The organism is Cupriavidus sp. 96C5-1 (assembly GCF_057798855.1).
In genome coordinates, this window is the sequence record NZ_JBYOJU010000018.1 from 1 (window position 1) to 54692 (window position 54692).

Below are 54692 nucleotides of genomic sequence, written 5' to 3' on the forward strand. Positions count from 1 at the left end.
GATGACGAAGGTGGCGTCCTTGTTGAGATAATCCGCGCGGTCGAGTTCCAGCGGGTGCGTCAGCTGGATCGTCACGGTGTAGGGCTCGCCCATGCGCTCGACGGCTTCGAACGACACCACCGACAACGCCTTGGCGCTGGCTGACGCCGGCACCTCCAGAGAATACGCCTGCCGCCCTGTCACCGCCCGATGTGCTGTGTTGCCGTAAGCCTCCAGGCCATCCGTTAAGTCCGCCATGCTTGCTCCGTTCCCAGGGCGATCCAATCTCCGCACGCGCACCGCATTGCCTGAAGAACGCGCCCGCTCGCCTTGCATTAAACACGCGAGGACCGTGAGTCCTCCCCTGATTGTCCGTATCGATAGGCATCAATGACCGGATGCCACTAGCTATACCGCAAGCGGGGCCTCGATTGCTCTGGGAAATTTCTGCTTTTTGACCAGGAAAGGACCGAGTCAGTACACCGGGGACACTGGCAAGACGTCAATAGGAAAGGGTAGCCGCTCTACCTCTAGGTGACGACGATGCGTTTCGGCCTTTGCTCGAAATTCAGAATCTGAGTACGAAGACGCTGGCTGTGGTCAGCGATCCGCTTTGCGCGAAGGGCCTGATGCTGAAGGCAGATACAACGGCCGATGCGACGCTGATCTCCGCGCCCAATTCTCGCGATATCGCGCAGGCCGGAGGATGGCTGCATGGGGAGGAGCGCGCCATGTTCGGCGAACCCTATCTGAAATTGCTAACCGCCCCTCCCCCGCCCGAAATGCGCCCGCAAGGCCTCAATCATCGCCGCCGCCGCCGCCGAGTCCCCTCTCTCCTTCAACCGCACCAGGCAGATATCCCGCACCAGCGAAGGCAATTGCAACGGCCGGATCGCCAGGCCCTCCCGCTGGAACTGGAACAGCGCCAGCGCCGGCACCACCGTGATGCCCAGCCCCGCCGCCACCAGCGCTGCCACCGTGGCGAGATGTTCCACTTCCATCACCCCGTTGAGCTTGAGCGGATGCAGCGCCGCGTCCAGGTGCTGGCGCACGCTGCTGGTACGCGAGAGCTGGATGAAGGGCAGGCCCGCCAGCGCCTGCGGTGCGACGCGCCGGCGGCGCGCCAGCGGGTGGTCCGCCGGACATACCAGGTGGAAGCTGTCCGCCACCAGGGGCTCGATGCGCAGGTCGCTGTCCTGCGCCGGGGCGGGCGCCAGCGCAAAGTCGGCACGGCCGCGCCGTACCAGGTCGATGCAGCCGTCCGCCAGCAGGTCGAACAGTTCCAGCGCGATGCCGGGATAGCGCTGGTGGAAGGCGGCCAGGACCGGTGGCAGGTCGCCCGCGGCCAGCGACGGCAGGGCGGCGATCGATACCCGTCCCTTGCGGCGCTCGGCGTGGTCGCGCAACTCTTCGAAGGCGGTCTCGAAATCCGCCAGCAGGCGCGCCGCCACTTCCTCGAAGCGCCGCCCCTCCACGCTCAGCTCCACATGGCGCGTGGTGCGCTCGAACAGCCGCGTGCCGGCCTGTTCCTCCAGCGTCTGGATCAGCGCGCTGAAGGCCGACTGCGACAAGTGGCAAGCCTGCGCCGCGCGGGTGAAGTTGCGGTGCGTGACCAGGGCCACGAAGGCGCGCAGGTGTTTGACGGAGAGGTTCATTGGCAAGTACTCGGCGGCAGGCAGGCTCCGATGGCAAGCGGCTCCGGCCCTGCCGCGTTTCATCGAGAAAGTCGATAGATTAATCCAAATTATCCGCTTTTTGGCTGACGCGGGCGCGTCTAGAATGCCTCCATCGCCCGCGCCGTGCGGGCCATGTTTTCCTCACCAGGCCATTTCCCATGACCGCCCCTTTGCTGATCGGCTGCGGCGCCGGCTTCTCCGGCGACCGTACCGATGCCGCCCTGCCCGTGGTGCGCACCCTGATCGCGGCGGGCGGCCCGGCCGTGCTGATGTTCGAGACGCTGGCCGAGCGTACGCTGGCGCTGGCCCAGCTCGCGCGCCGCTCCGATCCCGCCCATGGCTACGAGCCCCTGCTGGACGCGCTGCTGGCGCCGGTGCTTGGGCTGTGCCTGGCCAACGGCATTCCCATCGTCGGCAATTTCGGCGCCGCCAACCCGCGCGCCGCGGCGCGGCGCGTGCGCGCGCTGGCTGCGGAGCTAGGCCTGCCGCCGCCGCGCGTCGCGGTGGTGGAGGGCGACGACCTCTCGCACGATGCCGGCCGCGCCGTGCTGCGGGACATCGTCGGCGCGGGCTTTCCCGAGGCGCGCTTCGTCTGCGCCAATGCTTACCTTGGCGCGCGGGGCATCGCCGACGCGCTGACCGAAGGCGCCCAGGTGGTGGTATGCGGCCGCGTGGCCGATCCCGCGCTGGCGGTGGGCCCGGCGATGGCCCACTTCGGCTGGTCGTGGCAGGACTGGGACCGCCTGGCGCGCGCCACCATGGCCGGCCACCTGCTGGAGTGCGGGGCGCAGGTCACCGGCGGCTATTTCGCCGATCCCGGCATGAAGGACGTGCCCGCCGTGCATGCCGTCGGCTACCCCATCGTGCGCCTGGATCAAGACGGCAATATCGAGGTGGGCAAGGCCGCGGATACCGGCGGCTGCGTGGACCTGCGCACCGTCAAGGAGCAACTGCTCTACGAAGTGCACGACCCCGCTGCTTATCTCACGCCCGACGTGATCGCAGACATCAGCGCGGCCACGGTCGAGCAGACCGGGCCGGATCGCGTGGCGGTGCGCAATGTGCGCGGCCGCGAGCGGCCCGAACAACTCAAGGCCAACCTGTTCTACCAGGGCGGCTGGATCGCCGAGGGCGAGATCTCCTACGCCGGCCCCAACGCCGCGGCGCGCGCGCGCCTGGCCGCGCAGATCGTGCGCGAGCGCATGCGGCTGCTCGGCCACGACGCCGCGATCCGCTTCGACCTGATCGGTGTGCTGAGCGTGTTCGCCGACGACGGCGGCCGCCTGCTGGCGCAGCCGCAAGCGGGCGAGGCGCAGGCACGGGACGTGCGCCTGCGCGCCGCGCTCGCGCATGAGGACAAGCCCGTGGCCGAAGCGCTGCTGCGCGAAATCAATGCGCTCTATACCTGCGGGCCGGCCGGCGGCGGCGGCGTGCGCACCGCGCTGCGCGCACGCCTGAACGCGATGTCCTGCCTGGTGCCGCGCAGCGCCGTCAACGCAAGCCACACCCTGCTGCCATGAACGCTACCCAAACCCATGCGGGCCACCCGCACGCCCCGGCCGCAACCATCGCGCTCTACCAGCTCGCGCATGGCCGCACCGGCGACAAGGGCGATCGCTCCAATATCAGCGTGATCGCCTACGACCCGCGCGATTTCGATCACCTTGCCGCCCATGTGACCGAAGACGCCGTTGCGGCGCTGTTCCGGCATCGTCAGCCGCAAGCGGTCAGGCGCTACCTCGTGCCATCGCTGCAGGCCATGAACTTCGTCATCGACGGCGTGCTCGATGGCGGCGTCAACGATGCGCTCAACCTGGACACGCACGGAAAGGCACTGTCCTTCCTGCTGCTGCAACTGGAAATTCCCCTGCCGCCACGCCTGTCCGGCGCCGGCTGAATATCCGCATCAAAACCAAACCACGACGAATCAAAGACTACAACGCATCGAGATTCGAACAGGAGACCAACGATGTCCGCATACAGCAAGCCCGCTTCCGCCCTGAAGGCGGCCACCGGCATCGCCGCCGCCGCGCTCGCGCTGCTGGCCGGCCCCGCGCACGCGGAGTTCCCGGACAAGCCGATCCGCTTCGTGGTGCCGTTCGCCGCCGGCAGCGCGACGGACCAGCTCGCCCGCGCGATCGGCCAGGCCATCACGGTGGACGCCAAGGTGACGGTGGTGGTCGACAACAAGCCCGGCGCCAACGGCTTCATCGCCGCCGGCGACGTGGCCAAGGCCAGCCCCGACGGCTATACCGTGCTGATCAGCACCAACACCACGCATGCGGCCAACGAGCATCTGTTCAAGAAGCTGCCCTATGATCCGGTCAAGGACTACGCGCCGCTGACCGCGCTGGGCCGTGGCGGGCAGATCATGGTGGTGAACCCGCAATTGCCGGTCAACAGCGTGGGGGATTTCATCGCGCTGGCGAAGAAGGAGCCGGGCAAGCTGAGCTTCGGCAGCGGCAGCTCGTCCTCGCGCATCGCCGGCGAGCTGTTCCAGCAGATGGCGCATGTGCAGCTGCTGCACGTGCCCTACAAGAGCAACCCGCTCGCGCTCACCGACCTGCTGGGCAACCAGATCCAGATGATGATCACCGACACCGCAACCGGCCTGCCCCAGGTCAAGAGCGGCAAGCTCAAGGCGCTGGGCGTGTCGGGCAAGGCCCGTTCGCCGCTGGCGCCCAATGTGCCGACCATCGACGAGGCCGGCGTCAAGGGCTACGAGATGAGTTACTGGTTCGCGGCCTACGCGCCGGCCAGGACGCCGCAGCCGGTGGTGGACAAGCTCAACGCCATGCTGGTGAAGGCAGCCAGGAGCGAGACCGCGGCCAGCTTCTACCAGACCACGGGCACCGAAGTGTTCACCAGTACGCCGGCCGAACTGGCCAGGTTCCAGGCGCTGGAATCGGCCAAGTGGGGCCGCATCATCAAGGCCGCCAATATCCAGCCTGAATAAGGCATGGCAGCCGTATCACCGTGCGGATGACCCGCACGGCGATACGGCCTTTTCCGCTTATTGCGGCAAGGTCGCCTTGTAGCCCACGGCATACGGCAGCTTGCCGGGCTTGGCGCTGCCCACCGGCTGCGACAGCGCGGTGAACTCGGTCTCGTTGAAGGCGGCGAGACCACCCAGTGCCGCCGCGGTCTTGCCGTTGCTGACCGTATCGGCCGGGGCTAGCGCCACCATGGCGGTGGCCGCCGCGCGTACGGCGCTCAGGTAGCTCGCGGTGTCATCCAGGCGGTAATTGTCCAGGTTGACGCGCTGGCGCAGCCAGTCGCCCCAGTAGAACTCCGTGAACTCGGTGGCGTCGGTCAGTTGCTGATAGCCGATATCGCGGGTGAAATACACCAGCGAGCGGTAGCGGTCGTTGCCCATGCCGTTGCGCAGGCCCAGCGACAGCGGCAGCTCGGCCGGCGTGGTCGGACGGTTCGCGGTGTCTTTCAGCCACATCAGGTTGCGCGCGCGCAGCGTGCGGAAGAAGGTGGCGCGGTCCTGCGTGGCGAAGTTGTCCTGCACCTTGATCCACATCTTCGCCTGCGGGCCGCCGTCCGCCGTTTCCCACACGCTGGTGAAGGTATGGTGGCCGTCGGTCAGGTACGGCTTGCCGGCCGGCCCGATCACCATGGTCTTCATATCCTCCGGCTTGGTGCCGACGGTCTTGGTGCAGGTGAAGGATGCCAGGTCGTCCACGCGCGAGGCGGCGGTGGTGGTCTTGGCCTTGTTCTGGCCGTTGGCCTCGCAGGCATCGTCGAACTTCTTGGCCGGGTCGGCGGCGTAGCGGCCCAGCTTGTAGTAGATCTGGTCGAAACCGATGGCGGGCTGGGTGGGGCGCAGGTCGGCCAGCGTGACTTGCACGATATCGCCGGCCTTGGCCTGCAGATAGGCGGTGGTGGGCGATTCGGCCGCCAGCGCTGTGCACACGCCTTGCAGGCGGCGTGCGGTGCCGGGCACGTCGCGCAACTGGTATGCGAGCCTGGCGCTGACCGGCAGCAGCGCCAGCGCGGCTTGCGGCTGGCCGGCGGCGGCGTCCTGCCAGGCTCCGTAGACCAGGCCGTTGGCCCCATTGGCGAGCGTGCCGCTGGCCCCGCCGGCCGTGTTGTAGCTCAGCGTGACGTTGCTGGCGATATGGTCGGCGGCGAGGCGGGTGCCGGCGATCGAGACAAAGTTGCGGCGGGTGCGGCCGGTCGGCGCGTTGCCGGCATCGAGCTCGGGCTCGGCGCACAGCCAGTCGCCGTCGCTGGCGCCCGCGGCGACCGCCTGCGCGCTCTTGAGCACCCAATTGCCGTTGCGTGCGCTGCCGTTGGCGTTGGTGGCCGCCTCGTCGACGAACAGCGTGGCCTGGCCGTCCTGGCGCGCCACGAACAGGCGGCCGATCCTGGCGCCGCCCAGGGTCACGGCAAAGGCACCGGGGAAGCGCTGCTGGTCGGCTTCCGCGCTCAGCCGGCCGCTCTCGCCGCCGGCGCAGTTGTCGGCATAGGCGGCACCGGCGCAGGCGCGCAGGGTGCCGTCGGCGAAGATCCTGACCTGCCCCGCACCGGACGTGCCGCCGGCCTGGCGCAGATAGCTGTAGACCCCCGCGATATCGCTCAGTTGGGCGCCCTTGTTGGCGGCGCTGACGTAGCCCTGCAGCAGGGCACCGCCGCCGGCGGCCAGGTTGGGCACCTGGCCCAGCGCGCCGGACAGCACGCCGGCATCGACCACGAATTCGAAGCCGATCGCGCTCGCGGCGGCAGCCAGGCCGGCGGGGACGTCGGCCGTAGCCGCCGCCAGCCTGGCAACCTTGTAGGTGTCGCCGTTGCGCGTGTAGCTGCCCACCAGGGCGCCGGCCAGGCCAAAGCGGGAATCGAGAAAGCGCAGCGTGACCTGGCCCGCGGCCGGCTGGTCGAGCTGCACCGATACCGTGTCGCCAAAGCTCGCCGCACCCACATAGAGCGAGCCGCCCGCCAGCGGCGCGAGAGCGGCGGGCTGCGTCACCGTGCCGCCATTGCCGCCGCCCGTATTGCCACCGGCGCCGGTTTGCGGTGCCGTGTCACCGTCGCCGCCGCAGGCTGCCAGCGCTGCCGTGGCCACGCCGCAGGCGATAGCCGCCCAATGCTTGCGCTTGATCATATCGATATCCCTCACCCGTTCCGTTGTTCTCGTTTGCCGTCCCGTGCTGTGCCGGGTGGCTAAAGAGCATCAATCTATGTCGGTTCGATGACCTGCCTGTGACGCAAGGCATTGTGGGCAATACATTGAGGATGGCGGCGGCGAACGCAAACCCGGGCGCGGCAGCGACCTTGCTGGCGGCAGGGCCGCTTCGCCGCAGGCCCGCGCGCCGGGCTACCATGCCGGCAGACCACGCATTCCACCCCACCATCGCCGCGCAAGGCCCGCAGCCATGCGCAGGCATACACAAGGCACAACATGAACGCACCTGCAGTTCCCAGCGCAACGGCGCGCCCGGATGCCCTCGCCCCACAGGCGCTGATCCGCACCTATGTCCGCGCCAAGGACGAAAACCGCCCGCACCTGATGGCGCATGCGTTTGCCCCGGACGCCACGCTGGAGATGACGGTCAAGTCCGAGACCATTGCCTTCCCCGGGCGCAGCGAGGGCCTGGCCGCCATCAGCGACGTGCTGGTGCGGCGCTTCGGCCAGACCTACGACAACGTCTACACGTTCTGCCTGACCGACGCCCCGCCCGGGGCGGAGGCCGGGCGCTACGGCTGCGACTGGCTGGTCGGCATGACCGACAAGGCCACCGGCGGCGTGCGGGTGGGCTGCGGCAGCTACGCGTGGGTTTTCTCCATGCAGGCGGGCATCCGGCGCGTGCAGGCGCTAACCATCGTGATCGAGGCCATGGAAGTGCTGCCCGCCGACGCCGCGCAGCCGGTGCTGGACGGCTGGCTGGCCCGGCTGCCCTATCCCTGGTGCAGCGCCGGGCAGGCCTGCGGGCAGGCGCCCGCGCTGGCGCAGCTGGCGCCGGTGCTGGCCTATCTGCAGGCGGGGGCAGGGTCCGGGGACCGCTGATCATGTATGGTGCGGTGTTGCGGTGTTGCGTCGTATCCCGCCATCCCGTTCACCGGATAGATCAGAGGAGCATCCCATGACCCTGCCCAACCTTGCCGGCCGCCGCCTCGTGGCACTTTCGCTGAGCGCCGCGCTTGCCCTTGCCTGCCTGCCTGCGCTGGCGCAAGGCCCGGCCCCCAAGGCGCCGCCGGCCCGGCAAGAGAACCAGGTTCCCGGCTATTACCGCATGATGCTCGGCCAGTTCGAGGTCACCGCGCTCTACGACGGCTATGTCGACCTCGATGCCCGACTGCTGAAGTACACCAGCCCGGGCGAGGTGCGAAGGCTGCTGGCGCGCATGTTCGTGGCTGCCACGCCGGGCATGCAGACCGCGGTCAATGCCTACCTGGTCAATACCGGCAGCAACCTGGTCCTGGTCGACACCGGCGCGGCCGCGTGCTTCGGCCCCACGCTTGGCCGCGTCGCCGCGAACCTGCGCGCATCGGGCTACGACCCCGGCCAGGTCGATACGGTGCTGCTCACCCACCTGCATGGCGACCACGTCTGCGGCCTGAGCGAGGACGGCAAGCCGGTGTTCGCCAACGCCACGGTCTATGTCGGCCAGGCCGAAGCCGGCTATTGGCTGGACGACGCCGCCGCACAGCGCGCGCCACAGGCGGAACAGTCCGCCTTCGCCATGGCGCGCGACGCCGTGGCGCCGTATCGGGCCAGCGGCCAGCTGCGCACCTATCGCCCCGGCGACACGCTGGTGGCGGGCGTCAGCGCGGTGCCGGCGTATGGGCATACGCCCGGTCACAGCGGCTACCTGTTCAAGTCGGGCGGGCAAAGCATGCTGGTGTGGGGCGATATCGTGCACAGCCATGCGGTGCAGTTCCGCCGCCCGGATGTGGCGATCGAGTTCGATTCGGATAGCCGGCAGGCGGTGCGCACGCGCAAGCGGCTGTTTGCCGATGCCGCGCGCGGCAAGCTGTGGGTGGCCGGCGCGCACCTGCCGTTCCCGGGGATCGGCCATGTGCGGGCGGAGGGCAAGGGCTATACCTGGGTGCCGGTGGAGTACGGGCCGTTGCGCACGGACCGCTGACGGCTTACCGCTTGAATCCCAGCACCAGCACGCCGGCGCCCACCAGCAGGATGCCGGCCCATTCGCGCAGGCTGGGGCGCTCGCCCAGGAAGATCACGGCGAACACGGCCACCAGCAGCAGGCTCAGCTTGTCCACCGGGGCCACCTTGGAGGCGTCGCCGATCTTGAGCGCGCGGAAGTAGCACACCCAGGAGGCGCCGGTGGCCAGGCCCGACAGCACCAGGAAGGTCCAGGTGCGGGGCGATAGCGTGAGCGGGTTGCTCCACTTGCCCGTCAGCACCACGAAGAAGGTCAGCACCACGATGATCACCGCGGTGCGCACCAGCGTGGCCAGGTCGGAGTTGACCCCTTCCAGCCCGATCTTGGCGAAGATCGCCGTCAGCGCGGCGAACCCGGCCGATAGCAAAGCCCAGTGGAACCAGCCGGTGGAAGTGGCCATGGTGTCGGTGAAGTGCGGTGAAAAGTTGAGTGGCCGGCAGAGCCCGGGGGGCGATCCATGCACGGCTCAGGAGCGCCGGCGCTCCATGGCGACCAGCGAAGGCACGAAGCCGAGCTGGCCGAAGAAGGCCGCCTCGGATGAACGGCCGGCGCGCAGCACCCAGGTGATATCGGGATCGTTGCCGACGATGTGGCGTACCAGCGCGCGGCCGATGCCTTGCCGGCGATGGCTGGGCGCCACCGCGACCATCGACAGGTAACCGTTGGAGATATCGTCGCACAGGGCGCGCGCGAAGCCGACGACCTGTCCGTCGTCGACCGCCACCACCACGCGTTGCGAGTTGGCGATCAGGCGGGCGAAGCGTTCCACATTGGCGACCCGGTGGGCCCACCCGTTGGCCGCAAGGAGTTGTCTGGCCGCCTCGGTTTCTTCTGGCAGCAGATTGCGGATTTCCATCGGGGCTCCCCATGCAAGCACATACGGCAACTCGGCGCAGCCCTTCTGGCGTGGGGCGCATCGCGAGGCGAGTGCGGCGCCTGGCCGCAAAAGACTGCACGCAGTGTAGCGAGCGCGCGCAGGCCCGTCAATTTGCGGGCCCCGTGTTGCGTCCGTCCGGTGGCGGGGTATCATGTTTGCCATGAATGCCTCGATCTTCTCTTCCGCCCATCCGGCCGATCAGCTGGCCGAGTTCACCGACGCCGATGCCGCGCTGGCTCGCATCCGGGAAATCTACGACGCTTCGGTCGGCGCCATCCGCGCGCGCTTCGACGCCTTTGCCCAGCGCCAGCCGCTGCCGTCCGCGGCACATGCCTGCTACCCGTACCTCGGCATCTCGGTCAACCTCGAAACCATGGTTACCGACAGCCGGCCATCCTGGGGCACGGTAGCCTACCCCGGCGTGTACGGCACCACGGTCACCCGCCCCGACCTGCTGGCCGACTACTACCGCGACCAGATCGAGCGCCTGATGCGCTACCACCGCGTGCCGGTGGTGGTCGGCGTGAGCCGGCGCCCGATCCCGCTGCCCTTTGTCATCGAAGCCTCCACCACGGATATCAGCTACACGCAGGCGCGCGAACTCGAAGCCTCCTTCGTGCTGCCTGAGCTGAGCCGCATCGACGACGCCATCGCCAACGGCACTTATGAGCCGGTTCCCGGCGAGGCCGGCCCGCTTTCGATGTTCCCCGCGGAGCGGGTGGACCTGGCGCTGCAGCGCTTGTATCACTACACCGGCACCGCGCCCCAGCACTTCCAGCGCTTCGTGCTGTTTACCAATTACCAGCGCTACGTGGACGAATTCATCGCCCTGGGCCGTTCGCTGATGGCGGCCGAAGACGCGCAGGGCGCCGACGGCTGCGTGCGCTTCGTCGAACCCGGCGATGTGGTGCAGCAGCGCGGCGAGGCCGAGCCCGACGACGCCCTGCGCCCGCGCGCGCTGCCGCAGATGCCTGCCTATCACCTGGTGCGCGAGGACAAGCTCGGCGTCACGCTGGTCAATATCGGCGTGGGCCCGTCCAACGCCAAGACCATGACCGACCATCTCGCCGTGCTGCGCCCGCATTGCTGGCTGATGGTGGGGCACTGCGGTGGCCTGCGCCGCTCGCAGCAGCTCGGCGACTACGTGCTGGCGCATGCCTATGTGCGCGACGACCACGTGCTCGACCACGACCTGCCGCCGTGGGTGCCGGTGCCGCCCATTGCCGAGATCCAGGTCGCGCTGCAGGAAGCGGTGGCGCGCGTCACGGGGCTCTCTGGCAATGAGATGAAGACCCGCATGCGCACCGGCACCGTGGTTTCCACCGACGACCGCAACTGGGAGCTCAAGTCCAAGTCGCTGTACGCGCGCTTCAACCAGTCGCGCGCCATTGCCATCGACATGGAAAGCGCCACGGTGGCGGCCAACGGCTTCCGCCTGCGCGTGCCCTATGGCACCCTGCTGTGCGTCTCCGACAAGCCGCTGCACGGCGAGCTCAAGCTGCGCGGCATGGCCAATGCGTTCTATCGCCAGCGCGTGAGCCAGCATATGTCGATCGGCCTGGAAGCCATCCGCATCCTGCGCGAGAGCGGTGCCGAGCAGCTGCATTCGCGCAAGCTGCGCAGCTTCGACGAGCCGGCGTTCCGCTAGCGCTGCCTCCCGCCGGACGTGCTTGCGCCCGGCATCTTCCCCTTGCGGGCATGCCGGCGCCGGGACCGGAGTCCACGGCCCGGCAGGCGGTGGCCGCGCTTACTGCTTGACGAGTTCGACGCGGCGGTTCTTGCCGCGGCCGGCATCGTCGTCGTTGCTGGCAACCGGCGATAGCGAGCCCACGCCCTTGGCCGTCAGGCGCGCCGCGGGAATCTTGTAGGACGCCGTCAGTGCCTGCACCACCGCGTCGGCGCGCTTCTGCGACAGGTCCAGGTTGCGCGCCAGCGCGCCCTGGTTGTCGGTATGCCCGACGATATAGACCTTGAGCTTGGGATCCGCCTTGAGCAGCTTGGCCATCTCATCCAGCGCGGGCTTGGACTCCGTCTTCACCTCGGCCTTGTCGGTGTCGAAGTAGACGCCATAGATGGCCACCTTGCCGGTCGACGCGATCGAGGTCTGCATGGTCCTGGCGTCGATCACGCTGACCTGCCCGGTCTGCATCGCCTTGGTCTCGATTACCTGCTGATAGATGGCGGACAGGTTGTTGGACGGGTCCGACATGATGTCGAGGAAGACATAGACGTCGCCCTTCGGCGTGGCCTTCTTGGCGAGGATGGCGCGGAACCCATCGTTGAAGGCGGCGTCGCCCTGGCCGGCCAGGCGCACCTTGCCCCCGTTGATCACATAGGACTGGAATTCGGGGCCACACTGATCGTTGCCCTTGCAGGAGAACAGCGTCTGGAAGCCGCCGTTCTGCAATGCGGCCTCGTAGTTGCGCGAGATTTCGAGCACGGACTTCTGCCCGGGAATCCGATAGGCGATGCGGGTGATCTTGCCTTCCAGCGCGAGCGTCTTTGGCGAGTGGTTCGTGGCGATGGGCTGGTTGGGCAATATCGCCTCGTCGTAGTCGACCTGCTGGTAGGCGCGTATCTGGGCGCCGGCAAACCGGGTCAACATCGGGTGGTCCTTGGAACCTGGCTCGTCCGGCAAGGACGCGGCAAGGACTGAGCCCGCCAGGCCGAGGCCAAGGACGGATACCGCAACACGCGCACGCACATCGACTATTCGGTTCTTCACTCGCAACTCCCTGGTAAATAACAAATCAACAAATACCGTTAGAGGCGAGATTTTGTTCCATGTCTGTGGTTTCTGTTGTTTTGCTGGTGGCTGTGTCTTGTGCACGCAACATCTGGCGCAGATTTCTTGCCGCTGCCAGTGGACAAGAGGCAGGCCGCATACGCATGCGTCTTGACAGCGGTGATCCGCATCAGCCACATGAATGCGCGCCGCTTCTCCCGGCGAGACGAATCCGGCCTTGCGGCGCACCGAAAAAACAGTTGCGAAGACTGCAACGCATTTGTTACCCTTCGCTCCGTCTTTACTACGGATTTATTTCCATGGACTGCTGTTCTAGTTGGCCCTCGGCCAAATCCTGAACGGCTAGGCAAGTCCAGGCGATACCTCGCCACTGCCTAGCCGATACCGGCGGGTAGTGGTTTCTTGCACGGGTTCTCCGTGCAAGCCATTCCCTCTACGCGTTGCTTTACCAGGCGATCCGCTTGCCGCGGCATGCACGCTTTCGTCCGTGCATGCCCACGCATGCCGCCGCCTGCGCAGACGCTGGCCATGTCAGCCAGCGTGGAGGCCCCATGCTGTACAGCTTCATTACATCGTGCCACGTCCCGCCGCACCAGGCCGCTCTTGCCGTGCCAGGCGGTGCTGACAGCCTCGCCGCCAGGCGCGGCCACGCGGGGGGCTGAGGGCGCTGCAAGCGCCAGGGGGAGCGCGGAGCCAATCCGCCTCCAGGTGTGCCGGGCTTGGCCTTTCGTCCCGGGGATAAGGAAACCATATGGACAGTTGCCCCAGTCGATTTTCTTATCGAAACCAGGCGTGCCAGCAGTCGTTCACCGGCCGCTGTCTTGCCTGACTGGTAAGGCGGCGGTGTCTTGGGGCCGGTCGGATACGACTCGCCCCGGCCAATCGGCAGGCCCGCTCCTTTGTTGAATTCCGCCGGGATTCCCCGGCATTGCGCCGCCCCGCCAACAGTGCAAAGTGCAATAGCGAAAAAGGGCGGCCAGGAGTCGAGCATGCGTAAGATCTTTTCCTCAACCGTTCGTGCATCCGCCATCACCGCACGGCTGGCCTCGCCATTTCTGCGCCGCATCGAAGCCGGCGCTTCCAGCTCCGCCTCCGGCACGGCACGGGTAGCCGATGCGCGCCGCGTCCCGCACAGCAACCGCGAGTTCGCCGACGCCGCCATCCGTTCGTGCCGGACCCTCTGGTAGCGTCTGCGCCGGTGAATTGAAATGGCATCCGGCGTGTCGGCCGCATCGGCGCGCTGGCTGTGTTCCTGCCGCGGGCACGCGCCGCGGAATTCTGCCTGTGAAGCCAAGGCCCCTTGGCGATATGCCGGGTCAGGCATAGAATCTCGCGCTTTGCCGGCAATGTCTGTTACCGCGCCGCGCTCGCCCGAGGGTCGATGGGGCGGATCCAGCAGGTATCGGCCCCTCCCGTGGTGGGACAAGACACCCCGCGGCGCCGGCGATAAACTTCGAAGCGCCTGATGGCACCGCACGGCATGGCTTGCGTTCCGGCGGCCTTCGCACTTCGCACCTCGCGCGACTTTAGAACAATGACCAAGAATCACCATGCGGTCGTTACGCTGGCCAGCCTCACGCTTGCCGGCTGCTTGCGCTATCCGCATGCGTCAGGGCACCTGGTCCGTACCGCGGCCATCGCTGCCTGCCTTGCGGATCTGGTTGGCCTGGACGCGGCGGACTGCGAGCGCATACGGCTTGCCACGCCAGTGCACGACGTCGGCAAGCTTGCCATTCCCGATGCGGTGCTGCTCAAGCCCGGCAAGCTGCTTGCCGAGGAGCGCCAGGTGATGGAGCGTCACGCCGAAATCGGCGCGAACATACTTGCAGGCAGTTCGAATGCGCTGTTGCGGCTGGCGTCGCAACTCGCTCACCATCACCATGAGCGCTTCGATGGCACCGGCTATCCGTGCCGCCTCGCTGGCCGGGAGATCCCGCTGGCCGCGCGTATCGTGGCAGTCGCGGACGCATTCGATGCCATGACCGAAGCGCGTTGCTATCGCCCCGGGATGACCGACGACGATGCCTTGTCCATCGTCTCGGCGGGGTCCGGCACGCATTTCGACCCGGACGTGACGCGCATCTTTCTCGCCAGCATCCCGCAGATCCTGCACAGCCGCCGCTCAGCGGAAGCGCTGATCGGCGCCGGCTCCGAGATGGCCGTGGTCGCGCGCTTCTACGGCCTGAATCGCGACGCATTGCGGCAGATCCCTCGCCGGGAGCATGCCTGACGCGAAAGCTGCCGCAGCGTCCTTCGGGCTGGCGTCCCGGGCGGGCGTTAGAAGCGGTAGCCCACGCCCATGCTGAACAGCCACGGATCCAGGCTCACGTTCGAGACCTTGACGCCGCCCGCCTTGACGTCGCTCGACAGCCACACCTTCTTGACGTCGGCATTGAGGAACCAGTTCTTGGTGAGCTTGTAGTCCATGCCGATCTGCAGCGCCGGCGCCACGCTCCAGCTATCGAGCGATAGCGAGTTGCTGGCGATGTCGGCACCCCAGATGCGGGTGAAATTCAGGCCGGCGCCCACATAGGGACGGAAGGTACCGTTGGGGATGAAGTGATACTGCACCAGCAGCGTAGGCGGCAGATGCGTGAAGGAGCCGATCTTGTTGCCGTCCAGCGAGACGTTCTGCTTCTGCGGCACGGTCAGCACGAGTTCGGCGGCGATGTGCGGCGTGAAGAAGTAGGTGACGTCGAGTTCGGGAATCCACTTGTCGTTCACCGTGATGCGGTCCGACGGGCCGACCCCGCCGATCGGGTCCGACTTGTTGGCCATGTTGAGGGAGGTGGCGCGCAGGCGCACCATCCAGTTGCCCTGCGTTTCGTCGTCGGCGGCGGCAGGCGTCGCGGCAACGGCACCGAGCAAGGCAAGTGTGGCAAGAACGGTGGTGGAAAGACGGGTAGGTAGAGACTTCTTCATGATGGTTGGCTCGCTTATTGGGAAACTTCACGCACAGTGTGGCGGAGCGTTCCCGGTCGAACCTTGACCGAAAGCAAGAAGATCCCTATCGGTGGCGCACGCTGCCTTGGGCGTCGCGGCGTTGCCACGGCGTCCCGTTCATCGGTGCCGATTGCAGCGGAATGCGCCCTGCATTGGTCCGTTCATGGCCGCCTTCCGCATTTCCAATGCCGGTGCGGGCTTCTAAGATCATGCGCAAATATTCGTGGCAGCGAGCCGCGGCGGGCCTTACGCTGTGCACACAGTCAAGCAACGAGCATGTCGTGGGCGTCCCGCAAGGGCGTCTTTCCGCGTGTGCCCCGTGGGGGCGGGGCACACCGGTTTTTCCGCGGCGAGACCTTGGTTGCGGATGCAGCCGTTTTAGTCCGCGATGGCCTCTTCGCGCTGCGCCTGGCTGGCGGCGCGCAGGTGGCGGTTCACACCCGAGACCACGGCCTTCAGCGAAGCCGTGACGATGTTGGCGTCGATGCCGGCGCCGAAACCGGTAGCGGAATCGCCTACGCGTACCTCCACGTAGCAGGCCGCGGCGGCGTTCGCGCCGGACGAGAGTGCGTGCTCGTGGTAATCCATCACCCGTACCGGCATATCGAGCGCGCCGGCGAAGGCGCCGACGAACGCATCGATCGGGCCGTTGCCCCGGCCGCGCACGCTGACGGGTTTGCCCTCCCGCACCAGTTCCACTTCGATCTCCACCTGGCCTTTGCTGTCGGACACCAGCTGGTGGCCAGCGTAGCGCAGCGGCACCTCGTCTTCAAGATACTCGCGCCTGAACAGGCGGTAGAGATCGTCGGCGCTGGCTTCGAGCCCGCTCTGGTCCGTCATGGCCTGCACCGCGCGGCTGAATTCGATCTGCAGGCGCCGCGGCATATAGATGCCATGCACCTGCTCCAGCAGGTAAGCCATGCCGCCTTTGCCGGACTGGCTGTTGACGCGGATCACGGCATCGTAGCTGCGGCCAAGGTCCGCCGGGTCGATCGGCAGGTAGGGCACTTCCCAGATACCGTCGGCCTGCTGCTGCGCGAAGCCCTTGCGAATCGCGTCCTGGTGCGAACCGGAGAAGGCGGTGAAGACCAGGTCGCCCACATAGGGATGGCGCGGATGCACCGGCAACTGGTTGCAATGCTCCACGCACTGCCGCACTTCGTCGATATCGGAGAAATCGAGCGTGGGGTCCACGCCTTGCGTATAGAGATTGAGCGCCAGCGTGACAAGGTCGACATTGCCGGTGCGCTCGCCATTGCCGAACAGGCAGCCTTCCACGCGGTCCGCGCCGGCCATCACGGCGAGTTCGGCGGCGGCTACCGCGGTGCCGCGGTCATTGTGCGGATGGACCGACAGCACGATGTCGCTGCGTCTCGCGAGATGCCGGTGCATCCATTCGATCTGGTCGGCGAAGATATTGGGCGTGCTGCATTCCACCGTAGTCGGCAGGTTCAGGATCAGCGGACGGGCCGCGCTCGGTTGCCAGATGGCCGATACCGCATCGCAGACCTCGAGCGAAAAGTCCAGCTCGGTCATGCTGAAGGTTTCCGGCGAGTACTCGTACGACCAGGCGGTCCCGGGCATGGCGTCCGTCAGCGCCTTGATCAGCCGCGTGCCTTCCAGCGCGATCTCCTTGACCTCGTCGCGGCTCGCGCCGAACACGATGCGGCGGAAGGAGGGCGCGATGGGGTTGTACAGATGGATCACGGCGCGCGGCGCGCCGCGCACGGATTCGACGGTGCGGCGGATCAGGTCTTCCCGCGCCTGTGTCAGCACCACGATGGTGACGTCGTCGGGAATGCGGTCTTCCTCGATCAGCATGCGCACGAAATCGAAATCGGTCTGCGATGCCGAGGGGAAGGCCACCTCGATCTGTTTCAGGCCGATCTTGACCAGCTGCTCGAAGAATTGCAGTTTGCGCTGCGGACTCATCGGCTCGATCAGGGCCTGGTTGCCATCGCGCAGATCGGTGCTCATCCAGATCGGCGCGCGCGTGATGCGCTGATCGGGCCAGGTGCGATCAGCGAGATCGACGGCGACGGCGGGGCGGTATTTGGCGGCGGGGTTACGCAACATCATGACGGTTCTCCTTCCTCGCGGGAAGATGCGGGACGCGAAGCGCTAAAAAAAGGCGCTGAATGCTAAAGCGGAAAAAGGGTGGCGCAAGGCTGCCGAACTGCCACGAGGCCCTAGGCCCGGCAACCGATCGGTAGGTCTAGCAGTAGCGAGGAGGAGAGGCGCACGGATAGCGCCGGCGCGATGGCCAGTGCACGGCCTGCCGCCAGCACGCGCGCGGCAGCGGCGATGCGGAACGCATCGGCGGCTTGGCGGTGGAGGCAGGTGGTCTGGTGCATTGCGCGCTGGGTGGGAAGCGGGGCCGGATGATACGGCTTCCGTCGATTCCTTGGGTGTTTTGGCCGGGTGCGATAACGCCTTTGCGGCAGCTATGCACCCGAAAGAGAATAGTCGAGAAGCGACGCGGGCGTCAAGTAGCCGGCCATCGGACGCGTCATGGCCATCAGGCGGTCCGGTCGCGAATACCCATGCCGATGATTGACCGGCTTTATTGGAATGCAACGGAATGATGCCCGGCGCCACCGGGCAGGTATCGGAGCGGGAAAGAGCGGCGGGAACGAGGGGCGCGCTATTGCGAAGGGGGGCGGGCGAAGCTGCAAATCCGTGCCGCGCACCCCAAAGCGTACCCGTTTCTGCGTGGTCGAAAACACGCCGGCGACGGCGTGTTTTCGATGTGTTTCAGCGTTTCGCCACGAAGCGGATGACCTGCTCGCCCGCACGGGCGCCAGGCGCTGGCTGAGCGGCGTCCGTGGTGCTGGAGCCGCAGGTATTGCAGCCGCCGCTGTCGCAGCCGCTGGCGCAGCCGGCCGCGGCCTGCGGCGCCAGCCATGCCACGGCGCGCTGGCGCCATCCGGTGGCTGCGCCGCCGCCGAGACGCGCGGCCAGCCCGGCCTTGAGACGCTCGCGCGTACGCGGCGCGTAGCGCGCCGCCACCGAGACCGCGCAGGCCAGCACGATCAGCGGCACCAGCAGGGCTTCAAAGGCGTGATAGAGGCTCATGGCTGCGGTCCTTTGCTTTAGCTGAACATCAGCGCGATGCGGTAGGTAGCGAAGGCGGCCAGGTAGCCCAGCCCTGCCAGGTAGGCGGCCGAGGCCGCCATCACCTTCCAGGAGTTGGTCTCGCGCCGGATCACCGCCAAGGTGGAGATGCATTGCGGCGCGAACACGTACCAGGCCAGCAGCGACAGCGCGGTGGCCAGCGACCATTGGGCGGCAATCATCGGCGCGAGCTGGCTGGCGACGGCGTCCTCGCTGCCGGACAGCGCATAGACGGTGGCCAGCGCGCCCACGGCAACCTCGCGCGCGGCCAGGCCTGGCACCAGCGCGATGCAGATCTGCCAGTTGAAGCCCACCGGCGCGAAGACATGCTCCAGCGCGCGGCCGATCATGCCGGCGAAGCTGTAGTCGATGGCCGGGCCGGTGGCGCCGGCCGGCGGCGACGGGAAGGTGGCCAGGAACCACAGCAGCACCGTCAGCGTCAGGATCACCCTGCCCACGCGGGACAGGAAGATGCGGGCACGCTCCCACAATCCGAGCGCCACGTCGCGCGGATTGGGGATGCGGTAGGAGGGCAGCTCCATCAGCAGCGGATGGTCGGTGCGGTCGCGGCGGAAATACTTCAGCACGTAGGCCACCACCAGCGCGCTCACGATGCCCGCCACATAGAGCGCGAACAGCACCAGCCCCTGCAGGTTGAACAGCCCCATCACCGTGCGCGCCGGGATGAAGGCGCCGATCAGCAGCGCGTACACCGGCAGCCGCGCGGAGCACGTCATCAGCGGCGCCACCAGGATGGTGGTGATGCGGTCGCGCGGGTCCTGGATGGTGCGGGTTGCCATGATGCCGGGAATGGCGCAGGCAAAGCTCGACAGCAGCGGGATAAAGGAGCGTCCGGACAGGCCGGCGCCCATCATCAGGCGGTCGAGCAGGAAGGCGGCGCGCGGCAGGTAGCCGGATTCTTCCAGCGTCAGGATGAACAGGAACAGGATCAGGATCTGCGGCAGGAACACGATGACGCTGCCCAGGCCGGCGATCAGGCCATCCACCAGCAGGCTGCGCAGCATGCCTTCGGGCAGGTGGCTGCCGACGATCTCGCCGAACCAGTGCACGCCGCCCTCGATGCCGTCCATCACCGGCGCGGCCCAGGAGAACACCGCCTGGAACATCAGGAACAGCAGCACGGCCAGGATCATCAGGCCGAACACCGGGTGCAGCACGATGCGGTCGAGCCGGTCGTCCATGGCGGCCGTGCGCGCCGGCATGGTGACGGCGGCATCCAGCAGGCGCTTGACCTCCTGGTGGACGTCCAGGTCGGAACCGGTCTCGGCGGGCGCCGCCGGCACCGCCGGCAGGGCGGCGTCGAGCGCGGCCAGCAGGTTGGTCGCGCCGTTCCGCTTGACGGCCACGGTCTCCACCACCGGCACCCCGAGCGCGGCGGCGAGCTTGTCGCGATCGATGTGGATGCCGCGCTTGGCCGCCGCATCGCTCATATTGAGCACCAGCACCATCGGCAGGCCCAGGCGGCGCAGCTCCAGCACAAAGCGCAGGTGCAGGCGCAGGTTGGTGGCATCCACCACCGACACCAGCAGGTCGGGGCGCGGCTCGCCCGGGCGCTGGCCCAGGCATACGTCGCGCGTGATGGCCTCGTCGAGGCTGGCCGCATGCAGGCTGTAGGCGCCCGGCAGGTCGAGCACCCGCACCTGGCGGCCGGCCGGCGACACGAAATGGCCTTCCTTGCGCTCGACGGTGACGCCGGCGTAGTTGGCCACTTTCTGGCGGCTGCCGGTCAGGCGGTTGAACAGCGCGGTCTTGCCGCAATTGGGGTTGCCCACCAGCGCAACGCGCAGGGCGGGACGCTGGGAAGCGGAAGTCGGGGAGACGGCAGACATGGTCTTGGCAGGTGCCCGGTCAGGCAGCGGAGCGTTTGGCGGCGGGCGCGTCGGGCTGCGCGGCCGGGGAGATGCTGGAGACGGAAGCGCTGACCGCCTCCACGGTAATGCGCGCCGCCTCCGAGCGGCGCAACGCAAACCGGGTAAAGCCCACCTGGGCAACCAGGGGATCCATGCCGAAGGGCCCCAGCGCGATGACCTGCACGGCCTCGCCGGGGACAAAGCCAAGCTCGCGCAGGCGACGAGCCACGGGATCGTTGGAGGAGGTGTCATCGACAGTCACGATGACTGCGGCAGTGCGCCGCGGAAGTTCAGACAACCGCATGAGGCTTCCAGTCCGTTGGCGCGAGGCACGGCACGCGGTCGGCAAACTCACGCCAGGGTTGGTAAATGAAAATCGTTCCCATTGTAGCCGATTTGCCTGGCGGCGTTGTGTTTTTGCGCGGCTGAGCGTTGTGCTTGTGCAGATGAAAAGCAAGCAGCCACGCCGCGCTGCGCGCGCGGCTTGCGCAAAGGCGGCGTGCTCGCCGCTTCCATGCCGCTTGCCCGGCCGCCGCCGATACGCGGCAGGCGAGTGTTAGCATGGCAATCTGTATCGAGACCCACGAGAGCGGGCTGCATGAAGCCATCCTGCTTGCGCACGCCGCGGCTGTTGCGCGCTTCTCGACACGCCAATCCACGGAGAACGAACGATGATTTTCGAAATTGCGCAGTTTCAGATCAAACCGGGTACGGAAGCCGCCTTCGAGGCCGGCGTGGCCAAGGCCGCAACGTTGTTCCAGCGTGCCCGCGGCTGCCACGGCATGCGGCTGCTCAGGTCGATCGAGAATCCTTCGAACTACACGCTCGAAGTCAAGTGGGAAACCGTCGAGAACCACATGGTCGATTTTCGCGAGTCGGAGGATTTTGCCGAGTGGCGCAAGCTGGTCGGCGAGTACTTTGCCGCGGCGCCCGATGTGGGGCACGTCAGCGTCGCGGTAGCAGGGTTCTGAGGACAGCCGGTCCCGCTGTTTCACCCGTGACTGTTTCACCCGTGAGATGGGGGGAGCCGATTAACGCATTTGCGTTATTGGTCGGAAGGGGGGGGAGCGGGTAAGCTCTCCGCACGCTGAACACCCCGTTCCACGCGTATTTTGACAATGCCGCTTGCCGGTAAAGCAAGTGGCATTCTTCTTTTGTGGGGATGGATTGCCGGGGCCGGGGATGGGACGGGGCCCGTCGACATCGATGTTGCCGCCTGATCGCCCGGCGATGTCCCGGGGCAAGGGGCGAGCCGCCGCCGGCCGCGTCACTCCCCCATCCCCTTGACCATCTCCAGAAACCGGTCCCTCGCGGGATCGTCCGGTCCCGCTTTCCACACGCAATACACTTCCGACGGCACCGTATCCTGCGCCAGCGGCAGGAACACCGCCCCTGCCATCGCCGAGCGCTGCAGCGCCGCCGGCACCACCGCCACGCCGGTCCCCTGCGATACCAGCGACACCACCGATAGCCAGTGCCGTACCTCATGCCGGATCTGCGGATAGAACCCCTGCGCCGCGCACATCTCGAAGATGCGGTTGTAGTAGTCGGGCGAAGCCTTGCGCGAGAACAGGACGAATGGCTCGCCACGCAGTTCGCTCAGCGCCACGGTGGCGTGGCTGGCCAGCGGGTGGTCGTCCGGCACGCAGCACAGGAACGGCTCGCTGTGCACCAGGGCGGTGGCGAGTTCATCCGGCACGCGGTTGGTGTGGATGAAGCCGGCATCCAGCCCGTCGTGCAGCAGCGCGTCGATCTGCTCCTGCGAGTTGAGTTCGGTCAGCGCCACCTGGATGCCGGGATGGCTGGCCTGGAACGCGCGCAGGCGCTGCGGCAGGCCGCGGTACAGCATCGAGCCGACAAAGCCGACGCGCAGCCGCCCGACCGCGCCGGCTTCGATTTCGCGGGCCAGCAGGCGGGCGTCTTCAGCCTGCGCCAGCAGTGCGCTGGCCGATTCGCGGAAAGCCCGGCCGGCGGCGGTCAGGCGCACGCCGCGGCTGTCGCGCTCGAACAGCCGGGCGCCCACCGAGGCTTCCAGCTGCTGGATATTGAGCGACAGCGGCGGCTGCGAGATCGACAGGCGGCGCGCGGCGCGGCCGAAATGCAGTTCTTCGGCGAGCACAAGGAAGTAGCGCAGGTGACGGAATTCCATGGCGATATAAAAATTATATGGATCAAGCCAATTTCAGTATTAGACACGAATCGCCGGGCTTTGAATAATGCAGACAAAGCATCCGCCCGCCACCCCGCGCGCAATGCCACGGCCAGGGCTCACGCAAGTGGGCCACGCACCATAAAGAGCCGACGCAAGCACCAAAAAGCAGCAAGAGACAGCAAAACCACCAGATATCGCCAGAATGGCCCGCCAGCAGCCCGGACTTCCGCCCAGGGGCAGGCCAGGCCCTGGCCCGGCGTCATGTGCCGGCAACCACAGGAGACCCCACATGCAGACCAGCGCAGCGCGCCAGACCGTCATCCCGGCCACCGCCGCATCCGCCGCCACGCCCGCGCATCCCGTGCCCGACCAGCAGGGCGTCAACCTGTTCACCAGCGACCCGGACCTGCGCGCGCTGCTGCCGCTGTACCTGCCGCCCGACCTGTTCGCCCACCTGCTGCCCCATCTCGAGCGCATGGGCGGCCTGGCAGGCGGCGTGCTCGACGAACTCGCGCATACCGCCGACCAGAACAAGCCCACGCTGTCGCACCGCACCCGCACCGGCATCGATGCGCAGCGCATCGACAAGCATCCCGCCTACGTGGAACTCGAAAAAGTGGCCTTCTCCGAGTTCGGCCTGGCCGCGGCCTCGCACCGCGGCGGCGTGCTGGGCTGGGACAAGCCGATGCCGGCCGCGGCCAAGTACGCACTGACCTATCTGTTCGTGCAGGCCGAGTTCGGCCTGTGCTGCCCGCTGTCGATGACCGATTCGCTGACGCGCACGCTGCGCAAGTTCGGCGATCCGGCCCTGGTCGAGCGCTTCCTGCCCAATCTCACCACCCAGGTCTTCGAAGACCTGTACCAGGGCGCCATGTTCATGACCGAGCAGGGCGCCGGCTCCGACGTGGCCGCCACCACCACGCGTGCCGCCCGCGATCCCCAGGCCGAAGGCGGCTGGCGCCTGTCGGGCGACAAATGGTTCTGCTCCAACCCGGACGCCGCGCTGGCGATGGTGCTGGCGCGCGTCGAGGACGAAAACGGCGAGGCCGCTCCCGGCATCAAGGGCGTATCGCTGTTCCTGCTGCCGCGCACGCTGGCCGACGGCAGCGCCAACCAGTACCGCATCATCCGCCTGAAGGACAAGCTCGGCACGCGCTCGATGGCCAGCGGCGAGATCCGGCTGGAGGGGGCGCAAGCCTACCTGGTGGGCGAGCTGGGCCGGGGCTTCGTGCAGATGGCCGACATGATCAACAACTCGCGGCTGTCCAACGGCGTGCGTGCGGCCGGCCTGATGCGCCGCGCGCTGTCCGAGGGCCAGTTCATCGCGCGCGAGCGCCGGGCCTTCGGCAAGCGCCTGCTGGACATGCCGCTGATGCGCCGCCAGCTGCTCAAGCTCGCGCTGCCCACCGAGCAGGCCCGCACCATGGTGTTCCAGACCGCCGAGGCGCTGCGCCGCGCCGATGCCGGCGAGGCCGATGCCTATCCGCTGATGCGCGTGCTCACGCCGCTGATCAAGTTCCGCGCCTGCCGCGATGCCCGCAAGGTCACCGGCGACGCCATGGAGATGCGCGGCGGCTGCGGCTATATCGAGGAATGGAGCGACCCGCGCCTGGTGCGCGACGCGCACCTGGGTTCGATCTGGGAAGGCACCAGCAATATCGTCGCCCTCGACGTGCTGCGCGCGATCCGCCGCGAGGGTGCACTGCCGGTGCTCGATGCCCACCTGGCCGGCCTGCTGCAAGCCACGCCGCTGCATCCCGAGGCGCGCGCCGCGTTCACCAAGGCAATCTCCCGTGCCGGCACGCTGGCCGCCCGCGCCGCCGAAGCCGGAGCCGACGGCGATGTACTGGCCCGCCAGGCCGCATCCGGGCTGTACCACGTGACCAGCGCGGTCGCCATGGCCTGGGAAGCCGGCCGGATCGGCTCGGTCCGGCGCATGCGCCTGGCCCAGATGGTGCTGCTGCACCGCGTGTTGCCGCAGGACCCGCTGGCGGGCGAAGCCGAACCCGACTGGCTGGCCGAGACCATTGCGCCGCCCGCCGATGCCGCGAGCGGCACCGGCAAGGTGGAACAGGTCAACCTGTTCTGAATTCGCGCGGGAGCCGGCCGAAGCCGACAGGATGCGCCAGAACCGCTCGAGTTGACGAAGGCTGTCGCTCCCTCCTCATGGGGAGAGGGGAGCGAACAACACAGCAACAACCAGCAACAACCAGCCCCCGCAGCGCCGCCAGGACCCGGCGCCGCACACTCCGCCACGGCGTCACCCGCCCGGTGGAGACAGACCAGACAGACCAATATCAGGAGACAAGCATGACCCTCTGGCAACGTATCGCGGCGGTCGCCGCCTGCACCCTCTGCGTGGGCGTGGTCCCCGCGCTGGCGCAGAAGGCATTCCCGTCCAAGCCCATCATGATGATCGTGACCTATCCGCCCGGCGGCCCGACCGACGTGATGGCGCGCACCCTGGCCGCGGCGCTCAAGCCCAGCCTCGGGCAGAGCGTGGTGGTGGAGAACCGTGCCGGCGCCGGCGGCAATATCGGCGCCGAAGCGGTGGCGCGTGCCGAGCCCGACGGCTACACGCTGATGTTCGGCACCTCGGCCCCGCTGGCGATCAATGTCAGCCTCTACCGCAAGATCAACTACGATCCGGTCAAGAGCTTCGCGCCGGTGATCCAGATCGGCGAGTTGCCCAATGTGCTGGTGGTGAACCCGTCGGTGCCGGCCAAGAACGTGAGCGAACTGATCGCCTATGGCAAGGCGCATCCCGGCAAGCTGACCTATGCCTCATCGGGTAACGGCGCTTCCTCGCACCTGGCCGGCGTGCTGTTCAACAACCTGGCCGGCACCGACTTCCGCCACATCCCCTACAAGGGCACCGGCCCCGCGCTCAATGACCTGCTCGGCGGCCAGGTCAGCATGGCCTTCACCGACGTGCTGACCGCGCTGCCCTTCATCAAGAGCGGAAAGTTCCGCGTGCTGGGCGTGACCACCAAGGGCCGCTCGCAGGCGCTGCCCGAAGTGCCCACGGTGGCCGAGCAGGGCGTGGCCGGCTTCGACGTTTCGGTGTTCTTCGGCGTGGTCGCGCCGGCAGGCACGCCGCCGGCGGTGATCGCGAAGCTCAACCACGCGTTCGCCGACGCGCTGAAGCAGCCCGACGTGCGCAAGACCCTGCAGGCGCAGGGCCTGGAGTTCGCATCGTCGACCACGCCCGAGCAGCTTGGCAGCTTCGTCAAGGCCGAGGTTAGCAAATGGCACGGCGTGGTGCAGAAATCGGGCGCCCAGCTGGACTGAGCGCACGGGGCCGCGCAGCGAGGCTATGAACGAATGCCGGTTCGGCGGTAGTATCGACGTTTGCGAACCGGCCTGCGCCCCGGCGCACGCGATGGCATGACAGCGCAGAGGTGGGCGCCGCAACGCAGCGGCGCCCGCTTTGCCTTCATGGCAGCCCGTCGTCCCATCATCCCGGCCCTCCATGACCGCCACCAACCGAACCGACCCCGCCGTATATGAACGATCTCTCCCAGCCCGCGCCCGTCAACGAGTTTGCCGGTGAAGCGCCGGGTGTGCTGTTCGCCCTGCCGATGCCGATGGCCCGTGTCTTCGGGCTGACCGGCGTGCACGTTGACGCCAAGGAGGCGCGCGTGCGCATGGCCTATCACCCCGATCACACCAACAGCCGCGGCGACGTGCACGGCGGCGCGCTGGCGACGTTGCTGGATTGCGCGCTGTCCTGCGCCGCGCGCGGCCACGACCCGCGCCGCTTCGGCGTGGCGACGATCGACCTGTCGCTGCATTTCACCGCGCCCGGACGCGGTGAACTGACGGCCACCGCCTGGTGCGAGCGGCGCGGCCGTTCCCTGTGCTTCGCGCGCGGCGAGATCCGCGACGAACAGGGAGAACTGCTGGCGCTGGCTACCGGCACCTTCAAGCTGCTCGAGCGCGCGAGCGCGCCGGCTGCCTGAGCAGGCAACGTCAACCGTCAATAGTCAACAGTGAATAGTCAATAGGCAATCGGCAATCGCCGCAGCTACGGAACCCATTCGATGAGCAAACTCCCTGTCACCCCCGGCGCGCTCGCCGGCATCCGCGTGGTCGATCTTTCCCGCATCCTGGGTGGCCCCTTCTGCGGCCAGATCCTCGGCGACCACGGCGCCGACGTGCTCAAGATCGAGCCGCCCCAGGGCGACGACACGCGTACCTGGGGCCCTCCGTTCAAGGACGGCGTGGCCTCGTACTACTTCGGGCTGAACCGCAACAAGCGCGTGATGCGCCTGGACCTCACCACCGACGCCGACCGCGAGGTGCTGCTGGCACTGCTGGCGGATGCCGACGTGCTGGTGGAGAACTTCAAGACCGGCACGCTGGAGAAATGGGGCCTGGGCTATGACGTGCTGTCGGCACGCTATCCGCGCCTGGTGCATTGCCGGGTTTCGGGCTTCGGCGCCGATGGCCCGCTGGGCGGCCTGCCCGGCTACGATGCCGCCATCCAGGCCATGGCGGGCATCATGAGCATCAATGGCGAAGCCGGCGGCGATCCGCTGCGCGTGGGTTTGCCGGTGGTGGACATGGTGACCGGCCTCAATGCCGCGCTGGGCGTGCTGCTGGCGCTGCAGGAGCGGGAGCGCAGCGGGCGCGGCCAGTTCGTCGAGGCGGCGCTGTACGACTCGGGCCTGTCGCTGCTGCACCCGCATGCGGCCAACTGGTTCATGAGCGGCAAGGAGCCCACCCGCACCGGCAACGCGCATCCGAACATCTATCCTTACGACACCGTCGCCACCGCCACCGACCCGATCTTTCTCGCGGTTGGCAACGATCGCCAGTTCCGCATCCTGTGCGAGCACCTGGACCTGCCCGCGCTGGCCGACGACGAGCGTTACGCCACCGCGGGCGCGCGCTCGGTCAACCGTGCCTTGCTGAAGGTGGAACTGGAGGCCCGCATGGGCAAGCTGGACGGCAAGGTGCTGGCCGATACGCTGGTGGCCGCCGGCGTGCCGTGCGCGCCGGTGCTATCGGTGGCCGATGCCTTGCAGCACCCGCACACGGCGCACCGCGAGATGGTGGTGGAGATGGCGGACGGCTACAAGGGCCTGGGCTCGCCCGTCAAGCTGAGCCGCACGCCGGCCACCTACCGCTATGCGCCGCTGGCCGAGGGAGACCGGTTCCTGCCGCGCGCCGCCGCCAACGACAGCGAGTGAAGGCGGCGGCATGGCGATGGCCGCGCCTGGCGCGCGGCCATCGCCGGTGTCCGCTCAGTGCGGCACCATCCCCGTGAAGACGTAGGCCTGCAGCACGGTGATGATGCCCACGATCACCGCGAACAGCAGGCTGTGCTTGACGGTGAAGCGGAACAGCTCCGATTCCTTGCCGACCAGCCCGGTCGCCGCGCAGGCCACCGCGATCGATTGCGGCGAGATCATCTTGCCGGTCACGCCGCCGGTGGTATTGGCCGCCACCAGCAGCGTGTCGGACACGCCGATCTGGTGGGCGGTGGTGCTCTGCAGCGAGCAGAACAGCGCGTTCGACGACGTATCCGAACCGGTCAGGAACACCCCCAGCCAGCCCAGGAAGGGCGAGAAGAAGGGGAAGGCCGCGCCGGTGCCGGCCAGCAGCAGCGCCAGGGTCGACGACATGCCGGAGTAGTTCGCGACGAAAGCGAAGGCCAGCACCAGGCCGATCGACAGGATCGGGCGGCGCAGTTCCACCAGCGTCTCGCCGAAGGTAGCCAGCGCGTCGCGCGGCTTCATGCGCAGCAGCACGGCCGAGATCAGCGCGGTCAGCAGGATGGCGGTGCCGACCGCCGAGATCAGGTCGAGCTTGAACACGGCCTCGTAGGCCTTGGGCTGCGCGACGATCGGCGCGGTCTTGACGACCAGCTGGTCCAGCGCCGGCACATGGAATTTCAGCACCCAGCCGGCCAGCGCGCCGTCACCGGCGAACAGCGCCTTGAACGGTTGCAGGCTCCATACCGTGACGATGGCGGTGAGGATGCCGAACGGCGCCCAGGCACGCACGGTCTGCGCCGCGGTATAGGGCGACGCGCGGCGGCTGTCGCCCGCGGCGTTGCCGATGCCACCGGCGTTGCCGAGGCCGCCGCCCACGCGCGCCAGCGCGGCCGCGCCACCGATGCCCGCCCTTACCGCGCCGCCGGCGCGCTGGCTTGCGCCGCGCGGCTGCCATACCTTCAGGAACAGCGTCAGCGATACCAGGCTGACCAGCGCCGAGGTGATATCCGGCAGTTCCGGACCGATGTGGTTCGAGGTGAAGTACTGCGTGATCGAAAAGCTGGCGCCGGTCACCAGCGCCGCCGGCCAGGTTTCCCTCACGCCGCGCTTGCCGTCCATGATGAACACCAGCCAGAACGGCACCGCCAGCGACAGCAGCGGCAGTTGCCGGCCGGCCATGGCGCCGATGTGCATGGCGTCGATGCCGGTCACCTGGCCCGCCACGATGATGGGAATGCCCATGGCGCCGAAGGCCACCGGCGCGGTGTTGGCGATCAGGCACAGGCCCGCCGCGTAGAGCGGGTTGAAGCCCAGGCCCACCAGCAAGGCTGCGGTGATCGCCACCGGCGCGCCAAAGCCCGCCGCGCCTTCCAGGAAGGCGCCGAAGGCGAAGCCGATCAGCAGCATCTGCAGGCGCTGGTCATCGGTGATGGCCAGCACGGACGCGCGGATGATGTCGAACTGCCCGGTCTTCACCACGATCTTGTAGAGGAACACCGCGGTCACGATGATCCAGGCGATCGGCCACAGGCCATAGGCAAAGCCGAATCCGGCGGCTGCCAGCGCCTGCGGCACGGGCATGCCGTAGGCGAAGATGGCAACGCCGAGCGCCAGCAGCAGCGTGATGGCGGCGGCCACATGGCCCTTCATGCGCAGCACCGCCAGCGCGAGGAAGAAGAACAGGATGGGCACGGCCGCGGCCAGTGCGGACAGCCACAGGCTGCCTAGCGGCGTGTAGATCTGGGTCCAGGGTTGCACGGTGGGTCTCCTCCGTTGATTGCGTTTGGATGGGTATGCGTTGGGGGCGTGTCGTTGCTCGTGTCTTGTCTGTTTCTATGTTTCTTTGTTTCCTGGCTGGTTTGGGATTGCTTCCCTTTGCCAACTTCTTGTGCGACTGGCTAACTGCAAAGTCTCAAAGTCAAAGGCAGTTTCACCACCCCTGCGGGGAGTCGTATCGTCACGGCTCGCTTCGCATCGCCTTGGGTGTGGCCCGCGCACGGGCCTCACAAAAATCAGCGCGCCGGCTTACTCGGCTTGCCCGCGCTCGCGCAGCAAGTCGGACAGGCTGCGCGGCGCGGGCGTGAGCGGTGCCCGGTGCCGCGTCCAGCCGAGCTGGCGCGAAGGCGTAAGCGCACGCAGCCGCGTCGCCGCCCAGCGGAACAGCCGATAGGTGAAGGGATGCGCGAAGGCCCCGCTCCAGAAGCGCCAGATCAGGTGCTCGCCGCGGCTGTATTTCGCCCCCTGGCCGCGCAGCGGATGCGCGACGTGTTCGTCCGGCGCGCGGTTGGCTTCGGTGCGCAGGCGGATCAGCAGTTGCGGGATCGGGATGCGCACCGGACACACTTCGCCGCAGGCGCCGCACAGGCTGGAGGCGGTGGGCAGGTCGGCGGTGGCCTCGAGCCCGAGCAGGTGTGGCGAGATGATCTTGCCGATCGGCCCGGGATAGGTGGTGCCGTAGGCATGGCCGCCGATGCGCGTGTACACCGGGCAATGGTTCATGCACGCGCCGCAGCGGATGCATTGCAGGGTGGCGCGCAGTTGCTCGTCGGCATAGGCCTGGCTGCGGCCGTTGTCGAGCAGCACCAGGTGCACCTCGCGCGGGCCGTCGCGTTCGCCGCAGGCCTCGTTGCGCGGCCCGGAGATCAGGTTGAAGTAGGTGGTGATGGCCTGCCCGGTGGCCGAGCGCGTCAGCAGGCTGGCCAGCGGCACGATGTGCTCCAGCCTGGCCACCACCTTCTCCATGCCCATGATGGCGATATGCACATCGGGTACGGTGGTGGAGAGGCGGCCGTTGCCCTCGTTCTCCACCAGCCACAGCGTGCCGGTGTCGGCCGCGGCGAAGTTCACGCCGGACAAGCCGATATCGGCGTCGACGAACGCCTGCCGCAGCGCGCGCCGGCCGGTCTGGATCAGTTCGTCCACATCCTCGGTGTAGGGCGTGCCGGGGATATGCCGCTCGAACAGCTCGGCGATGTCGCCGCGCGTCTTGTGGATGGCGGGCATCACGATATGCGAGGGTTTCTCGCCGGCGAGCTGGACGATGTACTCGCCCATATCGGACTCGATGCAGTCGATGCCGCGCTCGGCCAGGTAATGGTTGAGCTCCATCTCCTCGCTGGCCATCGACTTGCCCTTGATCACGCGGCGCGCCCGGCGTGCCTGCGCAATGCCGTGCACGATGGCGTTGGCCTGTTCGGCGTTCTCGGCCCAATGCACCTGCACGCCGGCTGCCGTGAGTTTTTGTTCCAGCTGCACCAGCAGGTCCGGCAGGCGCGACAACGCATGCTGGCGCACCGCCTCGCCGAGGTCGCGCAGTTGTTCGAGTTCGTCTTCGTCGGGGAACTGCACGGCGCGCTTGGCCTGCAGGAAATCCATGGCGCCGCGGAAGCTGCTGCGCAGCTTGGGATCGTCGAGCGCGGCGCGCGTGCGTGCCTTGAAATCGGCCGCGGGCACGAAGTGCAGGGGCGCGGCGCCTGCCGCGCCGGTGGTGTTGGGTGTACTCATTGCCTGGCTCCCGTGGCCGCGCCGCGCGTGACGATGATCACCCACAGCTCGCGCGGGCCGTGCGCGCCGTAGGCCAGGGTCTGCTGGATGTCGGAGGTCTTGGACGGACCCGACACCAGCACCAGGTTGGTCGGCATGCCGGCGCTCCAGCGCTCGGCGCGGGCGGCGGCATGCAGGTCGGGATGCAGCGTATCGGTATAGACCAGCGCGATATGCAGCGGCGGCACCAGCGAGACGGTGCGCGGCGTTTGCGCGTCGGGCGCCAGGATCAGCGTGCCGGTGGCGGCGATGCCGGACCGGGCCACGGTAAAGCCGGCGTCAACGGTATCGAAGAGCTCGGCTTTCCAGGCTTCGATGGGGCGGTCGTAGGAGAGCGCCGTCACGGTGGCCGGCAGCGCGGCGGACAGCGCCGCGCCCTCCGGGCCGGACGGGTCCAGCAGCAGGCGCGTCGCGCCGGCGGCGGCGAGCCTGGCCGCCAGTTGCGCGGGCCATTCGTCGGCGCTGGCGCACCAGGCCTGCGCGTGCGATGCGCCCAGGGCCGCTTGCATGGCTTGCGCGTAGCCGGCCGCGGTGGCCGGGCCGGTGGATGCCGCTTGGCGGCGGCCTTGATAGTGCGCGTCGATGCGCGCATCCAGCTGGCTGGTATCGGCCCCGGCGGCCGGCGCGGCCGCGCGCAGGCGGCCCAGCATGCGTTCGCGGGAGGTCAGCTCGCTCATGCCTGGCCCCCGCTACGCCGCCACAGGAAGCTGGCGAGGTGCTCGACCGGCAGGGCCGCGCCCTGGTGTTTTGCCGCGTGGCCGATATTGAGCAGGCAGCCGCAATCGGCCGAGACCAGCCGGTCGCAGCCGGTGGCGCAGGCCGAGGCGATCTTGTCCTGCACCATGGCGCCGGAGATATCGGGATGCTTGAGGGAGAAGGTGCCGCCGAAGCCGCAGCATTCGGATTCGCGCTGGTGCTCGGCACGGGTGACGCCGGGCAGGGCGTCGACCAGGGCCACGCCATGCTCGCGCGTACCCATTTCCCGGCGCGCCGCGCAGGAGGTATGCAGCACCACGGTCTCGGGCGGCTGCCCGGCGGCACCGCCGGCGTCGAAGCGTACCTTCAGCACGTGCAGCAGGAATTCACTTAGCTCGTACACGCGTTCGGCGAGTTCGCGTGCCTTGGGGCCTGCCACCGGGTCGTCCACGAAGAGCTGGGGCCAGTGGTGCCGCATCATGCCGGCGCAAGAGCCCGACGGCACGATCACCGGCCATGGCTGGGCGAACAGGTCGAGCTGGGCGCGCGCCACGTCGCGCGCCTGTTCCGGGTTGCCGCTGCTATAGGCCGGCTGGCCGCAGCAGCTCTGTCCGCGCGGGAAGTGCACCGTCAGGCCTTCGCGCTCCAGCAGGCGCACCGCATCGAGGCCGGCTTGCGGCACGAACAGGTCGACCAGGCAGGTGGCGAACAGGTAGGCCTGCGCCGGGGCAGGGGGGTAGCGCCTTTGCTTCATGTCTCGCTCCGTGGGGCCGGCGCCTGGCTGCCAGGCCTGCCGATGTTTGGCGCATAATTCCGCGAGACGCGCGCCGGTTCAAATTGGTTGGACCAGGCGGGGGCGATGGATGATTTCGGAGCGGAAGATGGCGGCGGGCAGGCAGGCGCGCGGGCGCGTGGAACAGGTCATGCGGAAACTGGAAACGGCCATGCTGGACGGCACCTGGCCGGCCGGCGCCCGCCTGCCCGCGGAGCGGCTGCTGGCCGAACAATACGGGGTCGCGCGCAATACCATCCGCGAGGCCATCCAGCGGCTGGCGGCGCGCGGGCTGCTGCAGAGCCGGCAGGGCGCCGGGGTGTTCGTGACCGATCAGCTGCGCACCGGCATCGCCTCGCCCTGGCGCCAGCTGGTGGCCGACCACCCGGTGCTGCGCGACGATATCCTGGAGTTCCGCCGGGTGCTGGAAGGCGCCACCGCCTACTTCGCCGCGCTGCGTGCCGACGCCGCCGACCTCAAGCGCATCCGTGGCCTGCTGCGCGCGCTGGAGACCTCCCGCGAGCAGGACGACAAGGCGGCCGAGGCCGAGGCCGACGCCAGGCTGCACGAGGCCATTGCCCAGGCCTCGCACAACACCATGTTCCTGCATCTGCATACCAGCGTGATCGGCATGCTGCGCGAGCACATCACCATCAACGGCACCGGCCTGCGGGTGCAGGACGAAGACGCCTCCGCGCTGCTGCTGCTACAGCACCGCACGCTGTGCGAGGCGATCTGCGCGCGCCGCCCGGAGGAGGCGCGCACGGCCATGCAGACGCATATCGATTTTGTGCGCAGCCGCGTGGAAGAGGGCGCGGCTTAGGCGGAATTGGTCCAACCACGTCCGGATTGCCGGCATCCTTGCCTGCCGCCGCGGGTTTCCTGTGCCGGCGGCAGCGCCCCGCGGCGGCCGGGGATGGGCAATAGCGGGTAAATACCTACGCCTTGCCTGCCCCTCGCCGGCTCAGACCAGCCCGGCGTTGGCCAGTTCGCGCTTCAGGTAGGCGTAATAGATCGGCCCGGCGATCACGCCCGGGATGCCGTACAGCGATTCCATCAGCAGCATCACCGTCAGCAGCTCCCAGGCGGCGGCGTTGATGCGCGCGCCGATGATGCGCGCGTTGAGGAAGTATTCGAGCTTGTGGATCACCACCAGGTAGAACAGCGAGACGATCGCCATCGGCAGCGAGATCGACAGCGAGGCCACCACGATGCCCGCGTTCGATACCAGGTTGCCCAGCACCGGCAGCAGCCCGACCAGGAAGGTCAGTGCCACCAGCGTCTTGGACAGCGGCAGGTGCACGCCGAACAGGGGCAGCACCACCAGCAGGTAGATCGCCGTCAGCACGGTGTTGATCAGCGAGATCTGCACCTGGGCGAAGATGAACTGCGAGAAGGCCAGTTGCAGGTTGCGCGCCCGCTCCACCAGCGCGCTGGCCAGCGGCCTGCGGTTGGGTTTGACGATGGCGCGGTAGAGCGCCACCATGGCGCCGATCACGAAACCGATCAGGATGTGCGCCAGGGCGCGCAGTACCTCGGCGCCGAATTTCTGCGCCATCTGCGCGTGTTCGCGCAGCCAGGCGATCAGCGTGGTGGCCAGTTCGTCCACGCCGCGGGGCAGCGCGTTGCTCACCCATACCGGCAGTTGGGCGCGCGATTTGTCGATGATGTCGGCGGTGCGGATCAGCAGGGTGTCCAGGGTGTTGCCGTCGCCGCTGACGAAGCGCACCAGCCCCCACACGCCAAGCGTCAGCACCAGCAATGTGACCGACGACAGGATCGCCACCGCCAGCACGTCATGGCGCTGGTGCAGGCGCACCAGCCTGGGTGCCAGCACATCCACCAGGGAGTACAGCAGCAGGCCCGCCATCAGGGCTGACACCAGGTTGGCCTGCATCACCACCCAGAGCGCCAGGGCGGTCAGGATGTAAGCGGCCGTGCCGACACTGAACCACTTTGCTTCCGGCAAGCGGGGCAAGCGCGGCGGATCGGGTTGATTCATCAAGTCTCCTGCGTGGATGGCCGCGACGTCGGGAGGACGGGCGGGCGTCTGTGGATTGTACGTCGCTTGATTGTCCGGTGCGCGGGTGGCGATGGCAAGCGCGGACTATCGTACAAGGGCGACAACGTACGCCCGCGATTGCTATGATCGGGCTGGCGTTCGCGCATCCGCCAGCCTGCGGCCCGGCCCCTTGCCGGCGCACGGCCTGCAACGGGGCGCTCTTTCGTGGCTGACCGGGACGGATCGATCATGACCTTTGCCCACACCGTGGCGTCGCGGCGCCATTTCTTTGCCGATCTCAAGACCTTGCTGGCCAAGGCCAGCCCGGCGCGCTCGGGCGACTGCCTGGCCGGCCTCGCCGCCGCCAGCGAAGAGGAACGCATGGCCGCGCGCATGGCGCTGGCCGAGCTGCCGCTGGCGCATTTCCTGAGCGAAGCGCTGGTGCCCTACGAGGAGGACGAGGTCACGCGCCTGATTGTCGATCGCCATGACGGCCAGGCCTTCCGCGAGATCGCCGCCCTCACCGTGGGTGACTTCCGCAACTGGCTGCTGCTGCACGAGACCGACACCGCCGTGCTGGCGCGCGTGGCGCGAGGTATTACGCCCGAGATGGCGGCGGCGGTCAGCAAGCTGATGCGCAACCAGGACCTGGTGGCGGTGGCGCGCAAGTGCCGCGTGGTCACGCGCTTTCGCAATACCATCGGCCTGCCCGGGCGGCTCTCGGTGCGGCTGCAGCCCAACCATCCCACCGACGACGCCCGCGGCATCGCCGCTTCGATGATCGACGGCCTGCTCTATGGCTGCGGCGACGCCACCATCGGCATCAACCCGGCCAGCGACAACCTCGGCGCCATTGTCATGCTGCTGCGCCTGGTCGACGACCTGCGCTGCCGCTTCGACGTGCCGACCCAGTCCTGCGTGCTCACGCACGTCACCAATACCCTGCGCGCCATCGAGCAGGGCGCGCCGGTGGACCTGGTGTTCCAGTCGGTGGCCGGCAGCGAGCGCGCCAATGCCGGCTTCGGCATCAGCCTGGCGCTGCTGCGCGAGGCGCACGACGCCGCGCAAGGCCTGGCGCGCGGCACCGTGGGCAACAACCTGATGTACTTCGAGACCGGCCAGGGCAGCGCGCTGTCGGCCAATGCGCACCATGGCGTGGACCAGCAGACCATGGAGGCGCGCGCCTATGCGGTGGCGCGCGAGTTCTCGCCGCTGCTGGTGAACACGGTGGTGGGCTTTATCGGCCCCGAATACCTGTACGACGGCAAGCAGATCATCCGCGCCGGGCTGGAGGACCACTTCTGCGGCAAGCTGCTCGGCGTGCCGATGGGCTGCGACGTCTGCTACACCAATCATGCCGAGGCCGACCAGGACGATATGGACACGCTGCTGACGCTGTTCGGCGTGGCTGGCATCAATTTCATCATGGGCGTGCCCGGTGCCGACGACATCATGCTGAACTACCAGAGCACTTCCTTCCACGACGCGCTCTACCTGCGCGACACGCTGGGCCTGCGGCCGGCGCCGGAGTTCGAGGACTGGCTGCAGCGCATGGGCATCCTCGACGCGGACGGACGCCTGCTGGAGCTGGCCGAGCGCCAGCCGCTGCTGCAACTCGCCCACGGCCTGTGAGGGCCGCCCGATTCCACCGCGCACGTCCGGGGCCGCCGCCATGAGCCAGAAGCTGATCCACGACAACCCCTGGCAACGCCTGCGCCAGTTCACCGTGGCGCGCATCGCGCTGGGCCGCGCCGGCAACAGCCAGACCACGGACACGGTGCTCGCCTTCGGCCTGGCACACGCGCAGGCGCGCGATGCGGTGCACCTGCCGCTGGCGCGTGCCGTCATCGAGCAGGCGTTGCGCGATGCAGGCTTTGCCAGCGTGGCAGCGCACAGCGCTGCGGCCGATCGCCAGCACTATCTGCGGCGCCCGGACCTGGGCCGGCAGCTCGACCACGCCAGCCGTGCAAGCCTGGCGCAGGCGCGCCCGGCTGATGCGCCCGACGTGGTCTTCGTGATTGCCGATGGCCTGTCCGCGCGGGCTGCCGAACGCCATGGCGTGCCGCTGCTGCTGGCCGCGCGCGAGCGCCTGCCCGGCTGGCGTATCGGGCCCGTGGTGGTGGCCGAACAGGCGCGCGTGGCGCTCGGCGACGAGGCCGGGCTGTTGCTCGGCGCGCGGCAGGTGGTGATGCTGATCGGCGAGCGGCCGGGGCTCAGCTCGCCCGACAGCCTGGGGGTCTATCTCACCCACGACCCGCGTCCCGGCCGCAGCGACGCCGAGCGCAACTGCATCTCCAATGTGCGCCCGGAAGGACTGTCCTATGCGCAGGCCGCCGACAAGCTTGCCTTCCTGCTGCGCGGCGCGCTGGCGCTGGGGCGCAGCGGCGTGGACCTGAAGGATGACAGCGGGCATGCGGCGCTGCCGGCGTCCGGCGTAAAGACCGGCTGAGAGACCGATCGACCCGGCCGCCCACGCGGGCGGCCGGGCGTAGCCGTGCCGTTTTGCCATCGCACCACAACAAACAAAGAAGAAATTGCCATGAAGCTCCGCCGCCACGCTAGACTTCCTGCGATCCCCGCCTGGCAACCGGCTGGAAGCGCTGGGAGGGAACCGCAAGGGGCAGCACAGCATCCGGGTCAACGATCAGTGGCGAGTGTGCTTCGTTTGGACGCCAGACGGCCCGGAGGCCGTCGAGATCGTGGACTATCACTGAAAGGAGATCACCATGGCCCGCTTCCAGAACGGTATGCGACCGATCCATCCCGGCGAAATCCTCCGCGAGGAGTTTCTGGTTCCTCTGGGTATGAGCGCCAACGCGCTCGCTGTGGCACTGCATGTCACCGCGGCCCGCATCAACGACATCGTGCGCGAACGCCGGGGGATTACGCCGGACACCGCCATGCGGCTGGCGCGCTACTTCGGCGGTGATGCCGAGTCCTGGCTCAACCTGCAACAGGCTTATGACCTGAAAATCGCGCAGCGCGAACACGGCAAAGAGATTGCTGCCCAGATCGCGCCACGCGACCTCGCGGCAGCTTGAACACATGACGGCGCGAGCTGGGGCAGGCAACTTGCGATTTGCGCGCGCTCGCTTGCGGCATCAATGCGCCTTCATCAAGCGGGATCGAACACCCGCCCCGGACTGAGAATATTGTGCGGATCCAGCGCCCGCTTGAGCAACCGCATCAACCCCAGCTCCTCCGGCGTGCGCGAGCAGTGCAGGTAGGGTTTCTTGTGAAAGCCGATGCCGTGCTCGGCGGAGACGCTGCCTTTGAACGCCTGCACTACGCCGTACATCACATCCGAGATTTCGTGCTCGGGAAAGTCCGCGTCGGTGGCGCCGGGCAGGTACACGCTGACATGCAGGTTGCTGTCGCCCACGTGGCCGAAGTTGACCAGCTCGGCATGCGGCCACGCCGCCAGCACGCGCTCGCGCAGCGTAGCCGCGAACTCGCCGATGCGGCCGATCGGCAGGCTGACGTCGTAGGCGGCATTGGGTGCCCACATCACGGGGAATTCGGCCACCGCGTCGCGTAGTTGCCAGAAGCGCTGCGCTTCCTTGTGGCTGGACGCCACCGCGGCGTCCTGGATCAGGCCGGCTTCCATGGCGGATTCCAGCATGCCCTGGAAGGCGGGGGCGTCCTGCGCGTCGTCATTGCCCTGCAGGTCGAGCAGCACGTAGAACGGGTGGCCCTGCGGCAGCGGCGCGCGCACGCCCGGCACGCGCGTGGTCACCAGCTGGTAGAAGTCCGCCCACATGGCCTCGAAGGCGGAGAGCCGGCCCGAGAGCTTGCGCTGTGCGTGGCGCAGCAGCGACACCACATCCTCGTAGCTGGAGAGCGCGCACAGCGCGGTCTGGGTGGCCGAGGGCAGCGGCGCGAGCCGCAGCACGGCGCGGGTGATCACGCCCAGCGTGCCTTCGCTGCCGACGAAGAGCTGGCGCACGTCGTAGCCCGCATTGTTCTTCTGCATCTTGTTGAGCGACGACACCACCGTGCCGTCGGCCAGCACGGCTTCCAGGCCCAGCACCTGGTCACGCATCATGCCGTAGCGGATCACGCGGTTGCCGCCTGCGTTGGTGGCGATATTGCCGCCGATCTGGCAACTGCCGCGCGCGCCCAGGTCCACCGCCAGCAACCAGCCGGCCGCGCGCGCGGTCTCTTGCGCGGCCTGCAGCGTGGTGCCCGCCATCACCGTCATGGTGCCGGCCTGCGCATCGATTTCTTCCACGCCGCGCATGCGTTCCAGCGACAACACAACCTCGCCGCCTTCCGGCGTCGCCGCGCCGGCCAGCCCCGTCAGGCCGCCCTGCGGCACCACCGGCTGGCGCAGCCGGTGGCACAGCGCGAGCACCGCGGCCACTTCCTGCGTGGTGCGCGGGCGCACCACGGCCAGCGGCGGCACCGCGCCGAGCGGCGCGTACCAGTCCTTGCGGAAGCGGGTCTCGATGGCGTCGCCCGCCTGCAGGCCGGCGGGGTCGAGCAGCTTGGCCAGTTCGGCGATGATGGTGTCGGTCATGGCAACGATATCCGGGTATGGAAAGCAGCAATGCTAGGAGAAGCCGGCGGTAGCCGTAAGGGCCAATTCAGGTCGGCCGCATGGCGCCACGATATCACTCAGTCCGGCCGAATTCCCGCGGCCTGCACCACGCCTTGCCATTTGCGCAGCTCGGCGCGCACCAGCTCGCCCAGCTGCGCGGGCGTGCCGGCGCGCACGTAGGCGCCCTGTTCCGCAATCTTGAGCGATACGGCCGGGTCCGCCAAGGCGTCGTTGAGCGCCCGGTTCAGTGTCCTGACGACGTGCGCGGGCGTCGCGGCAGGCGCGAACATGGCGTACCACTGATCGACAGAAACGCCGTCCACGCCAGCCTCCTTGAGGGTCGGGACGTTGGCGAGCAAGGGTGTGCGCGTCTCGCCGGCCACCGCCAGCGCGCGTATCCTGCCGTTCACGATTTGCGGATAGGCGGTAAACAGGCTGGGAAACATCACCTGGGTATTGCCGGCGATCACGTCCAGCAAGGCCGGCGCGGAGCCCTTGTACGGGACATGGAGCAGCTCTGCGCCGGTGACGAGGCGGAACAGTTCCGCAGTCACGTGCGGCGCCGTCCCGTTGCCCGCCGACGCATAGCTCAACTGCGCCTCCTTGTTTCTGGCCAGGGAGACGAGTTGCATGACGTCAGCTGCCTTGACGGCGGTATTGATGACGAGCAAGGTCGGCGAGCTTGCCACCATGCCGACGGGTACGAAGTCCTTGACCGGGTCGTAGCGCAGTCTTTGCAGTGCGGGACCGATGCCGTGCGTGGCTATATAGCCGAACAGCAGGGTATGGCCGTCCGGTTTCGCGCGGGCGACGTACTCGGAGGCGATCGCGCCATTGGCGCCGGCGCGGTTCTCGACGATCACCGGCGTGCGCAGGCCAACGCTCATATGCTGCGCCAGCACACGGGCCATGGCGTCATTGGCGCCGCCAGCCGCGGTGGGTACCACGATGGTGATGGACTTGCCGGGAAAGCTCGATGCCGGGGCCGGTACAGTGGCAGCCGCAACGGGCAGCGTGATGCCGGCGAGTATCAGCAAGCCCAGCGCGAGGCCGGTGCGGGTTGCACGAATCATGTCTTGTCTCCTCTCTTATCGGAATGGCGTGGTTGCCGCCAGTCTAGAAACAGGCGTCCGTCGGTACCGACAGGTACCCCTTCATGATGCGGCGCGCGGTCCGCAGCAGGCTCGCGCCGCGCACCCGTACGTCCGAGCCGATGCGCTCGGCACGGACCTCGATCTCGATGCGCCCGGCCGGGTGCAGGATCGCCGCGCATCCGCCGCCCGGGCCGCCCCCGGCATCGGCATAGCGTGCGACGAGCGTACCGGGGGTGAACATGGCGGCGGCCAGACCGATCGCGCCGGTGACCGCGTGCGCCTGGTGGCAACGCGTCGGCGTGAAGTAGCGGGAGACCACGGCGCCGCGTTCGCGGGCCGCGCTGATCAGGGCGGGTTTTGGCACCACGCTGTCGCCTACGTCGCCCATCCCCATGCGTTGCCCCGCCTTGCGCCGCAGCGCTTCCAGCCTCGCCAGCAGGGGCAGGTCGGCGTCGAGCAGGGCTGGCGCCTCGTCGCCGCGCAGGCCGAGCGACTCGGCGGCCACGATCATCAGCGGCATGGCCGCATCGATGCATGTCACCGGCACGCCATCGATCATTTCCAGCCGGCTGCCGCTCGGGAACAGAGCGCCGGTCATGCCGCCCCAGGTATCCGCGAACTCCAGCAGGATGGGCGCACCGGTGCCGGCGACACCGTCGATGCGTGCGTGGCCTTCGTAGGTGACGACGCCTCCGGGTGTATGGATCAGCGCCTGCACCACGGTGGCGGTATTGAGATTGAAGATGTGTACCCGGGTCCGGTCTCCGGCGGCCTCGACCAGCCCTTCCTCCACCGCAAAGGGCGCCACCGCTGCGAGCATATTGCCGCAATTGGGGCGGGTGTCCACCACGGCGCGGTCGGTCGCCACCTGGGCGAAGAGGTAGTCCACGTCGCAGCCGGCGCGCGCCGAGCGGGAGACGATGGCCACCTTGCTGGTCAACGGGTGGCCACCGCCGAGTCCATCTACCTGAAGCGCATGCGGCGAACCCATTGCCGCCAGCAGTAAGCGATCCCGCCTGGCCGGGTCCGCGGGCAGCCAGTCCGCGCGGAAGACCGGACCGCGCGAAGTGCCGCCGCGCATCAGTACGCAGGGAATGTCATTGTGCATGGCGACCATGATGGCGGGCGTGGCATACTTTGTGAATTGCAATGCTGTGAAGGACAGTTGCGTGGCACGCATCAATTTCGATCTGCAGGAACTGCAGGCCTTTGTTGCCGTGGCGGAGCGCGCTTCCTTTCGCGCGGCGGCGGAGGACCTGCATTTGTCGGCGCCCGCCCTAAGCCGGCGCATCGAGAAGCTCGAGCTGCTGCTCGGCGTGCGGCTGTTCGAGCGCAGCACGCGGCATGTCTCGCTGACCAATGTGGGAAGGCTCTTTCTCGATCACGCGCGCACCGCGCTGGAGGAACTCGAAAGCGCGATGCTCGGCATCTCCGATCTCGCCGTGCAGCGCAGCGGACTGGTTACCGTGGCGTGCGTGCCGTCCGCCGCCTACTATTTCCTGCCTTCGGTGCTGACGGCGTTCTCCGCGCGCCATCCGCGCATCCGCGTGCGTATCCTCGACGAGAGCGCCAACACCGTGCTGAACGCCGTGATCGGCGGGCGCGCGGACTTTGGCATCAGCTTCATCGGTACGCAGGAACCCGAGGTGGAGTTCGAGAGCATATTCAGCGAGCGCTTCGTGCTGGCCGTGCGGCGCGATCACCGGCTGGCGGCGCGGCGCAGGATACGGTGGGAGGAACTGGCCGACGAGCGTTTCATGACTGTCGACAAGTCAAGCGGCAACCGCGTGCTGATCGACGCGGCGCTGGCGCAACTGGCGCGCCGGCCGTCGGGCTTCTTCGAGGTGGCGCACGTCTCGTCGCTGCTGGGCCTGGTGGAGGCCGGCCTGGGCGTAGCGGCGGTGCCGCGGCTGGCGCTGCCGGTCGAGGGCCACCCGACGCTGCGCGGCATTGCGTTGGTGGCGCCGGAAGTCTCCCGCACGCTTGGCTTGATCGCGCGGCGCGGCAAGCCGGTCTCGGGCGCCGCGCGGGTGCTCTACGACTTGCTGAGGAAGGCCGCGCGGCGCGCGCGCTGAGATATCCGGGAGCGGCGGCCCCGTACGGAACGGTAGCCGCGCTGCCGCTGCTGCCGCTCCCGCCTGCAAGACGCCCAATGCCGCCACATCCCCGCTCAGGCGCCGCTCCACGCCTCCCGGTTGATCGCCGCGGCCGGTGCGCGGCGCGGCGCCTGCGTGCGCGCCAGGTGCTCCAGCGCGGGTTCGATCACCTCCGCCAGCTTGAGGAAGGCCGGCGCGATCTCTGCGTCCGGCACGCAGGCATAGCCCAGCAGCAGGCCCTGGCTGGCGGCCTGGGCGGGATTGGCGAAATAGCGCGACAGTGGCCGCGTCGACAGGCCCTGGGTGCGCGCGGCCATGCTGATGCCGAGATCGTCGGCCCCCGGCGGCAGGTGGATCACCATATGCAGGCCAGCCTCATGCGTGGAAGTGGGCCAGTCCGCGCCAAAGCGCGCCGCGATGGCTTCGCGCAGCAGGCCCTGGCGTTGCGCGTAGCGCTGCCGCATGCGGCGGATATGGGTGGCGTAGTGTCCTTGCTCGATGAAGTCCGCCAATACCGCCTGCTGTACCAGCTGCCCCTCGCGGAACAGCTCCGACAGCCCGGTGGCGAAATGCGGCGCGAGCGGTTTGGGCAGCACCATGAAGCCCATGCGCAGGCCGGGAAACAGCGTCTTGGAGAATGTGCCCATGTAGATCACGCGGTCGTGTTCGTCCAGCCCCTGCAGCGAGGCCAGCGGCCGGCCCTCGAAGCGGAATTCGCTGTCGTAGTCGTCCTCCACGATCCAGGCGCCGCGCTGGCGCGCGTACTCCAGCAGCATGCGCCGGCGCGACAGGCTCATCATCATGCCCAGCGGGTACTGGTGCGAGGGCGTGGCGAAGATAAAGCGCGGCGGATTCTGCAGCGTGGCCGCATCCGGTGCGATGCCTTCGCTATCGACCGGCACCGGGATGGTCTCGATGCCGGCGCTGTGCAACAGGCTGCGTGTGCCCCAGTAGCCCGGGTCTTCCATCCAGGCCTTGTCGCCGGGGTCGCCCAGCAGGCGGGCGATCAGGTCGATGGCCTGATGGATGCCGGTGGTCAGGATGATCTGTTCGGGCTCGCAGCGTACCGAGCGCACCAGCCGCAGGTGTTCGGCCAGCACCCGGCGCAGCGGCAGATAGCCACCGTTGTGCGCATACGTCAGTAGCTCGGGCCGCGGCGCGCGCCAGTGCTTGTTCAGCAGCCGTGCCCAGACCGCGTGCGGAAACAGCGAGACATCGGGCACGCCCGAAACAAAGGCACCCCATTGGCGATCCGATGCACCGGAATGCGACACCAGATGCTGGCCGCGCCGCGACAGCGTGAAACGGGTCGGGTTTTGCTGCGGCGCGGGCACAGCGATGGTGCCGCTTTTCGCCCTGATGTTGTGCAATGCACTATGGTCGGGAAAACTCTGCGACACGAAGGTGCCACTTCCGCTCGATGCTGTGACATACCCTTCCGCGAGCAACTGCTCATAAGCGTAAAGCACGGTATTGCGGGAAACCCCTAGCTCTTTCGACAGCATCCGCGAAGCGGGCAGCTTGCTGCCCGCAACCAGTGATCCAGCAAGGATCTCCTGGCGAATGATCTCGTAGAGCTGGCGGTTCATATGCGCGCCGTTTTTATCCATCGCGCCTTCGGCGGGCCGCTCCAGACGCTGCAGCAGCAGCTCCGACAGAATCGTCTCTTTCAAAGTGGCCCCGCGCAAAAGGAAAAATATGGACCTATGTATGGTACCAACGATCGGCTAACTTTCCACACATCCTGTGTCGGCCGTCGTTTTCCTCGACGACGTTTTGCCGATCCGGTCGATTCGATTCCCCTCCGGACACGTTTCTCATGCGTGCGCCGGACAGCCAGTGGAGCCACTTATGCAACGTCCTGCAGGCAGTCCCGATTTGTCCGCCACCGCCGTCGCTTCTCATCCCGTGCTGTCCACCGGCGACATCGCCGCGGCGGTGCGTGCGCTCGAGCCGTACATGGTGCGCACGCTGTCCGGGTTCGTGGCGGCAGCGAGCCCTTCGGGACAGGAGCAGCCGGCGGTGACGTTCATGGAAGGCGCGTTGCGCGAGCTTGGCCTCGAGCCCGAGCGCATCTACCTGCGCAGCGAGACGCTGAAGGACCTGCCGCTGTATTCGCCGCCGTGTTGCCCGGACGGCGGGCGCTACAACCTGCTGGCCACGCACCGGCCGGCGGGCAAGGGCGGCCGCTCGGTGCTGTTCAACGGTCACCTGGATGTGGTGCCCACCGGCCCCGAGTCGATGTGGCGCCAGTCGCCGTACGCGCCCTTCGTCGAGGACGGCTGGCTGTTCGGCCGCGGCGCGGGCGACATGAAGGCCGGCATCGTCTGCACGCTGGCCGCCTACAAGGCGCTGAAGGCGCTCGGCGTGCAGCCCGCGGGTGCGGTCGGCTTCAACTCCGTGCTGGAGGAAGAGAACACCGGCAATGGCGCGCTCGCCACCGTGGCTGCGCTGCGCAGCGCGGTGGGCGCCGGCAAGCTGGCTGCCTTCGATACCGTGGTGATTCCCGAGCCGCTGGGCGAGAGCCTGATGAGCGCGCAGATGGGTGTGTTCTGGATGTTCGTGGAGCTGACCGGCCGGCCCGCGCACGCCGCCTATATGACCAGCGGCGTGAACCCGGTCGAGGCCGGCATCGAAGTGATGGCCGACCTGCGCAAGCTGGAGGCGGAATGGAACCTGCCCGAGAACCGTCCCGCCGTGTATCGCGAGCACGCCCACCCGATCAATTTCAACCTCGGCCAGATCCAGGGCGGCGAATGGAATTCGTCGGTGCCCTGCACCTGCACGCTGGGCGTGCGCATCGGCTTCTTCCCCACCATGAGCGTGACCGATGCCAAGGCGCGCGTGGAAGCCACCGTGCGCGCCACGCTGGCACGCCTGGCCAGCAATCTGCAGCTCGATATCCGCTATGAGGGCTTCCACGCGCCGGGCTGCGAGTTCGATCTCGACGTGCCCAGCATGCAGGCGCTGGGCGAAGCACATCGCAAGGTCAATGGAGAGGAAGTGCGGCGCGAAGCCACCACCGCCACCACCGATGCGCGGCATTTCCGCCTGATGCTGGAAACGCCGGTGACCTGCTACGGGCCGCAGGCACGCAACATCCATGGCATCGACGAGTCGGTCTCCATCGAGAGCATGGTGCGCGTTGCCACCACGCTCGCTCAGTTCATGCACGACTGGTGCGGTGTCGAACCGGCCACCAGCTGAGCAAAGCGCCGCCATGGCGGCGCGCGACATCTCATGCGGCTTGACGGGGCGGCATGAGGCGCCATGGACTCAAGCCATCGAAGCTCGTTGTCATCCGCATCAGCGGCTCACGATCACTACCATAGGAAACCGACCGATGAAACATCTCACCCAACACCTGAAAAAGAGCTTTGGCAAAAGCCTGGTGTCGATGGCGCTGGCCACTGCCGGCCTGGCGCTCGCCCCGGTGCTGTTGCCCGCCGGCAGCGCCGTCGCGCAAACCGCAGGCGGCACGCTGTCCGCCATCGTCCAGCCCGAGCCGCCGGTCCTGATCAGCGCGATGAACTCGCAGGCGCCCACGCAGTACGTGGCCGGCAAGATCTACCAGGGCCTGCTGACCTACGGCCCGGACCTGAAGCCGCGTCCCGAGCTGGCCAGGTCGTGGAAGATCTCGCCCGATGGCCTGACCTATACCTTCGAGCTGCAGAGCGGCGTGAAGTGGCACGACGGCAAGCCCTTCACCTCGGCCGACGTGGTGTTCTCCATCGACAAGATGCTGCGCGAGGTGCATGTGCGCACGCGCGCGGTGCTCAACAAATACATGGAGTCGATCCGCGCGGTCAACGACAGCACGGTCGAGATCAAGCTGAAGGAAGCGTTCCCGCCCTTTATCTCGATGTTCGAGACCGGCACCATGCCGATGATGCCCAAGCACATCTACGACGGCACCGACTACCGCAACAACCCGGCCAACCAGAAGCCCGTCGGCACCGGCCCCTTCATGTTCAAGGAATGGAAGAAGGGTGCCTACATCAAGCTGGCGAAGAACCCCAACTACTGGAAGAAGGGCAAGCCCTACCTGGACGAGCTGGTCTTCTACGTGATCCCGGATTCGGCCTCGCGTGCGGTGGCGTTCGAGAAGGGCGACGTGCAGGTGCTGCGCGGCGGCGACGTCGACAACGTGGACGTCAAGCGCCTGCGCGCGCTGCCCAACGTGGAATACACCACCAAGGGCTGGGAGCTGTTCTCGCCCATGTCGAACCTGCTGATGAACATGCGCAAGCCGCCGTTCAACAACGTGAAGGTACGCCAGGCGGTGATGCACGCGCTCAACCGCCAGATGATCGTCAACAACATCTTCTTCGGCATGGGCAAACCGGCGGTCAGCCCGTTTGCGTCCGCCACGCTGTTCTTCGACAAGAACACACCGGCTTATGACTTCAACCTGAAGAAGGCGCGCGAGCTGATCAAGGAGTCCGGCGTCAATGTGGGCCAGTACCCGGTCAAGATCCTGTCCTCTTCCTATGGCGCCAACTGGGACCGCCTGGACGAGTACATGAAGCAGATGCTGGAACAGATCGGCTTCAAGGCCAGCATCGAGTCGGCCGATGCCGGCACCTGGTCCAGCCGCGTCAGCAACTGGGACTTCGACCTGACCGCCACCTACACCTATCAGTACGGCGACCCGGCGCTGGGCGTGGAGCGGCTCTACGTGACCAAGAACATCGTCAAGGGGACGCCGTTCGCCAATGTGCAGGGCTATAGCAATCCGCAGGCGGACGAGCTGTGGGCCAAGGCCAGCATCACCATGGACCCGGTCGAGCGCCAGAAGCTCTACACCGGGGTGCAGAAGATCCTGATGACGGATGTGGCCGCGGGCAACCTGTTCGAGCTGGAGTTCCCGACGCTGTACCGCAAGAACGTCAAGAACCTCGTGACCACCGCGATCGGCCTGAACGAGTCGTTCGACAACGTTTCCATCGAGAAGAACTGAGTACGCCGAGGATGCCGAGTACGCAAGTACGAAGCCGCCAGTAGTTCGCGTGCCGGGCAAGCCGCCCGGCACGCGCAAGATGGTGCCGGCCAAGCCAGCCGCCGCCGCGATTCCCCGGAATCCGCGGCGGCGGCGCGGCCGGCCCGGGCCCAGCGTTTGCCCGCGTGGAGCATGCCGTGAATTTTCTCTCTTTCCTGCTAGCCCGTCTGTGGAAGGCCCTGGTGGTCGTCCTCGGCGTGGTCATCATCAATTTCTTCCTGATCCGCATGGCGCCGGGAGACCCCGCCACCGTGCTGGCGGGCGAGGCCGGCGCCGGCGATGCCGCCTTCGTGGGCCAGTTGCGCCAGCAGTTCGGTCTCGACCAGCCGGTGCTGACGCAGCTCGGCATCTACCTGAAGGGCGTGGCCAGGCTCGATCTCGGCTACTCCTATCGCAATCACCTGCCGGTCCTCGACCTGATCCTGGACCGCCTGCCCGCGACCATCGTGCTGATGAGCGGCGCCTTTGTCTTCTCCCTCGTGCTGGGCGTGTTCCTGGGTGTGGTCTCCGCGCGAACGCGCTATGAGAACAAGCGGCGCTGGATCGACAGCGCGGTGATGTCCGCGGCGCTGCTGCTGTATGCCACGCCGCTGTTCTGGCTGTCGCTGATGGCCATCATCCTGTTCTCGGTGGTGCTGGGCTGGCTGCCGGCGTTCGGCATGGAAACCATCGGCGCCGGCTATACGGGCCTGGCGCGCATGCAGGATGTGGCGCTGCACATGATCCTGCCCACCGTCTCGCTGGGCTGCTTCTTCATGGCGGTCTATGTGCGCCTGACGCGCGCTTCGATGCTGGAGGTGATGGGCATGGACTTCGTCAAGACCGCGCGCGCCAAGGGCGTGCCGGCCGGCCGCGTGATCCGCGTGCATGTGCTGCGCAACGCGCTGCTGCCTGTGATCACCTTTGCCGGCATCCAGCTGGGGCAGATGGCCGGCGGCGCGGTGCTGACCGAAACCGTGTTCTCCTGGCCGGGCATCGGCCGGCTGATGTTCGATGCCCTGCTGCAGCGCGATTACCAGCTGCTGCTCGGCATTTTCTTCGTCACCTCGGCGCTGGTGGTGTTCTTCAACCTGGTGACCGATATCGTCTACCGCTTCATCGACCCCCGCATCTCGGTGGGCGGCAAGGGAGCCGCGGCATGAAAGCCTTTGCACAACGTTACTGCCGCAACTACGGTGCGGTGATCGGCCTGATCGTGTTGCTGCTGGTGGTGGCCGTGGCGCTGCTGGCGCCGGTGCTGTACCAGGACTCGCCCTGGCTGATGGTCGCCGATCCCCTGGTGCATCCCTTCGCGGACGCGGCCTATCCCTTCGGTACCGACATGCTCGGGCGCGACATCACCGCCGGCATGCTGTACGGCGCGCGGGTCTCGCTGCTGGTGGGCGTGATCTCCACCGGCGTGGCGCTGGTGTTCGGCATCCTGGTCGGCTCGGTGGCCGGCTATTGCGGTGGCCGCATCGACGACGCGCTGATGCGTTTCACCGAGTTTTTCCAGACCATTCCGCAACTGGCGATGGCGGTGGTGATCGTGGCCATCTTCAATCCCACCATCTATTCCATCGTGGCCGCCATTTCCGTCGTCTCCTGGCCACCGGTGGCGCGCCTGGTGCGCGGAGAATTCCTCACCCTCAAGCAGCGCGAGTTCGTGCAGGCGGCGGTGGTGATCGGGCAGAAGCCGCTGCGCATCATCCTCACGCAGATCCTCCCCAACGCCATGTCGCCCATCATCGTGTCGGCCTCCTTCATGGTGGCCACCGCGATCCTGACCGAGTCGGCGCTGTCCTTCCTGGGCCTGGGCGACCGCAACATGATGAGCTGGGGCTTCATGATCGGCGCGGCCCGCACCATGATCCGCGAAGCCTGGTGGATGAGCGTGTGGCCGGGCGTCGCCATCCTGCTGACGGTGCTGTCCATCAACCTGATCGGCGAAGGGCTGAACGACGCCATGAATCCGCAACTGCGCCGCCGTGGCGAGTAAGCACAAGGAAGAGCCATCATGCAAGCACCCGTCAAGCCAGCGCTGCTGTCCGTGCGCGACCTCACCATCGCGCTGCCCGCGGGCGGCGATCGCACCCATGCCGTGAAGAATGTGAGCTACGACCTGCACGCCGGCGAGATCCTCTGCATCGTCGGGGAATCGGGCTCGGGCAAGTCGATGAGCGCCAACGCCATCATGGGCCTGCTGCCGCCCTACCTGAAGCCGCAGGGCGGCCGGATCCTGTTCCAGGGCCGCGACCTGCTGGCGCAGGATGAAGAGACCCTGCTGTCCATGCGCGGCAAGGCCATGGCGATGGTGTTCCAGGAGCCGCTGTCGGCCCTGAACCCGGTGATGACGGTTGGCGACCAGATCGCCGAGGTCATGCGCGTGCACGATGCCTGTCCGGGCGAGGCGCGGGCGAGTCGCGTGCTGGAACTGCTGGCCTTCGTCGGCCTGCCCGACCCCGCCACGCTGATGCACAGCTATCCGTTCCGGCTCTCCGGCGGGCAGCGCCAGCGCGTGGTGATCGCCATGGCGCTCGCGCTGGAGCCGGCGCTGCTGATCGCCGACGAGCCCACCACGGCGCTGGACGTCACCACGCAGGCACAGATCCTGGCGCTGATCAAGCGCATCCAGGCGGAGAAGGGCATGGGCGTGATGTTCGTCACGCACGACTTCGGCGTGGTGGCCGAGATCGCCGATCGCGTCGCGGTGATGGAGCAGGGCGTGCTGGTGGAAATGGGCACGGCGCAGCAGGTGCTCAACCACCCGCAGCATCCCTACACCCGAAGGCTGATCGGCGCCGTGCCGCACGGGCGCGCCAAGGAGCGCGACCTGCACGTGGCCGAGACGGTGCTGGAGGTGCGCGATCTGCGCAAGACGTACGCCTCCGGCGGCGGCTTGTTCAGCAAGAAGCGGGTGGTCAACGCCGTGGACGGCGTGAGCTTCAGCGTGCGGCGCGGCCAGACGCTGGGGATCGTGGGCGAATCCGGCTCCGGCAAGTCCACCATCGGCAAGTGCCTGCTGAAGCTGACCGGCATCGACGGCGGCGAGCTGCTGTTCGATGGCCAGGATATCGCGCGCTTGACGGAGCGGCAGTTCCGGCCGCTGCGCAGCGATGTGCAGATGATCTTCCAGGACCCGTTCGCCTCGCTGAACCCGCGCCATACGGTGGGCCGCATCATCACCGACGGCCCGGTGGCCAACGGCGTGCCGCCGGCCCAGGCCCAGGCCCGCGGCCGCGAGCTGCTGCAACTGGTGGGGCTGGAGCCTTCCGCCTTCGACCGCTATCCCAACCAGTTCTCCGGCGGCCAGCGCCAGCGCATCGGCATCGCGCGCGCGCTGGCGCTGGAGCCGAAGCTGCTGGTGGCGGACGAATCCGTCTCGGCGCTGGATGTCTCGGTGCAGGCGCAGGTGCTGCAACTGCTGAACGACCTGCAGAAGCGGCTCGATATCGGCCTGATCTTCATCACGCACGACCTGCGCGTGGCGGCGCAGATCTGCCACCACGTGATCGTGATGCACAAGGGGAAGGTGGTGGAGTCCGGCCCGCCGGGCCAGATCTTCGATGCCCCGCGCCACGAATACACGCAGCGCCTGATTGCCGCCATTCCCGGCAAGGCATGGGATCCGACCCTGGTTCGCGCAGCCGCCTGAGCCCGGCGCCGGCCCCGGCACGCACAACCCCGACAGCACAACCCCGACAGCACAACCGATATCGATATCCAAGATGGAGCAACCGATGAAGAATGCCGAACTGGTCCGCCGCAAAGATGCCGCCACGCCCCGTGGCGTCGGCGTGATGTGCAATTTCTACGCCGAGCGCGCCGAGAACTCGGAGATATGGGACGTGGAAGGCAAGCGCTATATCGACTTCGCCGCCGGCATCGCGGTGCTCAACACCGGCCACCGCCACCCGCGCCTGGTCGAAGCCGTGCAGCGCCAGCTGGAGCGCTTCACGCACACCGCGTACCAGATCGTGCCTTACGCCAGCTATATCGAGCTGGCCGAGAAGATCAACCAGCGTGCCCCCGGCCATTCGGCCAAGAAGACCGCTTTCTTCACCACCGGCGCCGAAGCGGTGGAGAACGCCATCAAGATCGCCCGCGCCGCCACCGGCCGCCCGGGCGTGATCGCCTTCTCCGGCGGCTTCCACGGCCGCACCATGATGGGCATGGCGCTGACCGGCAAGGTGGTGCCGTACAAGGTGGGCTTCGGTCCCTTCCCCGGCGAGGTGTTCCACGCGCCGTACCCTTGCGCGCTGCACGGCGTGTCGGTGGAGGACGCGCTCAAGGCCCTGCAGCAGCTGTTCAAGGCCGACGTGGATCCGCAGCGCGTGGCCGCCATCATCTTCGAGCCGGTGCAGGGCGAAGGGGGCTTCAACGTGGCGCCGCCCGCCTTCGTCAAGGCGCTGCGCGCGCTGTGCGACGAGCACGGCATCCTGCTGATCGCCGATGAAGTGCAGACCGGTTTCGGCCGCACCGGCAAGCTGTTCGCGATGGAGCACTACGACGTGGCGCCGGACCTTACCACCATGGCCAAGAGCCTTGCCGGCGGGATGCCGCTGTCGGCGGTGTGTGGCCGTGCCGAAGTGATGGATGCACCGGCCCCCGGCGGCCTGGGCGGCACCTATGCCGGCAACCCGCTGGCGCTCGCCTGCGCGCTGGCGGTGCTCGACGTGCTGGAAGACGAGCAACTGATTGCGCGCGGCGCGGCGCTGGGCCAGCGCCTGGCCGGGCGCCTGGAAAGCCTGAAATCGCGTGTGCCGCAGATCGCGGAAGTGCGCGGCCTGGGCGCGATGGTGGCGGTGGAGTTCCGCTGCGCGGATGGCACGCCGGATGCGGAGTTCACGCGCGAGGTGCAGAACCGCGCGCTCGGGCAGGGTCTGCTGCTGCTGTCTTGCGGCGTGTACGGCAATGTGATCCGCTTCCTGTTCCCGCTGACCATCAGCGATGCGGTGATGAACGAAGGACTGGATATTCTCGCCGACGCGCTCACCCGCTGAGGCGCGAACCGGCTGAAAAGTGCAACGAGAGACGAAACCGATCATGCAACTCAAAGACCCCACTCTGCTGCGCTCGCAGGCCTTCATCGGCGGCCAGTGGCAGGACGCCGACAGCGGCGCCACCTTTACCGTCACCAATCCCGTGGACGGCTCGGCGATCGGCACCGTGCCGCTGATGGGCGCCGCCGAAACCGCCCGCGCCATCGAGTCTGCCCGCGTGGCGCAGGCGGCATGGCGCCGCAAGACCGCCCGCGAGCGGGCGCAGGTGCTGCGCGCCTGGTACGGCCTGATGCTGGCGAATGCCGACGACCTTGCCCTGCTGATGACCACCGAACAGGGCAAGCCGCTGGCCGAGGCGCGTGGCGAGGCCCTCTATGCCGCGTCCTTCCTGGAATGGTTCGCCGAGGAAGCCAAGCGCGTCCATGGTGACGTGCTGGCGACGCCGGCGGCCGACAAGCGCCTGCTGGTGGTCAAGGAACCGGTTGGCGTTTGCGCGGCGATTACGCCGTGGAATTTCCCGCTGGCGATGATCACGCGCAAGGCCGGCCCCGCGCTGGCCGCGGGCTGCGCGATGGTGCTCAAGCCTGCCGAGGACACCCCGCTGTCCGCGCTGGCGCTGGCACTGCTGGCCGAGCGCGCTGGCCTGCCGGCGGGCCTTTTGAGCGTGGTGACGGGCGACGCCGCCAGCTCGATCGGCATCGGTGGCGAGCTGACCGCCAGCCCTGTGGTGCGCAAGCTCAGCTTTACCGGCTCCACCGAAGTGGGGCGCATCCTGATGCGCCAGTCGGCGCCCACCATCAAGAAACTGTCGCTGGAGCTGGGCGGCAATGCACCGTTCATCGTGTTCGACGACGCGGATCTCGATGCCGCGGTGGAAGGCGCCATGGCTTCCAAATACCGAAATGCCGGCCAGACCTGCGTCTGCGCCAACCGCCTCTATGTCCACGACAAGGTATACGACGCCTTCGCCCGGAAGCTGGTGGCCGCGGTGGCAGAGCTGAAGGTCGGCCCCGGCGTGGAGCCCGGCGTGCTGCAAGGCCCGCTGATCAACGAAGACGCGGTGGCCAAGGTGGAGCTGCATATCGCCGACGCGCTTGCCAAAGGCGCGCGCGTGCTAGCCGGCGGCAAGCGCCACGGCCTGGGCGGCACCTTCTTCGAGCCTACCGTACTGGCGGACGTCACGCCGGCCATGCGGGTGGCGAAGGAAGAAACCTTCGGCCCGCTCGCGCCCCTGTTCCGTTTCACCGCCGACGACGAAGTGGTCGCGATGGCCAACGACACCGAGTTTGGCCTGGCGTCGTATTTCTTCAGCCGCGATATCGGCCGCATCTGGCGCGTCGCCGAGGCGCTGGAGTACGGCATGGTCGGCATCAACACCGGGCTGATCTCCAACGAGGTGGCGCCGTTCGGCGGCGTCAAGCAGTCCGGCCTGGGCCGCGAAGGCTCCTCGTACGGCATCGAGGAGTACCTGGAGGTCAAGTATCTCTGCATGGGCGGTGTCGACCGCTAAGCCGTCCTTTGTCATCACGCATACCGGAGAGCATCATGAGCAGACCGCAAGCCGTTCCCACCGTGCAGGTCGACAATGACCGCGTGGTCGTCACCGAGTGGCGCTTCGCGCCGGGCGCCGAGACCGGCCATCACCGGCACGGCTACGACTACGTGGTGGTGCCGATGACCACCGGCGCGCTGCGCCTGGAGACGCCGGCCGGCGAGGTCGTCAGCCAACTGGTGGCAGGCCGTGCCTACTACCGCGGCGCCGGCGTGGAGCACAACGTGATCAACGCCCACGAGGGCGAATGCGTGTTCGTGGAGATCGAGATCAAGCAGGCCGCCGCGCAGCCCCCGGCGACGGGCAGCTGACGTGCAACGACAGGTGTCACCTCAAGAAAAATCATGCGCGCCTTCTTTTCGGATGAGCAACTACTGCACCAGCCCCGCCAGTTCATGCGCGCGGGCCGCCTGTGCGAACCCACCGACGTGCCTGCCAGGGCCCATGCGCTGCAACGCGCGCTGGCCGGGCGCGGCATTGTCCTGGCTGAGCCGGCCGATTTCGGCCGCGCGCCGCTGGAGGCCGTGCACAGCCCGGCCTATCTCGATTTCCTGGGCTATGCCTTTGAGCGCTGGATGGCGCTGGCGCGGCCCGGCTTCGAGCCGGGCATCGAGGTGCTGCCCAACCTCTCGCCTTACTACAACGGCCGCGTGGACCAGTCGCGCCGCGCGCCGTGCCCGACCGATTCCATCATTGCCCAGGC

Annotated in this window: 49 protein-coding genes and 2 pseudogenes (1 of these 51 running past the window's edge); 28 read left to right on the forward strand and 23 right to left on the reverse strand. The window is 67.8% G+C overall.

Annotated elements, in window-relative coordinates; all coding sequences use genetic code 11:
• A pseudogene (locus AC3FOF_RS19890) lies at positions 1 to 237 on the reverse strand (type VI secretion system tip protein VgrG); the annotation flags it as partial.
• A gap of 500 nt (positions 238 to 737) precedes the next feature.
• Positions 738 to 1634: a LysR family transcriptional regulator gene (locus AC3FOF_RS19895; protein ID WP_488727561.1), complete on the reverse strand. Its 897-nt coding sequence runs from the start codon at positions 1632 to 1634 to the stop codon at positions 738 to 740.
• A gap of 179 nt (positions 1635 to 1813) precedes the next feature.
• Between AC3FOF_RS19895 and AC3FOF_RS19900 the strand changes: the two genes are divergently transcribed.
• The 3 genes from AC3FOF_RS19900 (at position 1814) to AC3FOF_RS19910 (ending at position 4611) form a co-directional block, all read left to right on the forward strand.
• On the forward strand, positions 1814 to 3175 hold the full coding sequence (locus AC3FOF_RS19900) for an acyclic terpene utilization AtuA family protein (protein WP_276268762.1): 1362 nt from the start codon (positions 1814 to 1816) through the stop codon (positions 3173 to 3175).
• Entirely contained in the window at positions 3172 to 3552 is a 381-nt protein-coding gene (locus AC3FOF_RS19905; protein ID WP_276268763.1) for an AtuA-related protein, read from the forward strand. Before AC3FOF_RS19900 ends, AC3FOF_RS19905 begins: the two co-directional genes overlap by 4 nt.
• A 72-nt stretch (positions 3553 to 3624) precedes the next feature.
• Positions 3625 to 4611: a Bug family tripartite tricarboxylate transporter substrate binding protein gene (locus AC3FOF_RS19910; protein WP_017226670.1), complete on the forward strand. Its 987-nt coding sequence runs from the start codon at positions 3625 to 3627 to the stop codon at positions 4609 to 4611.
• Positions 4612 to 4668: 57 nt separating this feature from the next.
• Here AC3FOF_RS19910 and AC3FOF_RS19915 read toward each other — a convergent pair whose 3' ends face one another.
• A complete protein-coding gene (locus tag AC3FOF_RS19915; protein ID WP_488727562.1) occupies positions 4669 to 6765 on the reverse strand; it encodes a ParB/Srx family N-terminal domain-containing protein in 2097 nt (698 codons plus the stop codon).
• A 297-nt stretch (positions 6766 to 7062) separates the two neighbouring features.
• Between AC3FOF_RS19915 and AC3FOF_RS19920 the strand changes: the two genes are divergently transcribed.
• Entirely contained in the window at positions 7063 to 7668 is a 606-nt protein-coding gene (locus tag AC3FOF_RS19920) for a nuclear transport factor 2 family protein (RefSeq protein ID WP_488727563.1), read from the forward strand.
• Between the two features lie 76 nt (positions 7669 to 7744).
• Positions 7745 to 8749, forward strand: a complete 1005-nt coding sequence (locus tag AC3FOF_RS19925) for an MBL fold metallo-hydrolase (RefSeq protein ID WP_488727564.1) — start codon at positions 7745 to 7747, stop codon at positions 8747 to 8749.
• 4 nt (positions 8750 to 8753) lie between these two features.
• On the opposite strand, the gene AC3FOF_RS19930 is transcribed toward AC3FOF_RS19925, so the two are convergent.
• Both AC3FOF_RS19930 and AC3FOF_RS19935 read right to left on the reverse strand, forming a co-directional pair.
• Positions 8754 to 9188: an EamA family transporter gene (locus AC3FOF_RS19930; RefSeq protein ID WP_017231042.1), complete on the reverse strand. Its 435-nt coding sequence runs from the start codon at positions 9186 to 9188 to the stop codon at positions 8754 to 8756.
• A gap of 66 nt (positions 9189 to 9254) precedes the next feature.
• Positions 9255 to 9644 carry a GNAT family N-acetyltransferase gene (locus AC3FOF_RS19935; protein ID WP_017231041.1) on the reverse strand — a complete coding sequence of 130 codons (390 nt, stop codon included), beginning with the start codon at positions 9642 to 9644 and terminating at the stop codon, positions 9255 to 9257.
• Between the two features lie 172 nt (positions 9645 to 9816).
• Here AC3FOF_RS19935 and AC3FOF_RS19940 point away from each other — a divergent pair, with 172 nt between their 5' ends.
• Complete coding sequence (locus tag AC3FOF_RS19940) at positions 9817 to 11313, forward strand: AMP nucleosidase (protein ID WP_017231040.1); 1497 nt, start codon at positions 9817 to 9819, stop codon at positions 11311 to 11313.
• Positions 11314 to 11412: 99 nt separating this feature from the next.
• On the opposite strand, the gene AC3FOF_RS19945 is transcribed toward AC3FOF_RS19940, so the two are convergent.
• The gene (locus AC3FOF_RS19945) at positions 11413 to 12390 is read right to left on the reverse strand and encodes an OmpA family protein (protein ID WP_488727565.1); all 978 of its coding nucleotides are present in this window, start codon (positions 12388 to 12390) and stop codon (positions 11413 to 11415) included.
• A gap of 1010 nt (positions 12391 to 13400) precedes the next feature.
• Between AC3FOF_RS19945 and AC3FOF_RS19950 the strand changes: the two genes are divergently transcribed.
• Both AC3FOF_RS19950 and AC3FOF_RS19955 read left to right on the forward strand, forming a co-directional pair.
• A complete protein-coding gene (locus AC3FOF_RS19950) occupies positions 13401 to 13598 on the forward strand; it encodes a hypothetical protein (RefSeq protein ID WP_488727566.1) in 198 nt (65 codons plus the stop codon).
• Between the two features lie 347 nt (positions 13599 to 13945).
• Complete coding sequence (locus AC3FOF_RS19955) at positions 13946 to 14641, forward strand: HD-GYP domain-containing protein (protein WP_488727567.1); 696 nt, start codon at positions 13946 to 13948, stop codon at positions 14639 to 14641.
• 47 nt (positions 14642 to 14688) lie between these two features.
• Here the strand turns inward: AC3FOF_RS19955 and AC3FOF_RS19960 are convergent, their stop codons facing one another.
• From AC3FOF_RS19960 to AC3FOF_RS19990, 7 genes are all read right to left on the reverse strand, one after another.
• Positions 14689 to 15333: an OmpW/AlkL family protein gene (locus AC3FOF_RS19960; protein WP_488727568.1), complete on the reverse strand. Its 645-nt coding sequence runs from the start codon at positions 15331 to 15333 to the stop codon at positions 14689 to 14691.
• Positions 15334 to 15732: 399 nt separating this feature from the next.
• On the reverse strand, positions 15733 to 17430 hold the full coding sequence (leuA, locus tag AC3FOF_RS19965; protein ID WP_276268792.1) for a 2-isopropylmalate synthase: 1698 nt from the start codon (positions 17428 to 17430) through the stop codon (positions 15733 to 15735).
• A gap of 113 nt (positions 17431 to 17543) precedes the next feature.
• Positions 17544 to 17708: a hypothetical protein gene (locus AC3FOF_RS19970; RefSeq protein ID WP_488727569.1), complete on the reverse strand. Its 165-nt coding sequence runs from the start codon at positions 17706 to 17708 to the stop codon at positions 17544 to 17546.
• A gap of 400 nt (positions 17709 to 18108) precedes the next feature.
• Complete coding sequence (locus AC3FOF_RS19975; RefSeq protein ID WP_276268771.1) at positions 18109 to 18429, reverse strand: DUF6587 family protein; 321 nt, start codon at positions 18427 to 18429, stop codon at positions 18109 to 18111.
• A gap of 17 nt (positions 18430 to 18446) precedes the next feature.
• Positions 18447 to 20318, reverse strand: a complete 1872-nt coding sequence (gene feoB / locus AC3FOF_RS19980) for a ferrous iron transport protein B (RefSeq protein WP_488727570.1) — start codon at positions 20316 to 20318, stop codon at positions 18447 to 18449.
• A gap of 19 nt (positions 20319 to 20337) precedes the next feature.
• The gene (locus AC3FOF_RS19985) at positions 20338 to 20643 is read right to left on the reverse strand and encodes a FeoA family protein (protein WP_017229017.1); all 306 of its coding nucleotides are present in this window, start codon (positions 20641 to 20643) and stop codon (positions 20338 to 20340) included.
• A 47-nt stretch (positions 20644 to 20690) separates the two neighbouring features.
• The gene (locus AC3FOF_RS19990) at positions 20691 to 20939 is read right to left on the reverse strand and encodes a hypothetical protein (protein WP_488727571.1); all 249 of its coding nucleotides are present in this window, start codon (positions 20937 to 20939) and stop codon (positions 20691 to 20693) included.
• Between the two features lie 71 nt (positions 20940 to 21010).
• Here AC3FOF_RS19990 and AC3FOF_RS19995 point away from each other — a divergent pair, with 71 nt between their 5' ends.
• Entirely contained in the window at positions 21011 to 21310 is a 300-nt protein-coding gene (locus AC3FOF_RS19995; protein WP_017229015.1) for an antibiotic biosynthesis monooxygenase family protein, read from the forward strand.
• A 296-nt stretch (positions 21311 to 21606) separates the two neighbouring features.
• Here AC3FOF_RS19995 and AC3FOF_RS20000 read toward each other — a convergent pair whose 3' ends face one another.
• The gene (locus AC3FOF_RS20000; RefSeq protein ID WP_488727572.1) at positions 21607 to 22488 is read right to left on the reverse strand and encodes a LysR family transcriptional regulator; all 882 of its coding nucleotides are present in this window, start codon (positions 22486 to 22488) and stop codon (positions 21607 to 21609) included.
• Positions 22489 to 22780: 292 nt separating this feature from the next.
• Between AC3FOF_RS20000 and AC3FOF_RS20005 the strand changes: the two genes are divergently transcribed.
• From AC3FOF_RS20005 to AC3FOF_RS20020, 4 genes are all read left to right on the forward strand, one after another.
• A complete protein-coding gene (locus tag AC3FOF_RS20005; protein WP_488727573.1) occupies positions 22781 to 24580 on the forward strand; it encodes an acyl-CoA dehydrogenase family protein in 1800 nt (599 codons plus the stop codon).
• Positions 24581 to 24801: 221 nt separating this feature from the next.
• On the forward strand, positions 24802 to 25782 hold the full coding sequence (locus tag AC3FOF_RS20010) for a Bug family tripartite tricarboxylate transporter substrate binding protein (RefSeq protein ID WP_488727574.1): 981 nt from the start codon (positions 24802 to 24804) through the stop codon (positions 25780 to 25782).
• 215 nt (positions 25783 to 25997) lie between these two features.
• Positions 25998 to 26453: a PaaI family thioesterase gene (locus tag AC3FOF_RS20015; protein ID WP_276268776.1), complete on the forward strand. Its 456-nt coding sequence runs from the start codon at positions 25998 to 26000 to the stop codon at positions 26451 to 26453.
• 81 nt (positions 26454 to 26534) lie between these two features.
• On the forward strand, positions 26535 to 27686 hold the full coding sequence (locus tag AC3FOF_RS20020; RefSeq protein ID WP_276268777.1) for a CaiB/BaiF CoA transferase family protein: 1152 nt from the start codon (positions 26535 to 26537) through the stop codon (positions 27684 to 27686).
• 54 nt (positions 27687 to 27740) lie between these two features.
• Here the strand turns inward: AC3FOF_RS20020 and AC3FOF_RS20025 are convergent, their stop codons facing one another.
• The 4 genes from AC3FOF_RS20025 to AC3FOF_RS20040 all read right to left on the reverse strand — a co-directional run bounded on the left by AC3FOF_RS20025 (position 27741) and on the right by AC3FOF_RS20040 (position 32706).
• Complete coding sequence (locus AC3FOF_RS20025; RefSeq protein WP_488727575.1) at positions 27741 to 29471, reverse strand: lactate permease LctP family transporter; 1731 nt, start codon at positions 29469 to 29471, stop codon at positions 27741 to 27743.
• A gap of 267 nt (positions 29472 to 29738) precedes the next feature.
• Entirely contained in the window at positions 29739 to 31217 is a 1479-nt protein-coding gene (locus AC3FOF_RS20030; RefSeq protein WP_488727576.1) for a LutB/LldF family L-lactate oxidation iron-sulfur protein, read from the reverse strand.
• Positions 31214 to 31933 (reverse strand): LutC/YkgG family protein, encoded by a 720-nt coding sequence (locus AC3FOF_RS20035; protein ID WP_488727577.1) that lies wholly within the window; start codon positions 31931 to 31933, stop codon positions 31214 to 31216. The genes AC3FOF_RS20030 and AC3FOF_RS20035 overlap by 4 nt, the downstream gene beginning before the upstream one ends.
• Positions 31930 to 32706 (reverse strand): (Fe-S)-binding protein, encoded by a 777-nt coding sequence (locus tag AC3FOF_RS20040; protein WP_276268781.1) that lies wholly within the window; start codon positions 32704 to 32706, stop codon positions 31930 to 31932. The genes AC3FOF_RS20035 and AC3FOF_RS20040 overlap by 4 nt, the downstream gene beginning before the upstream one ends.
• 127 nt (positions 32707 to 32833) lie before the next feature.
• Between AC3FOF_RS20040 and AC3FOF_RS20045 the strand changes: the two genes are divergently transcribed.
• A complete protein-coding gene (locus tag AC3FOF_RS20045) occupies positions 32834 to 33547 on the forward strand; it encodes a FadR/GntR family transcriptional regulator (protein WP_488727578.1) in 714 nt (237 codons plus the stop codon).
• A 141-nt stretch (positions 33548 to 33688) separates the two neighbouring features.
• Here the strand turns inward: AC3FOF_RS20045 and AC3FOF_RS20050 are convergent, their stop codons facing one another.
• The gene (locus AC3FOF_RS20050; RefSeq protein WP_017230630.1) at positions 33689 to 34726 is read right to left on the reverse strand and encodes an AI-2E family transporter; all 1038 of its coding nucleotides are present in this window, start codon (positions 34724 to 34726) and stop codon (positions 33689 to 33691) included.
• 249 nt (positions 34727 to 34975) lie between these two features.
• Here AC3FOF_RS20050 and AC3FOF_RS20055 point away from each other — a divergent pair, with 249 nt between their 5' ends.
• The 4 genes and pseudogenes from AC3FOF_RS20055 (at position 34976) to AC3FOF_RS20070 (ending at position 37767) form a co-directional block, all read left to right on the forward strand.
• Positions 34976 to 36358: an ethanolamine ammonia-lyase subunit EutB gene (locus AC3FOF_RS20055; protein ID WP_276268782.1), complete on the forward strand. Its 1383-nt coding sequence runs from the start codon at positions 34976 to 34978 to the stop codon at positions 36356 to 36358.
• A gap of 40 nt (positions 36359 to 36398) precedes the next feature.
• Entirely contained in the window at positions 36399 to 37175 is a 777-nt protein-coding gene (gene eutC / locus AC3FOF_RS20060) for an ethanolamine ammonia-lyase subunit EutC (RefSeq protein WP_488727579.1), read from the forward strand.
• A 97-nt stretch (positions 37176 to 37272) separates the two neighbouring features.
• Positions 37273 to 37440 (forward strand): annotated as a pseudogene (locus AC3FOF_RS20065) (type II toxin-antitoxin system RelE/ParE family toxin); the annotation flags it as partial.
• Positions 37441 to 37452: 12 nt separating this feature from the next.
• Positions 37453 to 37767 (forward strand): HigA family addiction module antitoxin, encoded by a 315-nt coding sequence (locus tag AC3FOF_RS20070; RefSeq protein ID WP_017231076.1) that lies wholly within the window; start codon positions 37453 to 37455, stop codon positions 37765 to 37767.
• A gap of 74 nt (positions 37768 to 37841) precedes the next feature.
• Here AC3FOF_RS20070 and AC3FOF_RS20075 read toward each other — a convergent pair whose 3' ends face one another.
• The 3 genes from AC3FOF_RS20075 to AC3FOF_RS20085 form a co-directional block, all read right to left on the reverse strand.
• Positions 37842 to 39245, reverse strand: coding sequence for an FAD-binding oxidoreductase (locus AC3FOF_RS20075; RefSeq protein WP_488727580.1), 1404 nt, complete (start codon positions 39243 to 39245; stop codon positions 37842 to 37844).
• Between the two features lie 98 nt (positions 39246 to 39343).
• Positions 39344 to 40339, reverse strand: a complete 996-nt coding sequence (locus AC3FOF_RS20080; protein WP_488727581.1) for a Bug family tripartite tricarboxylate transporter substrate binding protein — start codon at positions 40337 to 40339, stop codon at positions 39344 to 39346.
• A gap of 43 nt (positions 40340 to 40382) precedes the next feature.
• Positions 40383 to 41540 carry a 4-oxalomesaconate tautomerase gene (locus tag AC3FOF_RS20085; RefSeq protein ID WP_346430330.1) on the reverse strand — a complete coding sequence of 386 codons (1158 nt, stop codon included), beginning with the start codon at positions 41538 to 41540 and terminating at the stop codon, positions 40383 to 40385.
• On the opposite strand from AC3FOF_RS20085, the gene AC3FOF_RS20090 reads away from it, so the two are divergent.
• The gene (locus AC3FOF_RS20090; protein WP_488727582.1) at positions 41530 to 42435 is read left to right on the forward strand and encodes a LysR family transcriptional regulator; all 906 of its coding nucleotides are present in this window, start codon (positions 41530 to 41532) and stop codon (positions 42433 to 42435) included. The genes AC3FOF_RS20085 and AC3FOF_RS20090 overlap by 11 nt on opposite strands.
• Positions 42436 to 42530: 95 nt before the next feature.
• On the opposite strand, the gene pdxR is transcribed toward AC3FOF_RS20090, so the two are convergent.
• Positions 42531 to 44129 (reverse strand): MocR-like pyridoxine biosynthesis transcription factor PdxR, encoded by a 1599-nt coding sequence (gene pdxR / locus AC3FOF_RS20095; RefSeq protein ID WP_488727583.1) that lies wholly within the window; start codon positions 44127 to 44129, stop codon positions 42531 to 42533.
• A gap of 178 nt (positions 44130 to 44307) precedes the next feature.
• Between pdxR and AC3FOF_RS20100 the strand changes: the two genes are divergently transcribed.
• The 9 genes from AC3FOF_RS20100 to AC3FOF_RS20140 form a co-directional block, all read left to right on the forward strand.
• The gene (locus tag AC3FOF_RS20100) at positions 44308 to 45663 is read left to right on the forward strand and encodes an ArgE/DapE family deacylase (RefSeq protein WP_488727584.1); all 1356 of its coding nucleotides are present in this window, start codon (positions 44308 to 44310) and stop codon (positions 45661 to 45663) included.
• 136 nt (positions 45664 to 45799) lie between these two features.
• On the forward strand, positions 45800 to 47416 hold the full coding sequence (locus AC3FOF_RS20105; protein WP_488727585.1) for an ABC transporter substrate-binding protein: 1617 nt from the start codon (positions 45800 to 45802) through the stop codon (positions 47414 to 47416).
• A gap of 176 nt (positions 47417 to 47592) precedes the next feature.
• Positions 47593 to 48597 carry an ABC transporter permease gene (locus tag AC3FOF_RS20110; RefSeq protein ID WP_017228152.1) on the forward strand — a complete coding sequence of 335 codons (1005 nt, stop codon included), beginning with the start codon at positions 47593 to 47595 and terminating at the stop codon, positions 48595 to 48597.
• Positions 48594 to 49433, forward strand: a complete 840-nt coding sequence (locus AC3FOF_RS20115) for an ABC transporter permease (protein WP_488727586.1) — start codon at positions 48594 to 48596, stop codon at positions 49431 to 49433. The genes AC3FOF_RS20110 and AC3FOF_RS20115 overlap by 4 nt, the downstream gene beginning before the upstream one ends.
• 18 nt (positions 49434 to 49451) lie before the next feature.
• Positions 49452 to 51089, forward strand: coding sequence for an ABC transporter ATP-binding protein (locus AC3FOF_RS20120; RefSeq protein WP_488727587.1), 1638 nt, complete (start codon positions 49452 to 49454; stop codon positions 51087 to 51089).
• Between the two features lie 85 nt (positions 51090 to 51174).
• A complete protein-coding gene (locus AC3FOF_RS20125) occupies positions 51175 to 52437 on the forward strand; it encodes a 4-aminobutyrate--2-oxoglutarate transaminase (RefSeq protein WP_276267880.1) in 1263 nt (420 codons plus the stop codon).
• 43 nt (positions 52438 to 52480) lie between these two features.
• A complete protein-coding gene (locus AC3FOF_RS20130) occupies positions 52481 to 53947 on the forward strand; it encodes an NAD-dependent succinate-semialdehyde dehydrogenase (protein ID WP_488727588.1) in 1467 nt (488 codons plus the stop codon).
• Between the two features lie 35 nt (positions 53948 to 53982).
• A complete protein-coding gene (locus tag AC3FOF_RS20135; RefSeq protein WP_017224287.1) occupies positions 53983 to 54300 on the forward strand; it encodes a cupin domain-containing protein in 318 nt (105 codons plus the stop codon).
• Positions 54301 to 54333: 33 nt separating this feature from the next.
• Positions 54334 to 54692 carry the beginning of a histone deacetylase family protein gene (locus AC3FOF_RS20140; RefSeq protein WP_276267878.1) on the forward strand. Its footprint extends 715 nt past the window's final position, so only the first 359 of its 1074 coding nucleotides appear in the window; it begins with the start codon at positions 54334 to 54336; its stop codon lies off the right edge, out of view.

What these genes read in the sequence shown, in the direction of transcription:
- AC3FOF_RS20130 (WP_488727588.1), top strand. Translation starts at nt 52,481, where the DNA reads ATGCAACTCAAAGACCCCACTCTGCTGCGCTCGCAGGCCTTCATCGGC.
- AC3FOF_RS20125 (WP_276267880.1), top strand. Translation starts at nt 51,175, where the DNA reads ATGAAGAATGCCGAACTGGTCCGCCGCAAAGATGCCGCCACGCCCCGT.
- AC3FOF_RS20055 (WP_276268782.1), top strand. Translation starts at nt 34,976, where the DNA reads ATGACCTTTGCCCACACCGTGGCGTCGCGGCGCCATTTCTTTGCCGAT.
- AC3FOF_RS19970 (WP_488727569.1), bottom strand. Translation starts at nt 17,708, where the DNA reads ATGCACCAGACCACCTGCCTCCACCGCCAAGCCGCCGATGCGTTCCGC.
- AC3FOF_RS20015 (WP_276268776.1), top strand. Translation starts at nt 25,998, where the DNA reads ATGAACGATCTCTCCCAGCCCGCGCCCGTCAACGAGTTTGCCGGTGAA.
- AC3FOF_RS20045 (WP_488727578.1), top strand. Translation starts at nt 32,834, where the DNA reads ATGGCGGCGGGCAGGCAGGCGCGCGGGCGCGTGGAACAGGTCATGCGG.
- AC3FOF_RS20005 (WP_488727573.1), top strand. Translation starts at nt 22,781, where the DNA reads ATGCAGACCAGCGCAGCGCGCCAGACCGTCATCCCGGCCACCGCCGCA.
- AC3FOF_RS19960 (WP_488727568.1), bottom strand. Translation starts at nt 15,333, where the DNA reads ATGAAGAAGTCTCTACCTACCCGTCTTTCCACCACCGTTCTTGCCACA.
- AC3FOF_RS19995 (WP_017229015.1), top strand. Translation starts at nt 21,011, where the DNA reads ATGATTTTCGAAATTGCGCAGTTTCAGATCAAACCGGGTACGGAAGCC.
- AC3FOF_RS20080 (WP_488727581.1), bottom strand. Translation starts at nt 40,339, where the DNA reads ATGATTCGTGCAACCCGCACCGGCCTCGCGCTGGGCTTGCTGATACTC.
- AC3FOF_RS20035 (WP_488727577.1), bottom strand. Translation starts at nt 31,933, where the DNA reads ATGAGCGAGCTGACCTCCCGCGAACGCATGCTGGGCCGCCTGCGCGCG.
- AC3FOF_RS20010 (WP_488727574.1), top strand. Translation starts at nt 24,802, where the DNA reads ATGACCCTCTGGCAACGTATCGCGGCGGTCGCCGCCTGCACCCTCTGC.
- AC3FOF_RS20040 (WP_276268781.1), bottom strand. Translation starts at nt 32,706, where the DNA reads ATGAAGCAAAGGCGCTACCCCCCTGCCCCGGCGCAGGCCTACCTGTTC.
- AC3FOF_RS20075 (WP_488727580.1), bottom strand. Translation starts at nt 39,245, where the DNA reads ATGACCGACACCATCATCGCCGAACTGGCCAAGCTGCTCGACCCCGCC.
- AC3FOF_RS19910 (WP_017226670.1), top strand. Translation starts at nt 3,625, where the DNA reads ATGTCCGCATACAGCAAGCCCGCTTCCGCCCTGAAGGCGGCCACCGGC.
- AC3FOF_RS20100 (WP_488727584.1), top strand. Translation starts at nt 44,308, where the DNA reads ATGCAACGTCCTGCAGGCAGTCCCGATTTGTCCGCCACCGCCGTCGCT.
- AC3FOF_RS19950 (WP_488727566.1), top strand. Translation starts at nt 13,401, where the DNA reads ATGCGTAAGATCTTTTCCTCAACCGTTCGTGCATCCGCCATCACCGCA.
- AC3FOF_RS20050 (WP_017230630.1), bottom strand. Translation starts at nt 34,726, where the DNA reads ATGAATCAACCCGATCCGCCGCGCTTGCCCCGCTTGCCGGAAGCAAAG.
- AC3FOF_RS20105 (WP_488727585.1), top strand. Translation starts at nt 45,800, where the DNA reads ATGAAACATCTCACCCAACACCTGAAAAAGAGCTTTGGCAAAAGCCTG.
- AC3FOF_RS19895 (WP_488727561.1), bottom strand. Translation starts at nt 1,634, where the DNA reads ATGAACCTCTCCGTCAAACACCTGCGCGCCTTCGTGGCCCTGGTCACG.
- AC3FOF_RS19900 (WP_276268762.1), top strand. Translation starts at nt 1,814, where the DNA reads ATGACCGCCCCTTTGCTGATCGGCTGCGGCGCCGGCTTCTCCGGCGAC.
- AC3FOF_RS20020 (WP_276268777.1), top strand. Translation starts at nt 26,535, where the DNA reads ATGAGCAAACTCCCTGTCACCCCCGGCGCGCTCGCCGGCATCCGCGTG.
- AC3FOF_RS20085 (WP_346430330.1), bottom strand. Translation starts at nt 41,540, where the DNA reads ATGCGTGCCACGCAACTGTCCTTCACAGCATTGCAATTCACAAAGTAT.
- eutC (WP_488727579.1), top strand. Translation starts at nt 36,399, where the DNA reads ATGAGCCAGAAGCTGATCCACGACAACCCCTGGCAACGCCTGCGCCAG.
- leuA (WP_276268792.1), bottom strand. Translation starts at nt 17,430, where the DNA reads ATGTTGCGTAACCCCGCCGCCAAATACCGCCCCGCCGTCGCCGTCGAT.
- AC3FOF_RS20030 (WP_488727576.1), bottom strand. Translation starts at nt 31,217, where the DNA reads ATGAGTACACCCAACACCACCGGCGCGGCAGGCGCCGCGCCCCTGCAC.
- AC3FOF_RS20070 (WP_017231076.1), top strand. Translation starts at nt 37,453, where the DNA reads ATGGCCCGCTTCCAGAACGGTATGCGACCGATCCATCCCGGCGAAATC.
- AC3FOF_RS19920 (WP_488727563.1), top strand. Translation starts at nt 7,063, where the DNA reads ATGAACGCACCTGCAGTTCCCAGCGCAACGGCGCGCCCGGATGCCCTC.
- feoB (WP_488727570.1), bottom strand. Translation starts at nt 20,318, where the DNA reads ATGTCTGCCGTCTCCCCGACTTCCGCTTCCCAGCGTCCCGCCCTGCGC.
- AC3FOF_RS19905 (WP_276268763.1), top strand. Translation starts at nt 3,172, where the DNA reads ATGAACGCTACCCAAACCCATGCGGGCCACCCGCACGCCCCGGCCGCA.
- AC3FOF_RS19915 (WP_488727562.1), bottom strand. Translation starts at nt 6,765, where the DNA reads ATGATCAAGCGCAAGCATTGGGCGGCTATCGCCTGCGGCGTGGCCACG.
- AC3FOF_RS19985 (WP_017229017.1), bottom strand. Translation starts at nt 20,643, where the DNA reads ATGCGGTTGTCTGAACTTCCGCGGCGCACTGCCGCAGTCATCGTGACT.
- AC3FOF_RS19935 (WP_017231041.1), bottom strand. Translation starts at nt 9,644, where the DNA reads ATGGAAATCCGCAATCTGCTGCCAGAAGAAACCGAGGCGGCCAGACAA.
- AC3FOF_RS20120 (WP_488727587.1), top strand. Translation starts at nt 49,452, where the DNA reads ATGCAAGCACCCGTCAAGCCAGCGCTGCTGTCCGTGCGCGACCTCACC.
- AC3FOF_RS20135 (WP_017224287.1), top strand. Translation starts at nt 53,983, where the DNA reads ATGAGCAGACCGCAAGCCGTTCCCACCGTGCAGGTCGACAATGACCGC.
- AC3FOF_RS19955 (WP_488727567.1), top strand. Translation starts at nt 13,946, where the DNA reads ATGACCAAGAATCACCATGCGGTCGTTACGCTGGCCAGCCTCACGCTT.
- AC3FOF_RS19940 (WP_017231040.1), top strand. Translation starts at nt 9,817, where the DNA reads ATGTTTGCCATGAATGCCTCGATCTTCTCTTCCGCCCATCCGGCCGAT.
- AC3FOF_RS19990 (WP_488727571.1), bottom strand. Translation starts at nt 20,939, where the DNA reads ATGCAGCCCGCTCTCGTGGGTCTCGATACAGATTGCCATGCTAACACT.
- AC3FOF_RS20000 (WP_488727572.1), bottom strand. Translation starts at nt 22,488, where the DNA reads ATGGAATTCCGTCACCTGCGCTACTTCCTTGTGCTCGCCGAAGAACTG.
- AC3FOF_RS20115 (WP_488727586.1), top strand. Translation starts at nt 48,594, where the DNA reads ATGAAAGCCTTTGCACAACGTTACTGCCGCAACTACGGTGCGGTGATC.
- AC3FOF_RS19930 (WP_017231042.1), bottom strand. Translation starts at nt 9,188, where the DNA reads ATGGCCACTTCCACCGGCTGGTTCCACTGGGCTTTGCTATCGGCCGGG.
- AC3FOF_RS19975 (WP_276268771.1), bottom strand. Translation starts at nt 18,429, where the DNA reads ATGAGCCTCTATCACGCCTTTGAAGCCCTGCTGGTGCCGCTGATCGTG.
- AC3FOF_RS19925 (WP_488727564.1), top strand. Translation starts at nt 7,745, where the DNA reads ATGACCCTGCCCAACCTTGCCGGCCGCCGCCTCGTGGCACTTTCGCTG.